The sequence below is a fragment of the Streptomyces sp. bgisy130 genome (assembly GCF_057708345.1).
The window spans coordinates 1-55632 of sequence record NZ_JBYISA010000041.1 but is presented as its reverse complement, the minus strand read 5'-3'; the positions used below and the strand labels follow the sequence as shown (position 1 = coordinate 55632).

53 protein-coding genes and 2 pseudogenes (1 of these 55 only partly in view) are annotated in these 55632 nt (G+C 71.6%); 28 read left to right on the top strand and 27 right to left on the bottom strand.

Annotated elements, in window-relative coordinates:
- The 8 genes from AC3EUV_RS32945 to AC3EUV_RS32910 all read left to right on the top strand — a co-directional run.
- Positions 1–51: the 3' end of an SDR family NAD(P)-dependent oxidoreductase gene (locus AC3EUV_RS32945; RefSeq protein WP_432146126.1), read on the top strand. The gene continues 753 nt to the left of window position 1, outside the view; 51 of the gene's 804 nt are visible here — the last part of the coding sequence; its start codon lies beyond the left edge, outside the window; the stop codon is at positions 49–51.
- A gap of 30 nt (positions 52–81) precedes the next feature.
- A complete protein-coding gene (locus AC3EUV_RS32940; RefSeq protein WP_435604512.1) occupies positions 82–1125 on the top strand; it encodes an aromatase/cyclase in 1044 nt (347 codons plus the stop codon).
- Entirely contained in the window at positions 1118–2968 is a 1851-nt protein-coding gene (locus AC3EUV_RS32935) for an AMP-binding protein (protein WP_435604511.1), read from the top strand. The genes AC3EUV_RS32940 and AC3EUV_RS32935 overlap by 8 nt, the downstream gene beginning before the upstream one ends.
- Positions 2952–3698 (top strand): SDR family NAD(P)-dependent oxidoreductase, encoded by a 747-nt coding sequence (locus AC3EUV_RS32930; RefSeq protein WP_435604510.1) that lies wholly within the window; start codon positions 2952–2954, stop codon positions 3696–3698. Before AC3EUV_RS32935 ends, AC3EUV_RS32930 begins: the two co-directional genes overlap by 17 nt.
- A 22-nt stretch (positions 3699–3720) precedes the next feature.
- Positions 3721–4518 (top strand): SDR family oxidoreductase, encoded by a 798-nt coding sequence (locus AC3EUV_RS32925; RefSeq protein ID WP_432146122.1) that lies wholly within the window; start codon positions 3721–3723, stop codon positions 4516–4518.
- A 9-nt stretch (positions 4519–4527) separates the two neighbouring features.
- The gene (locus AC3EUV_RS32920) at positions 4528–5781 is read left to right on the top strand and encodes an FAD-dependent monooxygenase (RefSeq protein WP_435604509.1); all 1254 of its coding nucleotides are present in this window, start codon (positions 4528–4530) and stop codon (positions 5779–5781) included.
- Positions 5778–6551 (top strand): cyclase family protein, encoded by a 774-nt coding sequence (locus tag AC3EUV_RS32915; protein ID WP_435604508.1) that lies wholly within the window; start codon positions 5778–5780, stop codon positions 6549–6551. Before AC3EUV_RS32920 ends, AC3EUV_RS32915 begins: the two co-directional genes overlap by 4 nt.
- 172 nt (positions 6552–6723) lie before the next feature.
- The gene (locus AC3EUV_RS32910) at positions 6724–7710 is read left to right on the top strand and encodes an aldo/keto reductase (RefSeq protein WP_435604507.1); all 987 of its coding nucleotides are present in this window, start codon (positions 6724–6726) and stop codon (positions 7708–7710) included.
- Positions 7711–7798: 88 nt separating this feature from the next.
- On the opposite strand, the gene AC3EUV_RS32905 is transcribed toward AC3EUV_RS32910, so the two are convergent.
- Complete coding sequence (locus AC3EUV_RS32905; RefSeq protein WP_435604506.1) at positions 7799–8842, bottom strand: ketoacyl-ACP synthase III family protein; 1044 nt, start codon at positions 8840–8842, stop codon at positions 7799–7801.
- Between the two features lie 182 nt (positions 8843–9024).
- Between AC3EUV_RS32905 and AC3EUV_RS32900 the strand changes: the two genes are divergently transcribed.
- Both AC3EUV_RS32900 and AC3EUV_RS32895 read left to right on the top strand, forming a co-directional pair.
- A complete protein-coding gene (locus tag AC3EUV_RS32900; protein WP_432146117.1) occupies positions 9025–10026 on the top strand; it encodes an acyltransferase domain-containing protein in 1002 nt (333 codons plus the stop codon).
- A gap of 52 nt (positions 10027–10078) precedes the next feature.
- Positions 10079–11694: pseudogene (locus AC3EUV_RS32895) on the top strand (acyl-CoA carboxylase subunit beta).
- Positions 11695–11791: 97 nt separating this feature from the next.
- On the opposite strand, the gene exaC reads toward AC3EUV_RS32895, so the two are convergent.
- From exaC to AC3EUV_RS32880, 3 genes are all read right to left on the bottom strand, one after another.
- Positions 11792–13315, bottom strand: coding sequence for an acetaldehyde dehydrogenase ExaC (exaC, locus tag AC3EUV_RS32890; protein WP_435604505.1), 1524 nt, complete (start codon positions 13313–13315; stop codon positions 11792–11794).
- Positions 13316–13382: 67 nt separating this feature from the next.
- Positions 13383–14699: a GAF domain-containing protein gene (locus tag AC3EUV_RS32885; protein ID WP_435604504.1), complete on the bottom strand. Its 1317-nt coding sequence runs from the start codon at positions 14697–14699 to the stop codon at positions 13383–13385.
- Between the two features lie 213 nt (positions 14700–14912).
- Positions 14913–16184: a glycoside hydrolase family 18 protein gene (locus AC3EUV_RS32880; RefSeq protein ID WP_432146113.1), complete on the bottom strand. Its 1272-nt coding sequence runs from the start codon at positions 16182–16184 to the stop codon at positions 14913–14915.
- Positions 16185–16586: 402 nt separating this feature from the next.
- Between AC3EUV_RS32880 and AC3EUV_RS32875 the strand changes: the two genes are divergently transcribed.
- The 3 genes from AC3EUV_RS32875 to AC3EUV_RS32865 all read left to right on the top strand — a co-directional run bounded on the left by AC3EUV_RS32875 (position 16587) and on the right by AC3EUV_RS32865 (position 20393).
- A complete protein-coding gene (locus tag AC3EUV_RS32875) occupies positions 16587–17759 on the top strand; it encodes an acyl-CoA dehydrogenase family protein (RefSeq protein ID WP_435604503.1) in 1173 nt (390 codons plus the stop codon).
- A 280-nt stretch (positions 17760–18039) separates the two neighbouring features.
- On the top strand, positions 18040–19212 hold the full coding sequence (locus AC3EUV_RS32870; protein ID WP_435604502.1) for an Rv3169 family protein: 1173 nt from the start codon (positions 18040–18042) through the stop codon (positions 19210–19212).
- Positions 19209–20393, top strand: coding sequence for a phosphotransferase family protein (locus tag AC3EUV_RS32865; protein WP_435604501.1), 1185 nt, complete (start codon positions 19209–19211; stop codon positions 20391–20393). The genes AC3EUV_RS32870 and AC3EUV_RS32865 overlap by 4 nt, the downstream gene beginning before the upstream one ends.
- Positions 20394–20424: 31 nt before the next feature.
- Here the strand turns inward: AC3EUV_RS32865 and AC3EUV_RS32860 are convergent, their stop codons facing one another.
- On the bottom strand, positions 20425–20850 hold the full coding sequence (locus AC3EUV_RS32860; RefSeq protein ID WP_387243979.1) for a hypothetical protein: 426 nt from the start codon (positions 20848–20850) through the stop codon (positions 20425–20427).
- 209 nt (positions 20851–21059) lie between these two features.
- On the opposite strand from AC3EUV_RS32860, the gene AC3EUV_RS32855 reads away from it, so the two are divergent.
- The 5 genes from AC3EUV_RS32855 to fxsA all read left to right on the top strand — a co-directional run bounded on the left by AC3EUV_RS32855 (position 21060) and on the right by fxsA (position 26899).
- Positions 21060–21500, top strand: coding sequence for an Lrp/AsnC family transcriptional regulator (locus AC3EUV_RS32855; protein WP_026170119.1), 441 nt, complete (start codon positions 21060–21062; stop codon positions 21498–21500).
- Between the two features lie 56 nt (positions 21501–21556).
- Positions 21557–23224, top strand: a complete 1668-nt coding sequence (locus tag AC3EUV_RS32850) for an amidohydrolase (RefSeq protein WP_435604500.1) — start codon at positions 21557–21559, stop codon at positions 23222–23224.
- 481 nt (positions 23225–23705) lie between these two features.
- Positions 23706–25427, top strand: coding sequence for an apolipoprotein N-acyltransferase (lnt, locus tag AC3EUV_RS32845; RefSeq protein ID WP_435604499.1), 1722 nt, complete (start codon positions 23706–23708; stop codon positions 25425–25427).
- Positions 25424–26179, top strand: a complete 756-nt coding sequence (locus AC3EUV_RS32840) for a polyprenol monophosphomannose synthase (protein ID WP_432146107.1) — start codon at positions 25424–25426, stop codon at positions 26177–26179. Before lnt ends, AC3EUV_RS32840 begins: the two co-directional genes overlap by 4 nt.
- A 90-nt stretch (positions 26180–26269) precedes the next feature.
- Entirely contained in the window at positions 26270–26899 is a 630-nt protein-coding gene (gene fxsA, locus AC3EUV_RS32835) for an FxsA family membrane protein (RefSeq protein WP_432146106.1), read from the top strand.
- Between the two features lie 116 nt (positions 26900–27015).
- Here the strand turns inward: fxsA and AC3EUV_RS32830 are convergent, their stop codons facing one another.
- The 3 genes from AC3EUV_RS32830 to yczE form a co-directional block, all read right to left on the bottom strand.
- On the bottom strand, positions 27016–27393 hold the full coding sequence (locus AC3EUV_RS32830; protein WP_026170122.1) for an RNA polymerase-binding protein RbpA: 378 nt from the start codon (positions 27391–27393) through the stop codon (positions 27016–27018).
- Positions 27394–27917: 524 nt separating this feature from the next.
- Positions 27918–28718, bottom strand: a complete 801-nt coding sequence (locus AC3EUV_RS32825; RefSeq protein ID WP_432146105.1) for a glycerophosphodiester phosphodiesterase family protein — start codon at positions 28716–28718, stop codon at positions 27918–27920.
- Positions 28715–29392: a membrane protein YczE gene (gene yczE / locus AC3EUV_RS32820; protein WP_435604498.1), complete on the bottom strand. Its 678-nt coding sequence runs from the start codon at positions 29390–29392 to the stop codon at positions 28715–28717. The genes AC3EUV_RS32825 and yczE overlap by 4 nt, the downstream gene beginning before the upstream one ends.
- Positions 29393–29499: 107 nt before the next feature.
- Between yczE and AC3EUV_RS32815 the strand changes: the two genes are divergently transcribed.
- Positions 29500–31005 carry an SCO1417 family PLP biosynthesis transcription factor gene (locus tag AC3EUV_RS32815; RefSeq protein ID WP_432146104.1) on the top strand — a complete coding sequence of 502 codons (1506 nt, stop codon included), beginning with the start codon at positions 29500–29502 and terminating at the stop codon, positions 31003–31005.
- A gap of 73 nt (positions 31006–31078) precedes the next feature.
- Here the strand turns inward: AC3EUV_RS32815 and AC3EUV_RS32810 are convergent, their stop codons facing one another.
- Together AC3EUV_RS32810 and AC3EUV_RS32805 are read right to left on the bottom strand one after the other, a co-directional pair.
- Complete coding sequence (locus AC3EUV_RS32810) at positions 31079–32890, bottom strand: hypothetical protein (RefSeq protein WP_435604497.1); 1812 nt, start codon at positions 32888–32890, stop codon at positions 31079–31081.
- Positions 32891–33040: 150 nt separating this feature from the next.
- The gene (locus tag AC3EUV_RS32805) at positions 33041–33235 is read right to left on the bottom strand and encodes a hypothetical protein (RefSeq protein ID WP_018092434.1); all 195 of its coding nucleotides are present in this window, start codon (positions 33233–33235) and stop codon (positions 33041–33043) included.
- Positions 33236–33431: 196 nt separating this feature from the next.
- On the opposite strand from AC3EUV_RS32805, the gene AC3EUV_RS32800 reads away from it, so the two are divergent.
- A complete protein-coding gene (locus AC3EUV_RS32800; RefSeq protein WP_435604496.1) occupies positions 33432–33869 on the top strand; it encodes a YchJ family protein in 438 nt (145 codons plus the stop codon).
- A 52-nt stretch (positions 33870–33921) separates the two neighbouring features.
- On the opposite strand, the gene AC3EUV_RS32795 is transcribed toward AC3EUV_RS32800, so the two are convergent.
- Together AC3EUV_RS32795 and ku are read right to left on the bottom strand one after the other, a co-directional pair.
- Positions 33922–34299 carry an RNA-binding S4 domain-containing protein gene (locus AC3EUV_RS32795; RefSeq protein ID WP_432146101.1) on the bottom strand — a complete coding sequence of 126 codons (378 nt, stop codon included), beginning with the start codon at positions 34297–34299 and terminating at the stop codon, positions 33922–33924.
- A 47-nt stretch (positions 34300–34346) separates the two neighbouring features.
- Positions 34347–35504, bottom strand: coding sequence for a non-homologous end joining protein Ku (gene ku / locus AC3EUV_RS32790; RefSeq protein ID WP_435604495.1), 1158 nt, complete (start codon positions 35502–35504; stop codon positions 34347–34349).
- A gap of 30 nt (positions 35505–35534) precedes the next feature.
- Between ku and ligD the strand changes: the two genes are divergently transcribed.
- Positions 35535–36512, top strand: a complete 978-nt coding sequence (gene ligD / locus AC3EUV_RS32785) for a non-homologous end-joining DNA ligase (protein WP_432146099.1) — start codon at positions 35535–35537, stop codon at positions 36510–36512.
- On the opposite strand, the gene AC3EUV_RS32780 is transcribed toward ligD, so the two are convergent.
- A complete protein-coding gene (locus tag AC3EUV_RS32780) occupies positions 36486–36914 on the bottom strand; it encodes a hypothetical protein (RefSeq protein ID WP_432146098.1) in 429 nt (142 codons plus the stop codon). The genes ligD and AC3EUV_RS32780 overlap by 27 nt on opposite strands.
- Positions 36915–37338: 424 nt before the next feature.
- Here AC3EUV_RS32780 and AC3EUV_RS32775 point away from each other — a divergent pair, with 424 nt between their 5' ends.
- The 3 genes from AC3EUV_RS32775 to AC3EUV_RS32765 all read left to right on the top strand — a co-directional run bounded on the left by AC3EUV_RS32775 (position 37339) and on the right by AC3EUV_RS32765 (position 40107).
- Positions 37339–38220 (top strand): endonuclease I family protein, encoded by an 882-nt coding sequence (locus tag AC3EUV_RS32775; RefSeq protein WP_432146097.1) that lies wholly within the window; start codon positions 37339–37341, stop codon positions 38218–38220.
- A 128-nt stretch (positions 38221–38348) separates the two neighbouring features.
- Positions 38349–39611: a D-alanyl-D-alanine carboxypeptidase family protein gene (locus tag AC3EUV_RS32770; protein WP_435604494.1), complete on the top strand. Its 1263-nt coding sequence runs from the start codon at positions 38349–38351 to the stop codon at positions 39609–39611.
- Between the two features lie 292 nt (positions 39612–39903).
- Entirely contained in the window at positions 39904–40107 is a 204-nt protein-coding gene (locus tag AC3EUV_RS32765) for a cold-shock protein (RefSeq protein ID WP_006601696.1), read from the top strand.
- A gap of 163 nt (positions 40108–40270) precedes the next feature.
- Here the strand turns inward: AC3EUV_RS32765 and AC3EUV_RS32760 are convergent, their stop codons facing one another.
- Together AC3EUV_RS32760 and AC3EUV_RS32755 are read right to left on the bottom strand one after the other, a co-directional pair.
- Entirely contained in the window at positions 40271–40465 is a 195-nt protein-coding gene (locus tag AC3EUV_RS32760; protein WP_432146095.1) for an antitoxin, read from the bottom strand.
- A 113-nt stretch (positions 40466–40578) separates the two neighbouring features.
- Entirely contained in the window at positions 40579–41604 is a 1026-nt protein-coding gene (locus AC3EUV_RS32755; RefSeq protein ID WP_432146094.1) for an alpha/beta hydrolase, read from the bottom strand.
- A gap of 196 nt (positions 41605–41800) precedes the next feature.
- Between AC3EUV_RS32755 and AC3EUV_RS32750 the strand changes: the two genes are divergently transcribed.
- Positions 41801–42106, top strand: a complete 306-nt coding sequence (locus AC3EUV_RS32750; protein WP_432146093.1) for a hypothetical protein — start codon at positions 41801–41803, stop codon at positions 42104–42106.
- 146 nt (positions 42107–42252) lie between these two features.
- Here the strand turns inward: AC3EUV_RS32750 and AC3EUV_RS32745 are convergent.
- Positions 42253–42542, bottom strand: a pseudogene (locus AC3EUV_RS32745) (glycoside hydrolase family 38 C-terminal domain-containing protein); the annotation flags it as partial.
- Between the two features lie 205 nt (positions 42543–42747).
- Between AC3EUV_RS32745 and AC3EUV_RS32740 the strand changes: the two are divergent.
- Positions 42748–44277, top strand: a complete 1530-nt coding sequence (locus tag AC3EUV_RS32740) for an SDR family oxidoreductase (RefSeq protein ID WP_432146092.1) — start codon at positions 42748–42750, stop codon at positions 44275–44277.
- A 134-nt stretch (positions 44278–44411) separates the two neighbouring features.
- Here AC3EUV_RS32740 and AC3EUV_RS32735 read toward each other — a convergent pair whose 3' ends face one another.
- The 3 genes from AC3EUV_RS32735 to AC3EUV_RS32725 form a co-directional block, all read right to left on the bottom strand.
- On the bottom strand, positions 44412–44885 hold the full coding sequence (locus AC3EUV_RS32735) for a spore-associated protein A (protein ID WP_432146091.1): 474 nt from the start codon (positions 44883–44885) through the stop codon (positions 44412–44414).
- Positions 44886–45091: 206 nt separating this feature from the next.
- Positions 45092–45958, bottom strand: a complete 867-nt coding sequence (locus AC3EUV_RS32730) for a lysozyme (protein WP_432146090.1) — start codon at positions 45956–45958, stop codon at positions 45092–45094.
- 386 nt (positions 45959–46344) lie between these two features.
- Positions 46345–46998 carry a transglycosylase SLT domain-containing protein gene (locus tag AC3EUV_RS32725; protein ID WP_432146089.1) on the bottom strand — a complete coding sequence of 218 codons (654 nt, stop codon included), beginning with the start codon at positions 46996–46998 and terminating at the stop codon, positions 46345–46347.
- Between the two features lie 712 nt (positions 46999–47710).
- Here AC3EUV_RS32725 and AC3EUV_RS32720 point away from each other — a divergent pair.
- Positions 47711–47908 (top strand): hypothetical protein, encoded by a 198-nt coding sequence (locus tag AC3EUV_RS32720; RefSeq protein ID WP_168482805.1) that lies wholly within the window; start codon positions 47711–47713, stop codon positions 47906–47908.
- A gap of 171 nt (positions 47909–48079) precedes the next feature.
- On the opposite strand, the gene AC3EUV_RS32715 is transcribed toward AC3EUV_RS32720, so the two are convergent.
- The 7 genes from AC3EUV_RS32715 to AC3EUV_RS32685 form a co-directional block, all read right to left on the bottom strand.
- On the bottom strand, positions 48080–48784 hold the full coding sequence (locus AC3EUV_RS32715; RefSeq protein ID WP_435604493.1) for a transglycosylase SLT domain-containing protein: 705 nt from the start codon (positions 48782–48784) through the stop codon (positions 48080–48082).
- A gap of 479 nt (positions 48785–49263) precedes the next feature.
- On the bottom strand, positions 49264–50112 hold the full coding sequence (locus AC3EUV_RS32710) for an SRPBCC family protein (protein WP_432146087.1): 849 nt from the start codon (positions 50110–50112) through the stop codon (positions 49264–49266).
- Positions 50109–50426: an ArsR/SmtB family transcription factor gene (locus tag AC3EUV_RS32705; RefSeq protein ID WP_042158115.1), complete on the bottom strand. Its 318-nt coding sequence runs from the start codon at positions 50424–50426 to the stop codon at positions 50109–50111. The genes AC3EUV_RS32710 and AC3EUV_RS32705 overlap by 4 nt, the downstream gene beginning before the upstream one ends.
- A 61-nt stretch (positions 50427–50487) precedes the next feature.
- Complete coding sequence (locus AC3EUV_RS32700; RefSeq protein ID WP_432146086.1) at positions 50488–51387, bottom strand: alpha/beta fold hydrolase; 900 nt, start codon at positions 51385–51387, stop codon at positions 50488–50490.
- 67 nt (positions 51388–51454) lie between these two features.
- Positions 51455–52693 (bottom strand): beta-ketoacyl-[acyl-carrier-protein] synthase family protein, encoded by a 1239-nt coding sequence (locus AC3EUV_RS32695; RefSeq protein WP_432146085.1) that lies wholly within the window; start codon positions 52691–52693, stop codon positions 51455–51457.
- Positions 52690–52923 (bottom strand): acyl carrier protein, encoded by a 234-nt coding sequence (locus AC3EUV_RS32690; RefSeq protein ID WP_432146084.1) that lies wholly within the window; start codon positions 52921–52923, stop codon positions 52690–52692. Before AC3EUV_RS32690 ends, AC3EUV_RS32695 begins: the two co-directional genes overlap by 4 nt.
- Before the next feature lie 270 nt (positions 52924–53193).
- Positions 53194–53655, bottom strand: a complete 462-nt coding sequence (locus AC3EUV_RS32685; RefSeq protein WP_435604492.1) for a MarR family winged helix-turn-helix transcriptional regulator — start codon at positions 53653–53655, stop codon at positions 53194–53196.
- A 128-nt stretch (positions 53656–53783) separates the two neighbouring features.
- Here AC3EUV_RS32685 and AC3EUV_RS32680 point away from each other — a divergent pair, with 128 nt between their 5' ends.
- Positions 53784–54194 (top strand): organic hydroperoxide resistance protein, encoded by a 411-nt coding sequence (locus AC3EUV_RS32680; protein ID WP_387240683.1) that lies wholly within the window; start codon positions 53784–53786, stop codon positions 54192–54194.
- A 66-nt stretch (positions 54195–54260) separates the two neighbouring features.
- On the opposite strand, the gene AC3EUV_RS32675 is transcribed toward AC3EUV_RS32680, so the two are convergent.
- Positions 54261–55628: a GH1 family beta-glucosidase gene (locus AC3EUV_RS32675; protein WP_435604515.1), complete on the bottom strand. Its 1368-nt coding sequence runs from the start codon at positions 55626–55628 to the stop codon at positions 54261–54263.
- Positions 55629–55632: the final 4 nt, after the last annotated feature.

The window sequence follows — 55632 nt, the reverse complement described above, 5'->3', positions numbered from 1 at the left end:
GCCGTCACCGCACAGGCGCTCAATGTCTGCGGCGGGCTCGGCAACTACTGACCGCCCGGCTCCCTTTCGGAAGGTGCACACGTGTCACAGAGCACGCCCCACACCACCACGCCCCCTTCTTCGGACCTCACCGTCGGCCCCTCGCGGCGCACACCGGGCCAACGTCCCGGTGACCCGACCCGCGTCGACGTGACGCACACCATCACCGTCCCCGCCGCCCCGGCGGTGGTCTTCGCCCTGCTCGCCGACGTCGAGCGGTGGCCGCTGATCTTCCCGCCCACCGTTCACGCCCGCTTCCTGGAGCGGGCACCGGAAGGTGGCGGCCCGGAACGGCTTCAGCTGTGGGCCACCGCCAACGGCGGGGCGCGCACCTGGACTTCCCGCCGGGTGGTCGATCCCGTGCGGCAGCGCATCTCGTTCGGGCAGGACCGGCCGGTGGCACCGATCGCCGCCATGGGCGGGGAATGGATCGTACGCCCGGTGGCGGGCGGCAGCGAGGTGGTACTCACCCACGCCTACTCCGCTGTCGACGACGACGCCGAGACGCTCGCCTGGCTGGAGAAGGCGGTCGACGGCAACAGCCGCGCCGAACTGGTCGCCCTGGCCGAGGCGGCACGGGACGCCGCAACCGGTCGGGAGACCGGCTTCACCTTCCGCGACAGCCTGCACATCGACGGGACCGCCGCCGCGGTACACGCCTTCCTGAACCGCGCGGAGCACTGGGTGGAGCGGCTGCCCCACGTCGCCCGCGTGGAGCTCACCGAGGAGGTGCCCGGTGTGCAGATCCTGGAGATGGACACCCGGACCGCCGACGGCTCGTCCCACACCACCCGGTCGGTCCGGGTCTGCGCCGCGCCGCACAGCATCCACTACAAGCAGCTCGTCACCCCCGCCCTGCTGCGCGTGCACACCGGCAGCTGGTTGCTGGTGGAGGACGGGGCCGGGGGCGTCACGGCGACCGCGGAGCACACCGTCGTGCTGGCGAGGGAAGCCATCGGCCGGGTGCTGGGGCCTGACGCCACCGAGGAGCAGGCCCGGGCCTTCGTCCGGGACGCGCTGGGCCGCAACAGCTCCGCAACCCTCCAGCGGGCCAAGGCATTTGTAGAGGGGACCCCCGGTGCCTGACCTCCTGGACGGGCTCCCGGCCCGCGCCGATCTGCTGCTGCGGTCCAGCGCCCGCCGGTCCGGCGATCACCCCGCGCTCGTCCTCGGCGGCAGTACGGTCACCTACGCGGGCCTCGACGCGGCGGTGGACCGGTGCGCCGCGCTGCTGCGGCAACGGTTCGGGGCAGGGGGCGCAGTCGTCGCGATCGGGGCGGATCTGCACCCCGACGTGGTGATCGCCTACCACGGTGCCTTGCGCAGCGGGAATCTGGCACTCCCGGTGGTCCCGCTGCTGCGCGAGCAGCAACTTCAGTACGTGCTGGAGAAGTCCGGCGCGCGGGCCGCCCTGGTGGGTGCCGAGCTCTACGCCCGGCTGCGCCGGATACACGGCGGGTTGCGCGGGCTGGAACTGGTCGCGGTCCTCGGCGACGGCTTCGCGGGCGACGACCGGCAGGCACCGCGTTTCGCGGACCTGCTCGACGCGGCCGGCTCGGGCGTGCCCGAGCACCGCGCGGCCCCGGATGATCCGGCCGCGCTGCATTTCACCAGCGGCACCACGGGGAGGCCGAAGGCCGTCGTGCTCAGCCACCGCAATGTGACGGTCAACGCGGTCCAGACCGCCCGGGCGCACGGTCTGGACACTACCTCCGTCACCCTCGTGCACTTCCCCAGCTACCACCCCATGCACATGAACTCGGCCCTCGCCGCCGGAGCGACCCAGGTCCTGGTGCCCGCAGCAGACCCCGCGGAGGCGATCGAACGGGCCCGCACGCACGCCGCGAGCCATCTGTATCTGCTGCCCGCCCGGCTGGCCCAGCTGGCCGCCCACCCCCGGCTGTCGCAACTGCGGCTGCCGGACGCCCAGATGATCGCCTCCGGCGGGTCCGCGCTCGCCCCGGCCGTGGCCGACACCCTCTCCGCGCAGTTCGGCGTCCCCGTGGTCCAGGGATACGGACTGGCCGAGACCTCGCCCCTGACCCACTTCGACCGGCCCGGCGACCACCGCCCTGGATCGGTCGGCCGGCCGGTCGAGGGGACCGAGCACCGGGTGGTGTCCCTGGACGACGCAACGGTGCTGCCGCCCGGCGAGAACGGGGAGATCCAGCTCAGAGGACCTCAGGTGATGCGGGGCTACCTCGACGCCGAGCACGGCCCGGCCGTCGACGCGGACGGCTGGCTCGCCACCGGTGACGTCGGCCGGATCGACCCCGACGGCCGGCTTCACCTCACCGACCGCATCAAGGACGTCTTCAAGTGCGACAACTGGCTCGTCTCGCCCACCGAGATCGAAGCCGCCCTCGCCGAAGACCCGGCCGTCTCCGACAGCGTCGTCCTGGACCGGCCGCACCCGGTGTCCGGCGCGGTCGCCCATGCCCTGCTCGTCCTCACCGACCCCGGCTCCCCCGGGGAGGCGGAGCGGATCATCGGCCGGCTCAACGCCCGGCTGCCCTACTACAAGCAGGTCCGCGGTCACGAAGTCGTCGCACGGCTTCCCCGTACCCCCAACGGCAAGATTCCGCGGCGTGAGCTGCGGGCTTCCTTCCACGCACGACTCGACGGAGGTTCCCCGATGGTGATCCTGATCAACGAATTCATCCTGACCTCGGCACCCGAGGAGTTCGAGAAGGTCTTCGAGGCCAGCTCGGTGTACATGCGCACGCAGCCCGGGTTCATCGACCACACCCTGGTCCGTTCGCTGACCAACCCGAACGTCTACACCAACATCGCTCGCTGGGAGGACGCGGCGGCACACCTGCACGTCGTTCAGTCCGAGGGCTTCCAGGAGCACATACGCGAACTCGCCTCGGTCGCCAAGGCCACGCCGCAGCTGCACACCGTGGTGTCGCATGTCGCACGCGGCTGACCCGCTGGGCCTGGCCGGAGCCCAGGTACTGGTGGCGGGGGCGACCGGACTGGTGGGCGGCGCGGTGGTGCGCGCATTCGCCGCGGCGGGCGCCACGGTCGTGGTACACGGCCGGGACGAGAAGGCGGCCGGCGCACTCGCCGACCGCGTCGCCGCCGAACACGGCGTCCGCGCGCATCCGGTGACCGCCGACCTCGCCGCGCCCGAAGGGCCGCAAACGCTGCGCGCGGCACTCGACGCGGCGGGCGTGCAGAAGCTGAACGTCCTCGTCAACTGCATCACCGGCTACAACGGCCGACCGCGGCCGGCCACCGAGCTCACCGCCCAGGAGTTCCGCGCATTGCTGGACACCGACCTGGTCGCGGCCTTCGACTTGGTCACCGCTGCTCTTCCGTTGCTGGCCGCGGCCGGACAGTCCCGGGTCGTGCTGCTGTCCTCGCTGGCCGGGGTCCGCGGCCGGCCCGCCGCGGCCCACCTGTGCGCGGTCAAGGCGGCGGTGGCCGGTCTCTCCCTGGCCCTGGCCCACGACCTGGCGGGCGAGGGCGTACGAGTCAACTGCGTGGCACCCGGCCCGGTGCAGGACCCCGGTACGCCCCACGGCGGTCCCCTGGGCCCGGGCATCGTCCCGACCACCCCCGACGAAGTGGCGGGCTGCGTTCTCGCGCTCGCCTCCGACCTGTCCGCCCCCGTCAACGGCCACCTTCAGGTGGTCAACGGCGGTCGGCCCTGATCACGCGAAGGCGGTTTGGCACATGAACGAGCAGCGCGCCGCGCACCACTCTCCCGACCCCGGCAGCGAACCCCCACGTCTCTTCCGAGCCGACAAGATCGCCCTGGTCACCGGAGCATCCCGAGGACTCGGCCGGGCCATCGCCCACCGGCTGCGGAAGGCCGGCTGCCATGTCTACCTGAACTACGCCGCCGACGACGCGGCCGCCGCCGAGGCCGTGGAAGCGGCTGCGGACCTGCCGGGCAGCACCACACCGGTCAAGGGAGACATCCGCTCGGCCGAGTTCCTGGCCGGCCTGCTGGAGCGGATCCGGGACGAGCACGGCCAGTTGGACATCTTCGTGCACAACGCCGCCACCATGCACCCGATGCTCCCCGTGGCACCGGACGTCGGCCCCCTCTTCGACGAGATCGCCCTCGCCCTCAACCCGCTTCTGCACGGCGCGGGCACGCTCGCCAAGCTGATGCCGGAGGGCGGCCGGATCATCGCTGTCTCCGGCAACGGGGCGTTCGAGGTGATCCCGCACTACCTCGCCACCGGAGTCGCCAAGGCGGCGCTGGAGAACCTGCTGCGCTACCTCGCCGTCGACCTGGCGCCCTTCGGCATCACCGTCAATGGCGTCTCCACCCACCTGCTCGACAAGGGGGAGCACACCTCCAACCCGGCCATCGCCGGGCTGCTGGCCTCCCGCACCCCCAACGGCCGCCTCACCCGCCCCGAGGACGTCGCCGACGTGATCGCCCTGCTGTGCGCGCCGGAGGCCGCCTGGATCCAAGGGCAGGTCCTGGTGGCGGACGGCGGCCTCGGCCTGCGGGCCTGAGGGGTGGACGTGGACATCACCACCGACGTCTGCGTGGTCGGCGCCGGCCCGGCCGGCCTGACACTGGCCCTGCTGATGCTGCGGTCCGGCGTCCGGGTCACCGTCGTGGAACGCTCCCGGTCCTTCGACCGCGAGTACCGGGGCGAGATCCTCCAGCCCGGCGCGATGACACTCCTGGACGACTTGGGCGTACTCGCCGGAGCACGCGCCCGCGGCGCCTACGAACTCGGCCGGTTCCAGCTCGTGGAGAACGAGCGCCTGCTGATGAACATCGACTACGGGACCCTCCCGCCGCCCTATGGCTTCCTGCTGAGCCTGCCCCAACAGCACCTCCTGACAGAGCTGTTCGATGCCTGCTCCCGGTATCCGGGCTTCACCTACCTGGACGGCTGCGGCCTGCGGGAGCTGTCCGGGGACGGAAACGCCGTCACCGGCATCGTGTGCGGACAGGGCGAGCGACGCCGCCGGATCACCGCGCCGATCACGGTCGCCGCCGACGGCCGGTACTCGAAGACCCGGCGGCTGGCCGGGATCGAACAGCACCGCCTGGACGCCTTCGCGCACGACATCCTGTGGTTCCGGGTGCCGGCCGGGGACCGCCGCGACCGGACCGTGCGGGTGCACCGGACCGACGGCACACCGGTCCTCATCTACGACTCGTATCCCGACTGCGTGCAGATCGGCTGGACCCTGCCACACAACGGCTACCGGAGGGTCGCGGAGGAAGGAGTGGAACAGCTGCGGTCCCGGATCGCGCGGGCGGTCCCGGAGTACGCGGACCAAGTCCTCGAACAGGTCAAGGAGCTCGGCGACCTGACCCTGCTCGATGTCTTCTCCGGCTATGCCGAGGAGTGGGCGATCGACGGCCTGGTCCTGCTCGGCGACAGCGCCCATACGCACAGCCCGATCGGCGCCCAGGGCATCAACCTGGCCGTGCAGGACGCCGTTCTGCTGCACCCGGTGCTGCTGTCCGCCCTGCGGGCCGGGGACTTCGGCAAGGCGGCGCTGTCGAGCTGGGTGCCGGGCCGCCGCAAGGACATCGAGCAGGTCTTCACCCTCCAGGCCCGGCAGAGCAAGGCGATGCTCGGCGGCGGAGGCCGGATCGCCGGGATGGTCCGGCCGCTGGCTGCGCGTGCCCTGGCGCACACCCCGCTCTACGGCAAGATCCTGCGCGCCATCGCGTTCGGGGCCCGGCCGGTCACGGTGCGCTCGGACCTGTTCAACGAGGCGGAACCGACACGCTGGGAGGCTGCCGGAGCATGAGAATCATCGATCTGTCCTCACCCATCGACGCCTCGTTCTGGGAACCGGACGAGGTGGTGCACCGGGTGCTGGACGCCCATCAAGCGGCCCTGCACGTCCGCGACGAGATGAAGGAACACTTCGATCTGGACCTCGATCCGGACATCTTCCCCGACGGCGCTTTTCTCACCAACGACTACCTGACACTCACCACCCACACCGGTACTCACGTCGACGCCCCCGCGCATTACGGCCCCGCGGCAGAGGGACGCACTCCCCGGACCATCGACCAGATGCCGCTGGACTGGTTCGTGCGGCCCGGCATGCTGCTGGACCTGCGGGAGGCCGGGACAGGCACGGTCGGGGTCGAGCACCTGGAGCGTGAGTTCGCGCGCGTGGGCCGTCGGCCCCGGCCGCTGGACGTCGTACTGCTGCACACCGGCGCCGACCGGCACCTCGGCAAACCCGAGTACTTCACCGAATTCACCGGCCTGGACGGGCCGGCCACCAGACTGCTGCTCGGCCTGGGAGTACGGGTGATAGGCACCGACGCCTTCAGCCTCGACGCACCCTTCACCCACATCATCCGCGAGTACCACCGCACCGGGAACCGGGACGTGCTGTGGCCGGCCCACTTCGCCGGACGTCAGCAGGAGTACTGCCAGCTTGAACGGCTGGCCAACCTTCAGGACCTGCCGGCCTCGACCGGATTCACCGTCAGCTGTCTGCCGGTGAAGATCGCCGGGGCCGGCGCGGGCTGGTCACGGGTGGTGGCGCTGGCCGATAGGTGAACGGCGGCCGAGGCAGGAAAGAAGGTTTCGGCCGACTCCGGGATTTCCTGACAGGCATTACTTAGTCGGCTACATTTCGAACGTGCTGGCTCGGAACCAGCGGTCCTTGCGGCGCGCATCCGGCGCCGGTCACCCTCGCCCCGCCCAACGGGCGGGCTATGGAAAGGCATTCATGGACAACAGGAAACTCGGTTCGGCCGGCCTCACGACCTCCGCCCTCGGCCTCGGCTGCATGGGCATGGCGGGTGCGTACGGGGCGGCGGACACCGACGAGGCCGTCGCCACCGTCCGCCGAGCGCTGGACCTCGGCATCACCTTGATCGACACGGCCGACTTCTACGGGCCGGGCACCGCCGAGAAGATCGTCGCCCAGGCGCTCTCCGGCCGCCGGGACGAGGCCGTGGTCGCCACCAAGTTCGGGATGCGGCGGCCGGCCGCCGGCCCGCCCTACGTCGACGGCAGCCCTGCCTACGTCCGCGCGGCCTGCGAGGCCTCCCTACAGCGGATGGGCCTGGACCACATAGACCTGTACTACCTGGCCAGGCTGGACCCGAAGGTCGACATCGAGGAGACCGTCGGCGCCCTCGGCGAACTCGTCGCCGAGGGCAAGGTGCGGCACATCGGACTCTGCGAGGTCTCCGCACGCACCCTGCGGCGGGCGCACGCCGTGCACCCGATCGCGGCCCTACAGACCGAGTACTCGCTGTGGGAACGGCATGTGGAAGAAGAGATCCTGCCCACCTGCCGTGAACTGGGCACCGGCTTCGTGGCCTACAGCCCGCTCGGCCGCGGCTTCCTCACGGGTGCCTTCGACAGCGCCGACGACCTGGCCGAGGACGACCAGCGTCGCCACCACCCGCGGTTCCAGAGCGAGAACTTCGACCACAACCGCAATCTGGTGCGCACGGTCGAGGCGCTGGCCGAGAACAAGGGCATCAGCCTCACCCAGCTCGCCCTGGCCTGGGTCCTGGCACAGGGCGGTGACGTGGTGCCGATCCCCGGCACCCGGCGCATCACCCACCTGGAGCAGAACGCCGCGGCCACCGAGATCCGGCTGACGGACGAGGAGGCCGGCCGGCTCTCCGACCTCTTCCCGGTCGGCGCCACCGCCGGACTGCGTTACCCCGCGCACTTCATGCGGACCATCGACCAGAGCTGACGCCCGCTCAACCGCCGGAAGCGGGGCACACACCCGATGTGCGCCCCGCGCCCGCCGTCCAGGGCACACGAGCTGCCTCAGCGCGGCATCAGGCAGTCCAGCCCGGTACCCGCAGCACCTCGACCACCGCACACGACCAGGTGAAGCCGGCTCCCACACCCATCAGCATGCACCGCTCACCGGCCCGAAGAGCGCCGGAGAGCAACAGATGCTCCAGAGCGGCGATCTGGTCCCCGGCCCCCAGATGCCCCACCCGACTGCTGAACTCCCATGCGGTGCGCTCGGCGTCGATGCCCAGCGGGCGCAGGCAGTTGGTCTGCAAGCGACGGCGCCCGAAGTGCGGCAGCACCCAGCGGGAGATCTCGGCGGCGCTCACCCCGGCATCCGCCAGCGCCTCCTTCACGGCATCGCGCTGGCCGGCCGCCACCCGGGCCACGCTGAACGACATCCCGGCCCGGCGGACGAACCTCTTTTTGTGCGCCTCCAGATCGAGGGCGCCCGGCGGGGCGGTACCTGCGACCCCGAAGGGATCGCCGGCGCGGTGCATCCCCTCCAGTTCCGGATCCGAGACCAGCACCAGTGAACGCACTCGGGCGAACCCCTCCCGCGACGACAGCAGCATGGCGGTGCCACCGTCGGCGTAGACGGTGCCCGGGTCGCTGTGCCAGCGGTCGAAGCCCGGCGGGCAGAACCGGTCGGCCGTGGTGACCAGCACCTGCCCACGCCCTGGCCCCGACCCGGGCGACAGCATGGTGGACGCCAGAAAGAGCGCCGCCATGCCCCCGTTCGAGACCTGGCGCACCTCCAGCGCCGGACAGCCGCCGAGCCGTATCCGCCGCTGCACGTAAGAGGCGGTACCCCACAGGGCATTGCCCTGGTCGTACAGGCTCGCGTGCAGCAGCAGATCCACCTCCGAGCCGTCGGTTCCGGCTCGCTCCAGCGCGCGCCCGGCGGCCCGCACCGCCATCTCGGCGGGCGCCTCGGTGCCGTCCGCGCAGACCGTCACCGACCGCATACCGCTCGCCGCGGCCGAGGCCGCCTCCCACTCGCCCCGAGCCACCGCCTCGGTCACCGGCAGCGCGGGCGGCAGCCAGCTGCCGAGACCGGCGATGTACAGCTGATCGCACCTCATGGACGCTTCCTCTCCAGGCCCGGATCGGCCCCCGGGCGCCGCTCAGATCGTCCGGCCCGCTTCTCGACGGTGGATCGAGGACCGCTGGAGGACCTCGATCCACCGTCGAGTGAAGCTGTAGCGGGCCCCGCGAAGATCGGCCGCGGCGGACCGCTCGGGGCGGTGTGCCGAAGGGAGAAACCATGTCGCGCTCAGTGCCGGCCGCCGGACCGGAGCCGCTTCCCGTGGCCCTCCTGCTGCCGGGTCAGGGAGCCCAGCACCCAGGCATGGCCACCGGTTTGTACGGTCACGACGAGGTCTTCACCGACGCGGCGGATGAGGTGTTCGCCGCCCTCGGCACGGTCGGTGACCAGGTGCGCGACGACTGGCTCGGGGACCGCCCCCAGGTCCCGGTGGACCACGTCACCCGATCCCAGATCCTGCTGTTCACCATCGACTACGCCCTCGGGCGGACCGTGGAGTCGTGGGGGATACGCCCGGCCGCGCTGCTCGGTCACAGCGTCGGCGAGATGGCCGGGGCGGTCCTGGCCGGAGTGTTCGCCCTGGCCGACACCGCCCGGCTGATGTGGGACCGGGTGACCCGGCTCGCCGAAGGGCCGGCCGGCGGAATGGTCGCAGTGGCCGCGGCCCCCGAAGCGCTGACGCCCTACCTGCGCGACGACGTGGTGGTGGGCGCGCACAATGCTCCGCGCCAGACCGTGCTGGCCGGCCCGGAACCACACCTGGGCGAGGTCACCGTCCTGTTGCAGGAGCAGGGGATGGTGTGCCGGACCGTGCCGGCCTCGACGCCGTTCCACAGCCCGGTGCTTGCGCCACTCGCCGCCCGTGCGGCGCCGGCCTTCGCCACGGTGCGGACGCAGCCACCCGCGCTCACCCTGATCTCCGGCTACACCGCCGCCCCGCTCACCGCCGACCAGGCCGCCGACCCCGCCTGGTGGTCCTCCCATCCAGCCGCGCCCGTCCGGTTCTGGCCCGCTCTGGACCATCTGCTGCGCGGCCCGGAGCTGCAACTCGTGGAGTGCGGACCCGGCCGGGGGCTGACCGCCATCGCCAAGCGGCATCCGGCTGTGCTGGCCGGACGCAGCCGCACGCTGCCGCTGCTCCCGGCCGGCCCGGCCGATGAGGCCGAGGCGCGCGACTGCCTGGCCGCCGCACGGTCCTTCCTGACCCCGGCCGCCGCCTGACCGGCCCGCGTGTCCGCCCGGCCGATCCGGTGCCCCTGACAGAAAGGCTGCGATGACGACCATGGACACACCCGCCCCGGCCGCCGCTGCACCGGCGTCCACGACACCACCGGCGTCCGCCGTGCGGCAGCGGGTCGACGAACTCGGCGCGCTCCGCGCCGAAGTGCACGCGGGCCCGGGGGAGAAGGCAACCGCCGCTCAGCACGCACGAGGGAAGCTGACCGCCCGTGAGCGGATCGACCTGCTACTGGACCCGGGGACCTTCCACGAGGTGGAGCCCTTCCGCCGGCACCGGGCCACCGGTTTCGGACTGGAGCTGAAGCGCCCCTACACGGACGGCGTCATCACCGGCTGGGGTGAGGTGGAGGGCCGGACCGTCTTCCTCTATGCCCACGACTTCCGCATCTTCGGCGGCGCACTCGGAGAGGCACACGCGGCGAAGATCCACAAGATCATGGACATGGCTCTCGCCGCCGGCGCCCCGCTGGTGTCGCTGAACGACGGGGCCGGCGCCCGCATCCAGGAAGGCGTTTCGGCGCTTGCCGGGTACGGCGGCATCTTCCGTCGCAACACCCGTGCCTCGGGCGTGATTCCCCAGATCAGCGTGATACTTGGCCCGTGCGCCGGAGGCGCCGCCTACAGTCCCGCACTGACCGACTTCGTGTTCATGGTGCGCGACACCTCGCAGATGTTCATCACCGGCCCCGACGTCGTGCAGGCAGTCACCGGCGAGCAGATCACCCAGAACGGCCTGGGCGGCGCCGACGTGCACGCGCAGACCTCCGGAGTCTGTCACTTCGCCTACGACGATGAGGAGTCCTGCCTCACCGAGGTCCGCTACCTGCTGACCCTCCTGCCGCAGAATAACCGGGAACGCCCACCCCGGGCCGCCACCGGTGACCCGGCCGGCCGGCGGTCACCGAAACTGCTGGACCTGGTCCCCGCGGAGGGAAACCGGCCGTACGACATGCTTGAGGTGATCTCCGAACTGGTCGACGACGGCGAACTATTGGAGGTCCATGAGCGGTGGGCCCCCAACGTGCTCTGCGTCCTGGCCCGGCTGGCCGGCGAGGTCGTCGGCATCGTCGCGAACCCCAGCCCATGGCACTGGCAGGCGTCCTCGACATCAAGGCGTCCGAGAAGGCCGCCCGCTTCGTCCAGACGTGCGACGCATTCAGCATTCCGCTGGTCACCCTGCTGGACGTCCCCGGCTTCCTGCCCGGTGTCAGCCAGGAACACGACGGGATCATCCGGCACGGGGCCAAACTGCTCTACGCCTACTGCGACGCCACCGTGCCGAGGATCTCAGTGATCCTGCGCAAGGCATACGGCGGCGCCTACATCGTCATGAACTCCCAGTCCATCGGCGCCGACCTGACCTTCGCCTGGCCCACCAACGAGATCGCCGTCATGGGGGCCGAGGGTGCCGCCAACGTCATCTTCCGTCGTCAGATCGCCGAGGCCACGGCCCCCGAAGCGACGCGCACCCAGCTGGTCAAGGAATACCAGGCGGAACTCATGCACCCCTACTACGCGGCAGAGCGCGGGCTGGTGGACGACGTCATCGACCCGGCCGACACCCGCCGCACGCTCATCTCCGCGCTCGCCATGCTCCACACGAAGCACGCGGAGCTGCCCTCCCGCAAACACGGCAACCCACCACTGTGAGGCCGTAGCCCCTGCCCTGGCCGGGCCTTGCGCTGAGCGGGCCATGCGAAAGGCGCCCGACCGGCAAACCCCAGGTCAGGCGCCTTTTCCTGGGCCTCTAGAAGAACCCCAGCTTCTTCGCCGAGTAGCTCACCAACAAGTTCTTCGTCTGCTGGTAATGATCCAGCATCATCTTGTGGGTCTCCCTGCCGATGCCGGACTGCTTGTAGCCGCCGAAGGCCGCGTGGGCCGGGTAGGCGTGGTAGCAGTTGGTCCAGACGCGGCCGGCCTGGATGGCGCGGCCCGCGCGGTAGGCGGTGGAGCCGTCGCGGGTCCAGACGCCGGCGCCCAGGCCGTAGAGGGTGTCGTTGGCGATGCCGATCGCGTCGTCGAAGTCGCTGAAGGGGGCGACGGCCACGACGGGGCCGAAGATTTCCTCCTGGAAGACCCGCATGTCGTTGTTGCCCTCGAAGATGGTCGGGCGGACGTAGTAGCCGCCTTCCAGCTCGCCGCCGAGTTCGGCGCGGGAGCCGCCGGTCAGGATGCGGGCGCCTTCCTTCTGGCCGATGTCCAGGTAGGAGAGGATCTTCTCCAGCTGGTCGTTGGAGGCCTGGGCGCCGATCATGGTGTCGGTGTCCAGCGGGTGGCCCTGGACGATCTTTTCCGTGCGGGCCACGCCGGCCTCCAGGAAGTCCTGGTAGTGGCCGCGCTGGATCAGCGCCCTGGACGGGCAGGTGCAGACCTCGCCCTGGTTGAGGGCGAACATGGTGAAGCCTTCCAGAGCCTTGTCGTGGAAGTCGTCGGCGGCGGCGGAGACGTCGTCGAAGAAGATGTTGGGGCTCTTGCCGCCGAGTTCGAGCGTGACCGGGCGCAGGTGCTCGGAGGCGTACTGCATGATCAGGCGGCCGGTGGTGGTCTCACCGGTGAAGGCGACCTTGGCGACCCGGGGGCTGGAGGCCAGTGGTTTGCCGGCCTCGGCGCCGAATCCGTTGACGATGTTGACCACGCCGGGCGGCAGCAGATCCGCGATCAGGCTCATCCAGAAGTGCACCGAGGCGGGGGTCTGTTCGGCCGGCTTGAGGACCACGGCGTTGCCCGCGGCGAGGGCCGGGGCGAGCTTCCAGGTCGCCATGAGGATGGGGAAGTTCCAGGGGATGATCTGGGCGACCACCCCGAGCGGCTCGTGGAAGTGGTACGCGACGGTGTCCTCGTCGATCTCCGACAGCGAGCCCTCCTGGGCGCGGATGGCGCCCGCGAAGTAGCGGAAGTGGTCGATGGCGAGCGGGATGTCGGCCGCCAGGGACTCCCGTACGGGCTTGCCGTTCTCCCAGCTCTCCGCGACCGCCAGGGCCTCCTGATGCTGTTCCATCCGGTCGGCGATCTTGTTCAGGACGGCGGCGCGTTCGGCGGCGGCCGTGCGGGCCCAGCCGGGGGCGGCCGCGTGTGCCGCGTCCAGGGCGCGCTCGACGTCCTCGGCGGTGCCGCGGGCGACCTCGGTGAACGGTGCTCCGTTGACCGGGGTCGGATTCTCGAAGTACCGGCCCAGGACGGGCGCCACATACTCGCCGCCGATCCAGTGGTCGTAGCGGGGCTGATAGCTCATCACGGCATCGGCGGAACCCGGGCTGGCGTAACGGGCCATGGGGCGGCCTCCCAATCGCTCTCGGCGCGGTGCCCGGCACTCCCGTGTGACGGGCGTTGCGCGCAGGCTAGAACCGGGGAGGTTGCGTGGACGTTGCGACGCGCGCGGCGGCCGGGGCACCCACCGCACCGCCGCGGGTCAGGCCGTACGCCGCGCGCAGCCGGTGCGCGGTGGCGAGCGGTGCGCTGCGGGCCGGGGAGCGCTCCGGCAGGGCGTCGACCAGGGCTTCCCAGATCTCCAGGTCGTCCTCGCCCCAGGGGGTGCGCGACCACTCGCGCAGCAGGCCGGGGTCGCGGGCGCCGAGCAGCGCGGACCGCATCCGGTCCGCCAGTGTGCCGCGCAGCCGCTGGACACCGGGGGCCTCCGACGACGGCAGCAGCGGGCCGCGATAGGCGTTCAGCGCGGAGCGCACCTCGCCGGCCGCCAGCGCCTCCTCGACCGCGTCCAGATCGGTCTCGACGGACCGGCTCAGCCGGTACGGACGGGAGTGCAGCAGGGTGCCGACCAGCTGCCGCAGCCGGGACAGTTCGGCCCGCAGCGTGACCGGGCGCCGCTCGCGCTCGCCGTACAGCAGCATCGAGAGCTGATCGCCCGTCAGGCCCTCGGGATGCCGGGCCAGCAGCGTGATGATCTCGCTGTGCCGGCGGCCCAGCCGGAGCCGCTCCCCGTCCAGGACCAGCAGCGCCTCGTCCCGGCCGAGGGTGGCGAGATGGACGCCCAACTCCGGTACGGCTGAGGCGAGATGGGCTTCCGCGGCGCGGGCGGTGGCCTGCACCAGCGCCAGGCAGTGCGGACTGGCCACATGGTCCCCGCCGGTGAGGTCCACCGCGCCCAGCAGCCGGCCGGTCCGTGGATCGTGCAGCGGGGCGGCGGCGCAGCTCCAGCGCTGCACCTGCCGGTTGTAGTGCTCGGCGGCGAAGATCTGGACGGCGTGATCGGCGGCGAGGGCGGTGCCCGGGGCATTGGTGCCGGCGTGCCGCTCGTCCCAGCGGGCGCCGACCACGAAGTTCATCCGCTCCGCACTGCGCCGCACCCCGGGGTGCCCCTCCACCCACAGCAGCCGTCCCTGCGGATCGCAGACGGCCAGCAGATGCGCACCGTCCTGCGCGAAGCTGCCCAGCAGCTCCCGGAAGACCGGCATCGCACGGGCCAGCGGATGCCCGTCCCGGTAGGCGCTCAGCGCGGCCTCGTCCAGCTCGATGGGGGCGGCGCCGTCGGCCGCCGCGTGCGCGTCGGCGGAACGGCGCCAGGAGTCGGCGACCACCTGGCGGACCGGCGGCGCGACCGTCCCGTCGGCCAGGAAGGCCGCATGGGCCCTGCGCACCGTGCGGGTGCGCTCCACCGGATCGGCTCCGGCCTCCATCGCCAGCCAAGGGTTGACCACGTGTCACCTCTTCGATACGGCTCCTGCCCCCGTACGGCCGATGGTGCTCGTAGCGGGCGGGGCCGTAAACCCCGCGGGGCGCGCCGGGTGCCATCGAGGAGCGCGCGTCGAGCGGTCGTGCGCCGTGCCGGATGCCCGCGGGGACAGCCGGGGGTGCCGGACGGCGAACGGGCGGAAGGCGCTGCCTCCCGCCCGACTCCGCGCCGGCTGCCGCTACTTGATCGCCTTGATCAGCTCACCATTGGTGGTGTCACCGCTCAGCTCCCAGAAGAACGTGCCGCCCAGCCCCTGTGCGTCCTTGAAGGCCATCTTCGTGCCGATGGTCTCCGGGGTGTCATAGCTCCACCACTGGTCGCCGCACTTGGCGTAGGCGGTGCCGCCCACCTTGCCGGTGGCCGGGCAGCGGCCCTTGAGGACCTTGTAGTCGTCGATGCCGGCCTCGTACTTGCCCGGTGCCGCGCCGGTCGCCGTACCACCAGGTGCGTCCTGGGTGACGCCGGACCAGCCGCGGCCGTAGAAGCCGATGCCCAGCAGCAGCTTGCTCGCCGGCACGCCCAGGCCCTTGAGCTTGGCGAGGGTGTCGGTGCTGTTGAAGCCGGCCTTGGGGATGCCGTTGTACGACGTCAGCGGGGAGTGCGGAGCCGTCGGGCCCTTGGCGTCCCAGGCGCCGAAGTAGTCGTAGGTCATGGGGTTGTACCAGTCGACGTACTGGGCCGCGCCCGCGTAGTCAGCGGCGTCGATCTTGCCCCCGGCCGAGGCGTCCGCGGTGATCGCGGCGGTCACCAGATTGCTCCGGCCGAACTTCGACCGCAGCGCCTGCATCACCTTGGTGAAGGCGTCCCGGCCGCTGGTGTCGCAGGTCAGACCGCAGTCGTTGGGGTACTCCCAGTCGATGTCGATACCGTCGAAGACATCGGCCCAGCGCTTGTCCTCGACCAGGTCGTAGCAGGACTGCGCGAAGGCGGCCGGGTTCTTCGCGGCCTCACCGAAGCCGCCCGACCAGGTCCAGCCGCCGAACGACCAGATCACCTTGAGGTCCGGGTGCAGCTTCTTGAGCTTTCTGAGCTGGTTGAAGTTGCCGCGCAGCGCGCCGTTGTCCCAGGTGTCGGCCTTGCCGTCGACGCTCTGGTCGGCGGTGTACGCCTTGTCGTAGTCGGCGTAGGAGTCACCGATGGCGCACTTGCCGCCCTGGACGTTGCCGAAGGCGTAGTTGATGTGCGTCAGCCTGGCCGCCGAGCCCGAGGTCTCGATGTTCTTGACGTGGTAATTGCGGTCGTAGACACCCCAGTTGGTGAAGTATCCGACGACCTTGCCGCCCGCCGCCGCGGGTGCCGCCGGGGCGGTGTCGCGCGGTGCGGTGGGGGCGTTCGCGGGGCTGGCGGAGGCCGGTCCGGCGAGCAGGGTGCCGGCCAGCGCCGCCGTACACAGCGCGGTCACGGCGGCGATCACTCTGCGCGGGGCGCGCAGCCGGTGCGGTATTGGCATGTCGTCTCCTCGGAGGGGGGTAGGGGTGTCCGCGTTCCCCAACGGCCCGCGCTCCAGAAGGACGGCGGGGCTCCGCGGACACTCCCTGGGGGGAGCCTGACCTGCGTTCCGAATTGGCATGAACGCGTTGAACGTTGGAGGAGAAGGTAGAAGGACTAGACCAGTGAGTCAATGGTTCGGACCAATTTGGCGTCGGGTGGGTGCCGAGGCCGGATCCCCTTGGCCAATGATGATCAACCCGTGACGCGGAGCCTCCGATCGGGCATACTCCTAGCGCCACAGTCGCAGGTCATCGCCTTCCGAGACCCGGAAAGCGATCATCGGCCTGGCACTACGGAAACCGGCGCCGCCGCCCACCCCGCGCGTGTCGCCGCAGCGCCCGACAGGGAGGAGAGCGCCGCCATGACCGAGTACGGCCCCCGGCCGGTGGACCGCAGGCTGCCCACCGAAGAAGCCCGTGACCTGATGACGCTCGTACGCGAGCTCGCCGACCGCGAGATCCGGCCAACGGCCGCCGAGGAGGAGGACGCCGGCCACTTCCCGCGCGCGACCTTCACCCTGCTGTCGGAATCCGGCCTGCTGTCGCTGCCCTACGACGAGGAATTCGGCGGTGGCGGCCAGCCGTACGAGGTGTACCTCCAGGTGCTGGAGGAGCTCGCCGCGGCCCGGCTCACCGTCGGCCTCGGCGTCAGCGTGCACACCCTCGCCTGCCACGCGCTCGCCGGATACGGCAGCAAGGAGCAGCGCGCCGAACGCCTCCCGGACATGCTCGGCGGCGGACTCGTCGGCGCGTACTGCCTCTCCGAGCCCTCCTCGGGCTCCGACGCCGCCTCCCTGACCACCCGGGCCACCCGCGAGGGCGATACCTGGACGCTGGAGGGCACCAAGGCCTGGACCACCCATGGCGGCGTGGCCGATTTCTATACCGTGCTGGCCCGCACCGGCGGCAGCGGCGCCCATGGCATCACCGCCTTCCTCGTGCCCGGCGACGCCGAGGGCCTGAGCGCCGCGGCCCCCGAGCGCAAGATGGGCATGAAGGGCTCCCCGACCGCCCAGCTGCACTTCGACGCCGTCCGGGTCCCCGACTCCCGCCGCATCGGGGAGGAGGGCCAGGGCTTCGCCATCGCCCTGTCCGCCCTGGACTCCGGGCGCCTGGGCATCGCGGCCTGTGCCGTCGGCGTCGCCCAGGCGGCGCTCGACGAGGCGCTCGCCTACACCGCCGAACGACAGCAATTCGGCCGCCCGATCGCCGACTTCCAGGGGCTTCGCTTCATGCTCGCCGACATGGCGACGCAGATCGAGGCGGGCCGCGCCCTCTACCTCACCGCCGCCCGGCTGCGCGACGCCGGTCTGCCGTTCTCCAAGGAAGCGGCGATGGCCAAGCTGTTCTGCACCGACACCGCGATGCGGGTGACCACCGACGCCGTCCAGCTCCTCGGCGGCTACGGCTACACCCTCGACTTCCCGGCCGAGCGCTATATGCGCGAGGCCAAGGTGCTCCAGATCGTCGAGGGCACCAACCAGATCCAGCGGATGGTCATCGCCCGGCATCTCGCCGGCCCCGAGAAGCGCTGAGCGGGACGGGGTGGGCGGGTCCGTTCCCGCCCACCCCGCGGCTTTCCGCCGGCCGGGCCCGGGGGCAGTCCACCAGTCCCTGTGCAGAGATCGTGAGGTCGCCATGGCTCCAGGAATCAGTGGCGCGCGGACCAGAAGTCGGTAAGAGGCGAAGGGGTGATGCGCCCCCTACCTTCCTTCCGGGTCTGGTCGTCCGTGCACAGCTGACGTACCGTCAACTCCCGTTTGTGAGCGTCGTACCGGAGTGACGCCCGGCCGCCCGTGCGCCCAGGAGGAGACCGTGCCCGACCGCCCGATCGCGCTCGACGAGTACCCGATCCATCAGGTCCCGCTGTCCCTGCGGCATGTCGCCACCAGCGACCGCAACGCCTACGACCGGTGCATCTTCCACGTCATGGACCACTCCGGCCGCGCCCTGCTGATCGTCGGCCTCGGCGTCTACCCCAACACCGGTGTCATCGACGCCTATGCCACCCTCCGCCTCGGCGACCGGCTGTATGCCGTACGGGCCTCCGACGCGCTCACCGACGACCGCCTCGCGCTCACCGTCGGCCCGCTCACGATCACCGTCGAGGAGCCGCTCGCCCGCCTCCGGCTGACCTGCGCCGCGGACCCCGGTGACCCGGACGGCCTGTCCTACGACCTGACCTGGAACGCGGCGTTTCCCGCCACCTGGGAGCCGCACCACACCCAGTACCGCGGCGACCGGCTGATGCTGGAAGGCCGCCGGTTCGTCCAGGCGGGCACCTGCACCGGCAGCATCCGCGTCGCCGGCCAGGAGATCGCCGTCACGGCGGGGGAGTCGACCGGTACCCGCGACCGCAGTTGGGGCGTCCGCCCGATACCCGGCGAGGACGGCGGACGGGCCGCGGAGGAGCTGCGGCCCGAGGGCTTCCACTGGATCTGGTGCCCGGTGCGCTTCGACGACCGCTTCGTGATGGTCATCGTCCAGGAGGACGCCGACGGCCACCGCACCCTCAACGAGGCCCTGGTGGTCCACGACGACGGCCGCGAGGTCCAACTCGGCTGGCCGCACACGGACATCGGCTACCGCCCCGGCACCCGCCACCCCGAACGCGCCGTCCTCCACCTCACCGGCCCCGGCCGCAAGCCCCTGGAACTCACCGCCGAGATCCTCACCTCCTCACCCCTCGCCCTCGGGGCCGGCTACCCTCCCCCAAGCTCTCAACTCCGTTCGAGCAGGGGGGACCCCCATGCCGACGACTGGCAGCACGGCACCTGGCGGGGCCGCGGCTGGACCGACCGCCGCAGTTACGACCTCACCGACCCGGCGGCACACCCGCTCGCCGCCTACGGAGTCACCGACCACGCCGCCCGCTTCACCCTCGACGGCCAAACCGGCCACGGCATCTTCGAGCACGGCAGCTTCGGCCGGCACGATCCCAGCGGCTTCACCGGCTATGACTCCGTCGCGGGGGAGGCCGGCCGATGACCGCGCAGCCGCCGCCCGCTGCGGCCCCCGGCGGAAGCCGGCCCGGGGGAGTGCCCACCGGGCGGCGCCCCCGCACCACCACCCGCGACCCCGAAGCCCTCACCCGCCGGCTCACCGCCTGGCTCGGCACCCGGCTGCCCGGCGCCCGCGCCGTCGCCGCGACCGTCCCGGACTCCAACGGGATGTCCAGCGAGACCCTGCTCTTCGACATCGAGCACCCCGAGCCGCCGTCCCCCGCGCCCTCGGCCGGGCCGGAGCAGGGAGCGGCCCCCGTCTCCTGCGCCCTGCGGCTCGCCGCCGACCCCGCCGCGTACACCGTCTTCCCCCGGTACGACATGGCCCGGCAGTACCGCACCATGCGCCTGGTCGCCACCCACACCGACCTCCCGGTGCCCCGCGCCCTCTGGCTGGAGGAGGACCCGGCGCACCTCGGCGCGCCGTTCTTCGTCATGGCCCGCGCCCACGGCCGCGTCCCCCCGGACGTCATGCCCTATACGTACGAGGGGAATTGGCTGCACGACGCCACCGACGCCCAGCGCGACCACCTGGAAGCCGCCAGTGTCTCGGTCCTCGCCCGGCTGCACGACCAAGTCCCGCCCGCCGCGGCCGACTTCCTCGCCGGTACCGGCACCGGGAGCGCGCTGCACCGGCACGTGGAGGCCCAACGGGACTACTACGCCTGGGTCGTTGACGGCCGCCCGCGCTCCCCGCTCATCGAGCGGGGCTTCGCCCGGCTGGCCGACCACTGGCCGTCGGACCCCGGCGAGACCGTGCTGAGCTGGGGCGACGCCCGGATCGGCAATATCGTCTACGACGGGTTCGAACCGGCTGCCGTCCTCGACTGGGAGATGGCCGCTCTCGGCCCCCGGGAACTCGACCTGGGGTGGATGGTCTATCTCCACCGCTTCTTCCAGGATCTCGCCGAGGCCGGCGGCCAACGGGGACTGCCCGGGCTCCTGACCCGCGACCGTGTCGAGCGCCGCTATGCCGCACTCACCGGACACCCGCCCCGCGATATGGACTTCCACACCCTCTACGCGGCCCTGCGGCATGCCATCGTCATGCTGCGAGTGGCCTACCGCCAGGTTCACTTCGGTGAGATGCCGGTTCCGGCCGACGCCGATGCGCTGATCCTCCACCGGGAGACGCTGGAGGCGATGATCGAGGGCCGCTACTGGTGAGCGCGGCCCCTTGTGAAGACTCGGAAACCTCTCAGGCGCCCGGACGCATCCCCGGCACCCGCACCGGCCGGGTGCCGGGCCCGCCGATGTGCGAGAACGGCTGACGGCGCCAGTCCAGGCTCTCCGGGAGCGTCAGCAGCATCGCCGCGTCCTGCTCCTGGGCGTCCAGGGTGTCCTCGGACTCCGGCGCCTCGGACGCCGCCCGGCCGGAGCCCTGGCACACCGTCAGCCCGAAGGGGTTCCACGGCGAGGCGCACAGGGCGTGCTCCGGAAGCGTGTCCTCGTCCGCCAGCAGCGCGATCGGCTGAAGGCAGTCGGGGCAGGTCACTCGGTAGATCTCATAGGTGTCGAAAGAGTCGTCCGCACCGTCGTCGCCGGAGAGGCCGGAACTGTCGCCCTCCTGGGCGCCGATGTTCGCGGCAGCTGAGTCCTGCTTAAGGCGTCGCATGATGTCCATCCCCCTCGGGTGGGCCGGTCGTACCGCTGACTTCCTGTGACGGGCGGTCCCGGCCACCAGCAGCAATTCCCTTCATGCCGCACGCATAATCGCCGGCACCCCACCGACACCGGATCGCGCGTGTGGCATTGGTCACATGGCCCGGCGTAAGGGGGTCCACGATCCGGCGCGCGGTGCGCACACGCGCCCGCGCGCAGTAAGTTGAGTGCGTGGAGGAGTTGGACCGACAAATCGTGGATCTGCTCGTCAAGGACGGGCGGATGAGCTACACCGACCTGGGCAAGGCCACCGGCCTGTCCACCTCGGCGGTGCACCAGCGGGTGCGCCGCCTGGAGCAGCGCGGTGTCATCCGGGGCTATGCCGCCATCGTGGACCCCGAAGCGGTGGGCCTGCCGCTCACCGCCTTCATCTCGGTCAAACCCTTCGACCCCAGCGCGCCGGACGACATCGCCGACCGCCTGGCCGAGGTCCCCGAGCTGGAGGCCTGCCACAGCGTCGCGGGCGACGAGAACTACATCCTCAAGGTGCGGGTCGCCACCCCCTTGGAGCTGGAGCATCTGCTCACCCGCATAAGGACCCTCGCCGGTGTCTCGACCCGCACCACGGTCGTGCTCTCCACCCCCTACGAGGCCCGTCCGCCACGCATCTGACCGGTGATCGCCCCCCGCGCGCGGCCCGTCCGCGCACAGGGGTCAAACTGTCCGGTATGAGCGAGCGCACCCCCGATCCGGTCCGACAGCACCCTTCTGGCCCGGCCCGTCCCCGTACGGTCCTGCTGCGCGGCGGTGAGGTGCACAGCCCCGCGGACCCCTTCGCCACCGCCATGGTCGTCGAGGGCGACCGCATCGCCTGGGTCGGTGAGGAGGGCGCGGCCGACTCCTTCGCCGAGGGCGTGGACGAGGTCGTCCCGCTCGACGGTGCGCTCGTCACCCCGGCGTTCACGGACGCACATGTGCACACCACCGCGACGGGGCTCGCGCTCACCGGACTCGATCTTTCCGGTGCGGCCACCCTGTCCGACGCCCTGGCCCGGATCCGCGGCTATGCGGCCGCGCGGGAGGCGGACCGGATCCTGCTCGGCCACGGCTGGGACGCCAGCGCCTGGCCGGAGGGCCGCCCGCCGTCCCGCACGGAACTGGACGCGGCCACCGGCGGCCGGCCCCTCTATCTCACCCGGGTGGATGTGCACTCCGCGGTCGTCACGACGGCACTGCTCGATCTGGTCCCCGGCGTGCGTGACCTGCCCGGATTCCGGGCCGACGCCCCGCTGACCGGCGACGCCCACCACGCGGTGCGGCAGGCCGCGTACGCCACCGTCACCCCCGCCCAGCGCGCCGAGGCGCAGTCCGCCGCGCTCGCCCGCGCCGCCTCGCTCGGCATCGGCAGCATCCATGAGTGTGCCGGCCCGGATATCTCCGGTGAGGACGACTTCACCGCGCTGCTCGCCCTGGCCCGGGAGGGGAACGGCCCGCGCATCGTCGGCTACTGGGCCGAGCTGGTCGCGTCCGCAAAGGAAGCGGAGCGGATCCGGGAGCTCGGGGCCCTCGGCGCCGCGGGCGACCTCTTCGCCGACGGATCGCTCGGCTCGCACACCGCCCATCTGCACGCCCCGTACGCGGATTCCGCCGGCCACACCGGCGCCGGGCACCTCGACGCCGAGGCCGTCGCCGCCCATGTCGCCGCCTGCACCGAAGCCGGACTCCAGGCCGGCTTCCACGCCATCGGGGACGCGGCCCTGACCGGCGTCGTCGACGGGGTACGGGCCGCCGCCGAGCGCATCGGCCTGGACCGGATCCGGGCCGCCCGGCATCGCGTCGAGCACGCCGAAATGCTCACCGAGCAGACCATCGCCGGCTTCGCCGACCTGGCCCTGACCGCCTCCGTCCAGCCCGCCTTCGACGCGGCATGGGGCGGCGCGGAGGGCATGTACGCCGCCCGGCTGGGCGCCGACCGGGCCCGCACCCTCAACCCGTACGCCGCGCTGCTCAAGGCCGGCGTCCCGCTCGCCCTCGGCTCCGACAGCCCGGTCACCCCGCTCGACCCCTGGGGCACCGTCCGGGCCGCCGTCTTCCACCGCACCCGCGCCCACGGCATCTCCGCCCGCGCCGCGTTCACCGCTCACACCCGCGGCGGCTGGCGTGCCATCGGCCGGGACGACGCGGGCGTCCTGGTGCCCGGCGCGCCCGCCGACTACGCGGTCTGGCGCACCGGCGAACTGCTCGTCCAGGCGCCCGACGAGAGGGTGGAGCGCTGGTCCACCGACCCCCGCTCCGGCACCCCCGGCCTGCCCGATCTCACCCCCGGCAACGACCTCCCGGTGTGCCTGCGCACGGTCGTCGGCGGGCGGACGGTCTTCGGACCGCCGAACGAGTGACATCGCGCAGGCAGGTGCCACCACGGACCGCGCTTGCTGCTCCTTGGCCCACATGCGGGCGCTCGCGGCTGACCTGGGGCGACGCGAAAACGACGCAGGCGGAGCACCTGTTGACAGCAGGCGGTCGGCGGCCGGTAGGTTCGGCCGAGTCCACCACAGGACGTCCGACCGGTAGATCTCCGCGCAGTCGTCGAACGCAGCTGGGCCATGGGGCGGTGCGCCACTGGGGCACACCGCCACTGGGAGCCAGGTCCAGGACCCGCGGCACGGGGCGACGGAAGGTTTCGGCCGGCCGGCGGGTGCGACCCGGGTGGGGCCCGGACGCTCAGTAGACAACGGCTCTCGGTCGACCCGCAGCCAGCGGGTCCCAGGTCGGCCCGAAGGGCGCCGGGCCCCTATCCGCACCGCACCGCCTCCCTGCGCCCTCCCCGGATGCCCCTTCACCTTTTGTGCACCCCGCATCCGTAACCCCGGCCTCCCGATGTACGGTCAGCTCACCACCACGACCTGCAGGAAGGCTCGCGACGTGCCATCGGGCTCCGACACCACCGAACAAGCCGTCAGCGGCAGCACGGCCGCCGGCCCGGTGCCCCCCGCCGGGACGGGCTCCCCGGCCGCCGCGCCCGCCCGCCCCGGCCGCGCCCGGCGGCTCGCCGCCCTGGCCCGCCGTGAGGCGCCGCGCACCGGCCTCGCGGTCGTCGCCGGTCTCGTGCTCGGACTCGCCTTCCCGCCGTACGACCTGTGGCCGCTGTCCCTGGTGTCCGTCGCCGCGCTGTCGCTGCTGACCCGCGGCCGGACCGCCCGCCAGGGCGCCTGGACGGGCTTCGCGTTCGGGCTGTCCTTCTTCCTGATCCTGCTGAAGTGGCTCCATGTCATCGGCTGGGACGCGGTGGTGGGCCTCTCGATCATCGAGGCGCTCTTCCTGGCACTGCTGGGCGCGGCGCTCGCCGTCACCTCCCGGCTGCCGGCCTGGCCGGTGTGGGCCGCCTGTCTGTGGGTCGCCGAGGAGTGGGCCCGCGACCGGCTGCCGCTCGGTGGCTTCCCGTGGGGCCGGCTGGCGTTCGCCAACACCGGCTCGCCGTTCACCCCGCTCGCCGCGCTCGGCGGTGCCCCGCTGGTGACCTTCGCCGTCGCGCTGGCCGGGGCGCTGCTCGCCGCCTGTGCCGCCACCCTCTGGGGGCTGCGCGGGAAGGGGTCGCTGCGCCGCGCCGTGCCGGCCATCGAGGCGTTCGGGCTCGCCGCCGCGGTCGCCGCGGCCGGTGTGCTGGTGCCGGTGCCCACCAAGGCCGACGACACCGTTGACATCGCTGTCGTCCAGGGCAACGTCCAGTCACCCGGTATGGACTTCCTGGGCCGCCCCATGATGATCACGGACAATCACGCCACCGCCACCGAGAAGCTCGCCGCGGACGTCAAGGCCGGCCGGGTCAGGAAGCCGGACCTGGTCATCTGGCCGGAGAACTCCTCCGACCTGGATCCGTTCAAGTACCCGCAGGCGTACGACCGGATCGACGAGGCCGTGAAGGCCATCAACGTGCCCGTCCTCGTGGGCGCCCTGGTGGATCACCCCACCAAGGAGGGCTACGTCTTCAACGAGGGCATCGTCTGGGATCCGAAGAAGGGGCCGGGCGCCTCCTACACCAAGCAGCACCCGGTGCCGTTCGGCGAGTATGTGCCGTTCAAGGAGCAGCTCAGCAAGATCATTACGCGCTTCCAGCGGGTGACCCGCAACTTCTACCCCGGTGACCACACCGGGGTGCTCAAGGTCGGCCCCGCCCGGCTCGGCGACGTCATCTGCTTCGAGGTCGCCTACGACCAGATCGTCCACGACACGGTCAACGCCGGCGCCCGCGCCCTGGTCATCCAGACCAACAACGCCACCTACGGCCGCACCGGCCAGCCCGAGCAGCAGCTGGCGATGTCCAAGCTGCGCGCCGTCGAACACGGCCGCGCCGTGGTCACCGCCGCCACCAGCGGAATCAGCGCGGTGGTCGCCCCGGACGGCACGATCACCCACCGGATCCCGGAGTTCACCCAGGGCGTGGTCTCCGCGCGGATTCCGCTGCGGGACGAAACGACGCTCGCCGACCGCGTCGGAGCCGCTCCGGAGTGGGCGCTCGCTATCGTGGGCCTTCTGTCCTGCGCCGCCGCGGCAGCCATCGGCCGGCGTGGGCGTACGAAGGACGAGAAGGGGCAGCAGTGACAGACGGTCAGCGGCAGTACGGTCCGCTCGGCACCACGTTGGTGATCATCCCGACGTACAACGAGGCGGAGAACATCAAGCCGGTCGTCTCGCGGGTGCGGTCCGCCGTCCCTGAGGCCCATGTCCTGGTCGCGGACGACAACAGCCCCGACGGCACCGGCAAGCTGGCCGATGAGCTGGCCGCCGGGGACGACCAGGTCCATGTACTGCACCGCAAGGGCAAGGAAGGGCTCGGCGCCGCCTATCTCGCGGGCTTCCGGTGGGGCGTCGACCACGGCTACGGCGTGCTGGTCGAGATGGACGCCGACGGTTCGCACCAGCCCGAGGAACTGCCCCGGCTGCTCACCGCCCTCAAGGGCGCCGATCTCGTCCTCGGCTCGCGCTGGGTGCCCGGCGGCCGTACCGTCAACTGGCCCAAGTACCGCCAGCTGATCTCCCGCGGCGGCAGCACCTACTCCCGGCTGGCGCTGGATCTGCCGCTGCGCGACATCACCGGCGGCTACCGGGCCTTTCGCGCGGAGGCCCTCAAGGGGCTGGGCCTGGACGATGTTGCCTCCCAGGGCTACTGCTTCCAGGTCGACCTCGCCCGCCGCGCCGTGCAGGCCGGCTATCACGTAGTCGAGGTCCCGATCACCTTCGTCGAGCGCGAGTACGGCGACAGCAAGATGAGCCGCGACATCGTCGTGGAGGCGCTGTGGCGCGTCACGGCCTGGGGCGTCGGCTCACGGGTCGACAAGATCCGCGGCCGCTGACGCCCGGCCCGCCACCGCCCGGCCGCCGGGAGTTGATCTCTCCGGTGACCCTCGGGAAAGGCGGCCGGACGGGCCAGGCACACTTGAGGCATGACGTTCGGAGCCACGCCATCGCCGAGTCCCCGCCCGCCCCAGCGCTCGCGCGCCCGTAGGTTCGTCCCCTTGGGCATCGCCGCCTGGATGGTGCTGGAGATCTGGCTGCTGACCGTCGTCGCCGGTGCCACCAACGGTCTGACGGTGCTGCTCCTGCTGGTCGCCGGAGTGATCGTCGGCGGCTACGTGACCAAGCGGGCCGGCCGTCGCGCCTGGCGGAACCTCACCGAGAGCTTCCAGACCGCCGGCGACCCGGCCGCGGCCGACGACTCCCCGGCCGGCAACTCCTCGTCCGGCAACGGCAGATCCGGCAATGCCAAGTCGGGCAGCGGCAAGTCAGGCAGCGGCAATACGCTCCCCATGGTCGGCGGACTGCTGCTGATGCTGCCGGGGCTGGTGTCCGACGCCCTGGGGCTGCTCTGCCTCTTCCCACCGACCGGGAAGCTGATGCAGCGCCGCGCCGAGAAGCTGCTGTCCCGGCGGGCGGGCTACGCCCCGGGCTCGTTCGGTGACGCGTTCCAGCAGGCCCGGATGCACCGGCCGGACGGCAAGGTCGTGCAGGGCGAGGTCATCCGCGACGACGAGCCGCCGGCCCCGCGCCGCCAGGATCCGCCGCTGACCGGCTGACCCGCTGCCCCGTTGAGCGCATCGGGCTGAACGCCCGCGCGGACGACAAAAAGCCGGGGCCACTGCGTGATGCAGTGGCCCCGGCCCTTGCGTACTTGCTTGGCGCAGGTCCGTTGTCAGGCGGACTTGCGGTTGCTGTCGCGCGGATGCACGGCGATGTTCATGGTGCCGGAGCGCAGGACGGCCAGCCTCTCGGCCAGCACCTCCTCGAGCTCCTCGCGGGTGCGCCGCTCCATGAGCATGTCCCAGTGCGTACGCGCGGGCTTACCCTTCTTCTCCTCGGGGCCGTCGCCATCCACCAGAAGAGAGGGTGCACCGCATACCTTGCACTCCCACTCCGGCGGAATCTCGGCCTCAACCGAGAACGGCATCTCGAATCGATGTCCGTTCTGGCATGCGTACTCCACCGCCTGGCGCGGGGCCAGGTCGATGCCGCGGTCGGTCTCGTAGCTGGTCACCACGAGTCGCGTGCCGCGGAGAGCTCGCTCACTCATGAATCGTGCCTCCCGGGCTTGTCGCCCACAGGACAGGTGTCGCTGTCGTCGTCATCCGGTCAACGTCCGGTCGGCGGTGAAGATTCCCGAATTCGGGATATGAGCCCACCCGTCGCCCACCACCGCCCTTGACGGAGGCGCTGTGCGCCGCTGCCTACCTTCGTGCCGCCCCTTGTTGTACCCACCGGCGCCCGGTTTGTCACATCTGGCAGCAGATGTCACCCAGCGCCTTCCATGCTTGAGCGCGCAGTAACGGTCCGCCTGGTGAGCCAAAGGCGTACACTACCGCCCCGCACGCCCGGAGGCTAAATCCGGTCAGGTACTGGATTCCGGTCGCCGGAATGTCCCGGCCGGCCGCGCTGGTCGCGGCGCCGGCAGTCCGGCTCGTCCAGAGCCCCGCCGGTGCGCCGGATGCGCCCGTCCCCGCCATCCCGTCCCCCCCGTTCCCCCCGTTCCCCCCGTTCCCCCCGTTCCCCCCGTTCCCCCCGTTCCCCGCGGTGCACGGCCGGCGGCCCACGGGCGGCTCAGACCCAGAGTCCCCGCTCGGTCAGCACCGTCCGCAGCGTTTCTAGGCGATCGGTCATGATGCCGTCCACGCCGAGATCCAGGAGGGCGTTCATCCGGTCCGCGTCATTGACCGTCCAGACGTGCACCTGCATGCCCAGCGCATGCGCCGCGCGCAGGAACAGCGGATCGACGACCGGGAGGCCGGACTGCCGCTCGGGGACCTGTACGCATACCGCGCTGCGCCGCACCGCCGCGCCCAGCAGCCGGTCGAGCGGCAGCACTCCGCGGCCGTACGAGCGCAGCCGCAGCCCGGCCACCCCACGGGTGCCGAGCGAGCTTGCCATCCGCCGGCCGGCCAGCTGCTGGGCCCGTGCCACCCGGGCCTCCGAGAACGAGCCGACGCACACCCGCTCCCAGGCGCGGGTGCGGCGGAGCAGGTCCAGCAGCGGCGCCAGCGCGGCCTCGGCCTTGAGGTCGACGTTCCAGCGCGCCTCGGGGAACTCCTCCAGCAGCTCCTCGAACAGCGGCAGCGGCTCCCGTCCGCCGACCCGGGCCCGGCGCACCGCCTGCCAGGGGAGTTCTCCGATCGCGCCGCGGGTGTCCGTGACGCGGTCGAGTGTCGCGTCATGGAAGGCGACGAGCCGGCCGTCCGAAGTGGCGTGCACATCGGTCTCCAGATAGCGGTATCCGAGGCCGACCGAGCGCCGGAAGGCGGCGGCGGTGTTCTCCAGGCCCTCCGCGTCGCCGCCCCGATGGGCGAAGGGGAGCGGTCCGGGGTGGTCGAGATAGGCGTGGCGGATGCATATCGCTGAGGTCACTCCGGCAGTATGGCGCGCTCAGGTGAAGCCTCTCCGCGGGCCACCACCGGGGACGGCTGCACGGCTGTGCCCCGGACCGCGAAGCGGCGGAGGAAGAACTGCGCCAGGGGGCCGATGGCCAGCGCATAGACGACCGTGCCGACGCCGACGGACCCGCCGAGCGCGAAGCCCGCCGCCAGCACCGTCACCTCGATGCAGGTCCGCACCAGCCGCACCGGGCGGCCGGTCCGCCGGTGCAGGCCGGTCATCAGCCCGTCGCGCGGCCCCGGGCCGTAGTCGGCGGAGATGTACAGCCCGGTCGCGGCGCCGTTCAGGAGGACGGCGCCCGCCAGCAGCGGGATACGGGCGCCCAGCGAATCCAGCTCCGGCACCCAGGCCAGCGTCGCGTCCATCACCAGGCCGAGGATCACCACATTGGACACCGTGCCCAGACCGGGGCGCTGGCGCAGCGGGATCCAGAGCAGCAGGATCAGCGCGCCGGAGACGATGGTGACCGTGCCGATCGACAGCCCCGTATGACGGGATATGCCCTGGTTCAGCACGCTCCATGGCTCCAGCCCCAGCTCGGCCCGCAGCATCAGGCCCATGCTCACGCCGTACAGCGTCAGTCCCGTATAGAGCTGGACCAAGCGGCGCGCCAGCGCGCCCCTCCCCGGGCCGGGCTCACTGATCATGGACACGACTTTTCCCCCTCCTGGCAGGATTGGACCGACGCATGACACCATGTGGCGTGTCCGGGCTCGGGAAGTAGAGCCAATTCGTGGAAGGTGGACTGATCTTCATGGCTCAGTGGACTTCAGCGGTTGGCGCGCCCCAACTCGCCCGGCTGCTCCGGTCGCAGGACCCGCGCGATGCCCAACTCGCGGTCGGCGGCCGCCGGTTGCCCGCCTATCGCAGCCTCGCCGACGGTGTGCGCCTGCTCGTACTGGAAGGCCGGATACCGGTCGCCGCCCGGCTGCCGGCCGAGCGCGAACTGGCCGCGGCCTTCGGCGTCAGCCGCACCACCGTCGCCGCCGCCTATGAAGCGCTGCGCGCCGAGGGGTTCCTGGAGTCCCGGCGCGGCTCGGGCAGTTGGACCGCCGTCCCGGCCGGCAATCCGCTGCCCACCCGCGGTCTGGAACCGCTGCCCCCGGAAGCCGCCGGCTCCATGATCGACCTCGGCTGCGCCGCCCTCCCGGCCCCCGAACCCTGGCTCACCCGCGCCGTCCAGGGCGCCATGGCCGACCTTCCGCTCTACTCCCACACGCACGGCGACTACCCGGCCGGGCTGCCCGTCCTGCGGCAGGCCCTCGCGGACCGCTACACCGCCCGCGGTATCCCCACCATGCCGGAACAGATCATGGTGACCACCGGCGCGATGGGCGCCGTCGCCGCGATCTGCCGGCTCTGTACCAGCCCCGGCGAGCGGGTAGCCGTCGATTCGCCGTCGTACGCCAACATCCTCCAGCTGATGCGGGACGCCGGCGCCCGGCTCGTCCCGGTCGCCCTCGGGGACAAGCTGGCCGGCTGGGACATCCCCGTCTGGCGCCAGGTGATGCGCGATGCCGCCCCCCGTATGGCCTATGTCGTCGCCGACTTCCACAACCCCACCGGCACCCTCGCCACCGAGGACCAGCGCCGCCGCCTCGTCGACGCCGCCCGGTCGGCCGGCACCCTGCTCGTCGTCGACGAGACCATGACCGAGCTTCAGCTGGACGAGGACACCGAACCACCCCGGCCGGTCTGCGCGTTCGACCCGGCCGGCAGCGCGGTGATCACCGTCGGCTCGGCGAGCAAGGCGTTCTGGGCCGGGATGCGGATCGGCTGGGTGCGCGCCGCCCCCGACATCATCCGCAGCCTGGTCGCCGCCCGCGCCTACTCCGACCTGGGCTCACCGGTCCTCGAACAGCTCGCCATCGCCTCGCTCCTGGAGACCGGCGGCTGGGAGCAGGCCATCGGCATCCGCCGCGAGCAGGCCCGGGAGAATCGCGATGCGATCGTCGAGGCGCTGCACCGGCATCTGCCCGACTGGGAGTTCAGCGTGCCACGCGGCGGCCTCACCCTCTGGGCGCGGACGGGCGGACTCTCCGGTTCGCGGATCGCGGAGGCGGGGGAGCGGCTCGGCGTACGGGTGCCCTCCGGCCCGCGATTCGGTGTCGACGGAGCCTTCGAGGGCTTCGTACGGCTCCCGTTCACGGTCAGCGGGGCGGTCGCCGACGAGGCCGCGGTCCGGCTGGCCGGCGCCGCGCGACTGGTGGCGACGGGTGCGCCGGTGGAGGCGGAGCTGCGGCACACGTTCGTGGCCTGACGGCTAGCCCCGGCCCCGTCTTTGAGGGCGGGGCAGCCCCGTCAGGGCCGGTCCGCCCCACCGGACGGAGAACTCACCCCTCCGTCCGCACGGCCTCCACCGACCCCTTGATCACCCGGGGCTCGCCGCCCTTGTCGGTCCGCACCCGCGCGCTCGCGCTCACCGGTTCGGTCACCGATCCGTCCTCCGCGGCTTCCGGTGCCGCCTCGGCCGCCGCGGTCCCGTCGTCCGCTTCCGCCCCGTCGGCGTGTACGGACGGGCCGGTCGCCTCCGCCCTGCCGACGTCCACCCGCTTGCCGACGTCCACCCGCTTGCCGCCGGTCACCGGCTCGCCGGTCCCCGCCCCGTCGGCCGGGACCGTGTGCTCCGGCAGCAGCGCCGTGACCGCCTCCCGGTGCGCCCGGCCGGTGGCGTCGTCGAGCGGATCGGGCGTGGCCGGCACCTGGAGCCGCAGTACGGGCGCGCTCCCCAGCCGCGCATAGCCCCGGCCCGGCGGCACCTGTGCCGGCGGTGTGGTGTGCGGCGGCGCCCCCAGCACCGCCCGGACCTCTTCCGCCGTGGCGGGGCCGAGCACCACGCGCGCCTTGGTGTGCGCCCGCACCGGATCGCTCAGCAGCTCGGCGGTCTCGAACTGGTCGGCCACGACCACCGTGACCTGGGCGGCCCGGCCGTGCCGCAGCGGCACCTGTAGCCACCGCTGCGGATCGTCCCGCTCCTCCGCGACCGCGATATGGGACAGCGCCGTCGGACGGTCCGCGATGATCCACAGTGGCCGCCGGGTGTCGTCCGGCGCCGCCCCGCCGGCCTGCCGCGCCCGGTTTCCCGCGATCAGCCGCCGCTCGGTCTCGTGCGACGCCCACTCCAGCGTCGCCAGCGCCCCGGCCAGCCCGCTCTCCACCCCGAGCACCCCGCGGCGCCCGACCAGACAGCCGTACTCCCCGGTGCCGCTGCCGTCGATGACCAGCACATCGCCGTGCTGGAGCGCCTGGAGGGCGATCGAACGCAGCAGTGTCGTGGCGCCGGTCCCCGGCTGCCCCAGGACGAGCAGATGCGGTTCGGTGGAGCGCTGCCCGGTACGCCAGACCACCGGCGGGGCATCCCGGGTCTCCTCCCCGCCGGTGACCGGCAGGGTCCGCTGTACGGAGTCCGGGTCGGTGAACCCGAGCACGGTCTCGCCCGGCGAGGTGACGAAGCGCTGGGCGGCGATATCCGTGGGCAGCGCCTCCAGCACGGTCAGCGTGAGCTGATTGGCCAGCTCGTCCCAGGTGAAGCGGTACTCCCGGCCCCGGCCGGCCTTGGCGTACAGCACCTGCTCGATGCGGACCCGGGACCGGTCCTCACCGTCGGTGAAGTACGCCGGGTACTTCAGCTGGAGTCGTTCCAGCCGCCCGCTGTCGTCGAAGGCGTACTCGGCGAAGGCCCGCTCCCAGCCGCCGCCGTGCGCATACAGCGGGCTGGGGTCACCCTCGGCGGAGAGATAGGGCACCAGCGCCTCGTAGAGCGCCCGCAGCCGCTCGGTCTCGGCCTCGCTGGGGCCGGTCACCACGGGCGTACGCTCCCGCCCCGCCCAGGCCCCCGCGCCCATCACCCCGATCAGGGCGAGCAGCGGCCCGTACGGCACCAGCCACACCACCAGCACACACGCGCCCACGAAGAACGCCAGCGGACCGCGCTGATCCTTGGGCGTCTCGGCCCAGCGTCCCCGGCCGGCCGCGCCCAGCCGGCGCAGCCCCCGGCCGATGGTGATCAGCGGATGGAACACATCGGAGGCGCTGTCGGCGGCGCTGCGCGCGAATTCGCGGCTGCGGGCGAGCGAGGCGCTGTGTGCCATTCGGGCGAGCGGTGCGCTGTTGGTCAGGATGCGGGGCAGGGGGCGCCGGGCCACATCTTCTCCTGTTGCTCGTGCGGTGGTCGTGGGGGATCGGCGGGGGCTGCGGGCAGGGGGCGCACACCGAGCCGCCCGGACGGGAGCCGGTGCGGCCCGTTCGGGCGGGACCCGTGGTGGTGGCGCCGGAAGCGGACTGCGGCTGCCTGACTAGATCTTGATCCCCCCGAGGAGGCTCGCCAGGCTCGCCCCGCCGGCCTTGATGCTGGGCGCGATGGCGGAGCTGGCGAGGTAGAACCCGAAGAGCGCGGAGACCAGAGCGTGGGACAACTTCAGGCCGTCTTTCCGGAAGAAGAGGAAGACGATGACACCGAGCAGGACGACGCCGGAAATGGACAGAATCATGGGGGGTTCTCTCCTGGGTGGTGGGGACGGTCACCATGAGTTCTTCCAGCCTCACAGCACGTATCAAGCCACGAAAAGCTGCAAATGGGTGATTTATCAGGGAAATTCCCTAAATGGGCGCATCTTCAGGGCGTGCCGGGTCCGGGTGTGCTCGGCGTGTCGCGGACCGGCCCCGCCGGCCCGGCACAATCGTGGGGTGTCGAAGCAGTCGAAGCAGAAGAACAAGCCCCGCCGCCCCGCCGCCGTCACCCCCGCCTCGCCGTGCCCCTGCGGACGCGACGAGACCTACGGCGAGTGCTGCGCCCCATTCCATCAGGGCCATGCCGCGGCCCCGACCGCGGAGCGCCTGATGCGCTCGCGCTACGGCGCCTTCGCCGTCGGTGACACCAGCTATCTGCTGCGCACCTGGCACCCGACGACCCGCCCGGCCGGCCTCGATCTCGAACCGGCCCAGCGCTGGACCGGCCTGGACATCCTCGGCACGACGGGCGGCAGCGCCTTCCACACCGAAGGCACCGTGGAATTCCGCGCCCACTACAGCCTGCACGGCCAGGCCGACAGCCAGTACGAGCACAGCCGCTTCGTCCGCGAGGGCGGCCAGTGGGTCTATCTCGACGCGCTGCCGCCGGCGTAGCCCGCTCCCGTCGGGGCGGGCCCGTCCCCGTGCTCGCAGTGGCCGGCCCCGGTCACCGTCCGCCGCGCAGCTGGTCGATCTCGCGGCGGTCGCGCTTGGTCGGACGGCCGGTGCCGCGGTCGCGGTGCCCGGTCACCGGGATCTCCTCGCGCGGCGGGGGCGGCGGGCTGTTGTCGATGAAGCACTCCGCGGCGATGGCCGCGCCCACCCGCTTGCGCACCAGCCGCGAGACGACCACGATCCGCTCCCGGCCCGCGTGCCGCAGCCGCACCTCGTCACCGTTGCGTACGCCATGGGCCGGCTTCACCCGCTCACCGTTGACCCGTACGTGCCCCGCGCGGCAGGCGGCCGCGGCCAGCGAGCGCGTCTTGGTGAGCCGTACGGACCAGATCCAGCTGTCGATGCGGGTGGTCCCCTCGTCTGAAGCCATACCAAGACTCTAGAACGGACGCCCGCCGGTGGGGCGGCCCGACGGCCCTACGCGGACGACCTCTTGCTTGTCTTCTTGGCCGCGGTCTTTTTGGCGGCGGTCTTCTTGGTGGTGCTCTTCGACGCGGTGCTCTTCGATGTGGTCTTCGACGTGGTCTTCGTCGATGTGCTCTTCCGGGAAGTACCGGCGGATGCGGTCTTCTTGGCCGTCGACGTGCCCTTCGCCCGGCCGCCGGCCGCCTTCGGTGCGGCCGCCGTCTTCTTCGCCGGAGCCTTCTTCGCGGCGGCCGGTGCGGTCTTCTTCCCTGTGGCCTTCTTCGCCGCCGCACCGCTCTTCTTGGCGGCGTCCCGCTCCGCCTCGCCCTTCTTCGCCGCCTTCCGCCCCCGTATGGGCGTCACGGATGCCGACTCCGCCTCCGTATCGGCCTCCCCGCCGCCCCGTGCCGCCCGCACGCTCTTCTCCAGCGCCGCCGTGAGATCGATGACCTGGGCGCCGGACGTGCCGGACGCGGCGGGGGCGACCGGCTCGCCCTCCAGCTTGGCGGCGACCAGCTCCTCGACGGCCTCGCGGTAGTCGTCGTGGAGTTCGGCGGGGTCCAGCTCGCCCAGGGAGTCCATCAGGGTCTCGGCCAGCGTCAGCTCGTTCTCGCGGAGCTCGACATCGTCCGGGGCCACACCGGTAATGGGCCGGATCTGATCCGGCCACAGCAGCGTATGCATCACCAGCGCCCCGTCGTGCGCCCGCAGCATCGCCAGCGACTCCCGCCCCCGCATCGCCACCTTGCCGATCGCGACCTTGCGGTGGTCCTCCAGCGCCTCCCGCAGCAGCGCATACGGCTTGGTGGCCGCCGCCCCGTTGGGCCCCAGGTAGTAGGCCTTGTCCATCTGGAGCGGGTCGATCTCGTCGGGGTCGGCGAACGAGAGGATCGACAGCGTCTTGGCGGTGGGCATCGGCAGCCGGGACAGATCGTCGTCGGTGATCGGCACGATGGTGTCGTCGCCCGGCGCCTGATAGCCCTTGCCGACCTCCTCGTTCGGGACTTCCTCGCCGTCCAGCTCACAGATCTTCCGGTACTGGATCTGCGCGCCGTCCTTCTCGTGGATGCGCACGAAGGACACCGACGAGGTGCGGTCGGTGGCGCTGTAGGTCTTCACGGGGATGGTGACCAGACCGAACGATATGGACCCATTCCATATAGAACGCATATTTCATCCCTTGTGTGGGATTCTCATCGTATGTCGCCGATCACCGTCGTGGAGGGGCGGCGCCTCTCGCTGACCAACCTGGACAAGGTCCTCTATCCCGAGACCGGCACCACCAAGGGCGAGGTGCTGCACTACTGCACCACCACGGCAGGCCCGCTGCTCGCCCACCTCCACGACCGGCCGCTGTCCTTCCTGCGCTACCCCGACGGGCCGGACGGCCAGCGCTTCTTCACCAAGAACGTGCCGCCCGGCACGCCCTCCTGGGTGACGACGTGCGAGGTGCCCCATTCGAGGTCCGGGCCCACCCGGCAGGTCCTGCTCCAGGACCTGCCCGCGCTCGTCTGGGCCGCGAACCTGGTCGTCGAGCTGCACACCCCGCAGTGGACGCGGCAGGCGCCGGGTGTTGCCGACCGGCTCGTCTTCGACCTCGACCCCGGCGCCCCGGCCACCATCGTGGAGTGCTGCACCGCGGCACAGTGGCTGCACGACCGGCTGGCCGCCGACGGCCTCGATGTCTACGCCAAGACCAGCGGCTCCAAGGGCCTGCACCTGATCGTGCCCGTCGAGCCCACGCCGTCCGAGCGGACCACCGCCTACGCCAGAAGCCTCGCCGTCGAGGCCGCGGCGGCCCTCCCGGACCTGGTCGTGCACAAGATGACCAAGGCGCTGCGCCCCGGCAAGGTCTTCATCGACTTCTCCCAGAACGCCGCCGCCAAGACCACCGCGGTGGCCTACACCCTGCGCGCCCGTGCCACCCCCACCGTCTCGGCCCCGGTCACCTGGGACGAGATCGCCGAATGCACCGACCCGCGGCAACTCACCTTTCTCTTCGACGAGATCGAGCCCCGCTGCGCCCGCCACGGCGATCTGCTCGCCCCGCTCCTCGACCCGGACCGGGCCCGCCCGCTGCCCACCGCGGCCCCCCGTCGGCCGGGAACGGCCCGGGGCGAGCCCCGGGCCGGTGGCGGGCCGGCCGGCCGCTCACACCGCGTGCGGCCGCGGCCATGAGGCGCGCGCGGCGGTCCCCAGCCAGTTGATGACGGCACCGGCAGTTGTGTCGCCCAGGGCCGCGATCTGCGCCATGGCGGCCAGATCCCCGTCCGTCGGAGCGACACCGGCCGCGGTCAGCGCGGCCTGGAGGTCCTGCCGCCGGCGATCGGGCAGGGCCACCGGCCCCTGCCGCTGCTCCTCGGGGCGCGGAGGCAGGAACGGCCGGGCCTGCGGCTGCGGCGGACCGAACGGAAGCCGGTCCTCCGGGCGCGGGGGCGGCAGCACAGGATCCACGGGGGACGGGGGCGGCGCCCCCTGCGCATCCCTGGGCGCGCCGAGGCGTTCCTCGGGGCGCGGGGGAGCGAGCACATAATCCGGCGTCACGCCGTACGGCGGGGGAGTGGGGCGAAAGTGCGCCATGGGGCCTCCACAACTCACGGTCCGAAGAATCCAGGGGATTCGGAGAATGCGGCTGTCACTTCTCCGGAAGCCGGGCGGTGCCTGTTCGGTTGCGCAGGGCGCGTGGGTTCACCCGATGAGCCCAAGGGGTGCCGCCGTCCTCGTTACGTGGCCGGATGGCCCTGGACCCGGCCATGGCCCGGGGCGAGGCCCGGCGGGCGGAATGTATTCAACGTACCGACGGCGCACGACCGTTGGTGAACCGGCGGCATTTTCGGGGGAATTCGGTGATTGCCACGGGGTGGACACATAACTCTCCCCTGGTGTTCACACTGTGGTGATTACCGCGATGGAAAGCTGCTGATGGCCGCTCCCAACGGCCGGTGCCAGTCGTGCCCCACATTTTCACGACTCGGCGCCACAATTCGGGGAGAGGACACCCCTCGTGGACAACAAACGCGTGACCCGTCGCGCCCGTATCGCGCTGGCTCTCGCCGGCGGCACGGCATTGACGGCGGTGGTCGCACAGATTCCGGCGAATGCGACGGCCGGTCAGGCCGCCCCGCACCGGGCCGATGTCGCATCCGCAGCTCAGCATGCATCCCGGTCCGCCGGCACGGCTGACGGCACGTCGTATGACGACACGTACTACAAAGACGCCGAGGGCAAGACCGGCCAGGCGCTCAAGGATGCGCTGCACCGGATCATCAGCAGCACCCAGACCGGAAAGCTGACGTACGACCAGGTCTGGGACGCCCTCAAGGAAACCGACCAGGACCCGGACAACAGCGACAATGTCATTCTGCTGTACACCGGCCGCTCGCAGAGCAAGAACGCCAACGGCGGCAACCCGGACGACTGGAATCGTGAGCACGTCTGGGCGAAGTCCCATGGCGACTTCGGCACCGACACCGGCCCCGGTACGGATATCCACCATCTGCGCCCGGAGGATGTGTCCGTCAACAGCATCCGCGGGAACAAGGACTTCGACAACGGCGGTACGAAGGTCGACGAGGCGCCCGGAAACAACACCGACGACGACTCCTTCGAGCCCCGTGACGCGGTCAAGGGCGATGTCGCCCGCATGATCCTGTACATGGCCGTCCGTTATGACGGGGGTGACGGATTCGCCGATCTGGAGCCCAATGACAAGGTCGACAACGGCACCCAGCCGCATATCGGCCGGCTTTCCGTCCTCAAGAAGTGGAGCGAGCAGGACCCGCCGGACACCTTCGAAAAGCACCGCAACCAGGTGATATTCGACAAGTACCAGCACAACAGGAACCCGTTCATCGACCACCCCGAATGGGTCGGCGAGATCTGGTAGCCCTTCCGGCCGGGCCCGGCGGAATGGCCGCCGGGCCCGGCCCGCCGTCTACGGCAGTCGGGGCGCTCGCGCATCGGATGGAGTAGGCCAACCAGCGCTCGGCCGCGGTCGTTTTTAGCGTGGGCCACATGTCTAGCGTGAGTTGGGCCTCCGTCAGAGTCGTTACCGCCGCCACTGTTTGTGCCGCGATCCTGTGGGCCGTGCCGAGCCCGGCGGTCGCCGATGGCCCGCACGGCATCGACGACCTGCGGCCCGCGGCGCACACGGCCGAACCGGCCGAGGCCGAGAGCCGGCTGGACGGGCGCGGCGTGCGGTTCCGGCCCCGGCCGGACGTGCCCGAGCTGCCGGAGGTCACCGCCCTGTCGTGGATGGTGACGGACCTGGCGAGCGGCAAGGTCCTCGCGGCCAAGGACGCCCACCGGCCGCTGCCACCCGCCAGCACCCTCAAGACGCTCTTCGCCCTGACGGTGCTGCCGAAGTTCTCCCAGGGCGAGGTGCACACCGTCTCTCTGGCTGACCTGGCCGGGATCGAGTCGGGCAGCTCCCTCGCGGGCCTCAGGGAGGACATGCCCTACCAGGTCGCCGACCTGTGGCACGGAGTGTTCCTCAGCTCGGGCAGCGATGCGGTGCACACCCTGGCCAGCATGAACGGCGGCTGGCGCAAGACCATCGACGATATGCGGGAGACCGCCCGCCGCCTCGGCGCCCGCGACACCCGGGTGGCGTCCGCGGACGGCTTCGACACACCGGGACAGGTCTCGTCCGCCTACGATCTGACGCTCTTCGGGCAGGCCGGGCTGACCAACGCGGACTTCGCCCACTTCGCCTCGACGAAGCGGGCCCAGCTCCCGCAGGACGGCGGCCCGGACTCGTTCACCATCCAGAACACCAACCGGCTGCTGGTCGGCTCACACGGCGTCAGACCGTACGACGGCCTGATCGGGGTGAAGAACGGCTACACGACCCATGCCGGCAACACCCTGATCGCCGCGGCCCGGCGCGACGGCCGGACGCTGCTGGTCACCCTCATGAATCCGCGGTCCGGCGGCCGGAACGCCGTCTACGAGGAGACCCGCGCCCTGCTGGACTGGGGATTCGACGCGGCTCCCCGGGCCGAGGCCGTCGGGGTGCTGCCCGCCATGGAGCCCGATGAGGTCACCGGTGAACCGCGGCCCGTCGCCCACCGGCCGGTGCCGCTGCACACGGCAGGGATCGCGGCAGAGACGGCCGGCGCGCCGTTCACTCGGTACTGGTGGTTCCTGTCCGCGGCCGGCGCCGTCGGGGTCATCGGCGCCGCCGGGCTCGGTACCGCGCTGTGGCGGCGCCGGCGCACCGCGCGCGCGAGCGCGGGCGGCGAGTCGGAGTCCGGGTCTGGGGCCGGGTCCGCCTGAGGCCGTCCCCACGGCGCCGGCTGTCGTACATCCATCCGATCGGTCAGGAATACGGAGGACAGCCGATGGCCTTGCCCGGTGAAGGGCGACGCGTCAGCCACGGTTGTGCGGCCTGCCGGGCGTTGCTCGGTGTAGCGTCCTGATCAGCTGTCGTGGTTCCGAAGTGCCGGACGCCCGTGTCGCCTTCACGGGCGTCCTTGCTGTGTAGCGCGTCTCCGGGCCAGGGCGATCACCTCCGGGTTCCGCAGCACGCGGAAGCCGATTCGAGCCCATTGAACGAAGGAGACGGAATATGGCTTCCGGCACAGTGAAGTGGTTCAACTCGGAGAAGGGCTTCGGCTTCATCGCCCAGGACGGCGGCGGCGCCGACGTCTTCGCGCACTACTCGAACATCGACGCCACGGGCTTCCGCGAGCTTCAGGAGGGCCAGAAGGTGACCTTCGAGGTCACCCAGGGCCACAAGGGCCCGCAGGCGGAGAAGATCCGGCTGGCGTAGGTCCGGCCGACTCGCCCCTCGGTGCCCGCTCCCGACCCCCGGGGCGGGCACCGTCGTGTGGCGCGCGGCCCGTACGGACCACGCGGTGCTCATCCGTACGGTGTAAGCAGTGACGGCGGAAGCGGTGGGGCGGCGGTGACCGCCGCCGGTTCAGAGCTGGGTATCAGGGCCGCGGCGGCTGATCGGGGCCCTGCCCGCCGCCGAACTCGTCCCTGAGCTTCTCCTGGCCGGTGTCCACCTGGCCCTTGAACTTGCCCTGGCTCTTGTCGTCGGCCATGTCGCCGGCTTTGTCGATGCCCTTGTCCGTCTGGCTTTCGTGGCCCTTCAGCATGCTCTTGATCTTGTCCATCATGGACATGATGCGTCCTCCTCACGAGGGTCCCCCACGACTCCAGCATCACCCCCTCCCAGGCGATCTGCATCCGCGCGCCAGGGGCACCGCCGGGGGCCCCGGCGGCCGGGGCGCCCCGTTCAGGAACCGCTCGGGACCGGGGCCTTCATCCGGTCGCTGATGAACTTGATCGAACCGGCCGCCATGCCCTTCTGGTAGTCCCAGGCGTTGTGCCGGCCGTCGGGGATGATCTGTAGGGCGGTGTGGATCGGGCCCTTGCCGTAGGACTGCCGGAAGCGGCGTATGGAGTCGGTGACCTTGGCGGACTCCCTGGAGCCGGCCTGGAAGGCGAGATAGACGTCCGGACCGCCCTTGCGCAGCAGCCGCTGGGCGAGCTTCGCCGGATCGTTGGCGTCCTTCTCCGCCTGGTGGCCCGCCCACAACGGCGAGTCGGGCGCCAGATCCGGGCCGCTGGCTATCGCCGCCTTGAACTTCTCCGGGTGCTTCAGTACCGACTTCAGCCCGGCGAAGCCGCCCGAGGACGACCCCATGAAGGCCCAGCCGTCACGGGACTTGAAGGTCCGGAAGTTGGCCCGGGCCAGCTGGACGACGTCCTCCGTCAGCCAGGTCCCCATCTTCTGGCTGCCGGGTATGTCACTGGCGTCGTGGTACCGGGTGTCGGGGTTGAGCATCGGCATCACGACGAGGAACGGCAGGCTCTTGCCCTCAGCGGTCCACTGGGTGATGTTCTCCTGAAGCTCGATGTCGCCGCCGACCCAGTAATTCGTGACCCCGCCGGGTTCCTTGGGGCTGCCCAGGCCGCCCGGCAGGGCTATCAGCACCGGAAATCCGCTCTTGGCGTATTTCGGGTCCCCGTATTCCTTGGGAGCCCAGACCCAGACGCTTCCGGTGACGCCGGATTTCTGGCCGTGCAGCGTCGCCCGCGCTATATGGGTGCCGTCGTCCAGTGTCCGGGTGATACGGAAGTCGCTCTTCGGGCCGGTCGGCATCAGGGTGTCGTCGTCGACGGGCTTGGCCCGCGCGGCGCCGTCGCCCTTCCCGCCGGCGTTGAAGTCGACCGGCTGACCGGTGTCCGAGCAGCCGGCGAGCAGCACGGAGGAGGCAGCGAGTGCGGCGGCGAGCACGACGGCGTAGGGGCGTTTCACAGGGGACTCCGCGGCTGGGTGATCACGTTCAAGTGCTCATAAAGAGGGAAACGGGATGCCGCGGGTTCCCTTGCCGCGAGCCGGGCCGCGGGGCTCGTCCCACCCGTATGGAGCAGCGTCTCCCGGGCGGTTTCCACGGGGCGGCCCTTGGCTCGCTCGACGGGCACGGTCCCGTGGTCCGGCCGAGAATGCAGCGGTGAGCGATGAACACCGCAGTGCCGATGACGCCGCGCCGCGCGCCGTGCCGTGTGACGAGGAACGACGGCTCGCCAGGAAGGCGCTGGCCGGCCATGCGCGGAACGCGGACGACCTGTCGTTGTTGATGGACATGCTGGGCCTGGATCCGAGCCGTGATCCGGACCATGAGGCGGCGTACGGCCATGAGAGGGGGCGCGGTCAGGACTGCGGCGGCGGCCCGGGCAACGGGCGCGGCTCCGGACGTGAACGGCGGCCGGAGCTGCGCCGGGACGCCCGGTCGCGCTGGGGCGGGCCCCGGGCGTAACCCACGCCCCGGGCGCTCCGCCCTAGATCCGGGCCCCCGATCCGGGCCCCCGTCCGGCCGCTACCGGCTGCCGCCCGCCCGGGCCAGCCGCACGGTCACGATCTGGAACGGGCGCAGCAGCATCCGCAGGGTGCTGCCCTGCCGTTGTCCGGGAACCTCGGGGCGCGCAGCAGGGAGACCCGGACGCTCGTGGTGGTGCCCCGTCGCCGTCCTCCCGGACCGTACGGGTGACGTCATGACCGTAGGTGGCGTCGTTGACCAGGGCGACGCCCCAGCCCGGCTCCTCCAGGTGCACGAACCGGTGGGCGCAGGTCTCGAAGTTGGCGGCCTCCCCGCTGGTGTTGGTGTGGGTGGGCCGGTGGGCATGGCCGAACTGGGTCTCGGCCGCACAGCGCTCGGCGTGCAGGTCCAGCGGGAAGGCGGCCTTGAGGAAGCGCGGGAGAGCACCGCGACGCCCGCGCCCCGCTGGCCACGCGGGTCCACGGCCCGGTGGGCAGGCTCCGCTGCGTCACGTGCACCTGATCAGGACGGCCCGGCCGGACACCCCCTGACCCGCGCCGTGATGCCCGGCAGCGGCACGGGTGACAGACTTGGCGGGCAGGCTGATCATGCTGCTACCTAGCCCGGAGGAGGCCGCGCGGATGGCCGGCACAGGCGGCAGGCGGCACCCCACGGCGCACCCGCGTGCCCTGGTCACCGGTGCCACCGGCTACATCGGCGGCCGTCTGATCCCCGAGCTGCTGGCGGCCGGATACGACGTACGGGCACTGGCCAGGACACCGGAGAAGCTGCGCGATCACCCCTGGGCCGGGCGGACGGAGGTGCTGCGCGGCGATGTCACCGACGAGGGATCGGTCCGTACCGCGATGGCCGGTGTCGAGGTGGCGTACTACCTGGTGCACGCCCTGGGCAGCGGCGGCCGGTTCGAGGACACCGACCGCCGGGCCGCGCAGATCTTCGCCCGGCAGGCCCGCGCCGCCGGCGTCCGCCGGATCGTCTACCTCGGCGGCCTCACCCCCGAGGGCATCCCCGAGCAGGACCTGTCGCCCCACCTGCGCTCCCGTGCCGAGGTCGCGGACATCCTGCTGGCGTCCGGCGTCCCCACCGCCGTGCTGCGCGCCGCCGTCATCATCGGCTCCGGCTCGGCCTCGTTCGAGATGCTGCGCTACCTCACCGAGCGGCTGCCGGTGATGGTCACCCCCAGCTGGGTGCGCACCCGCATCCAGCCGGTCGCCGTCCGCGATGTGCTGCGCTATCTGGTGGGCTGCGCCCGCCTCCCCGATGACGTCAGCCGGGCCTTCGACATCGGCGGACCCGACGTCCTCACCTACCGCGACATGATGCAGCGCTACGCACGGGTCGCCGCACTGCCGGAACGGCTGATCCTCCCCGTGCCGATGCTCACCCCGCGCCTCTCCAGCCTCTGGATCGGCCTGGTCACCCCCGTGCCGCCGGGCCTGGCCCGCCCGCTCGCCGAATCACTGCGGCACGAGGTCGTCTGCCACGAGCACGACATCGCCCGCTACCTCCCCGACCCCGACCCGCCGGGTCACCCCATCGCCTTCGACGACGCGCTGGAACTGGCGCTGCGCCGGGTGCGGGACGCCGAGGTCGCCACCCGCTGGTCCAACGCCGCGGTGCCCGGCGCGCCGAGCGATCCGCTGCCGACCGACCCCGACTGGGCCGGCGGCAGCCTCTACACCGACCGGCGGGAGCGGGCCGTGGACGCCCCGCCCGAGGCGCTGTGGCGGGTGGTCGAAGGCATCGGCGGCGACAACGGCTGGTACTCCCTTCCATTCGCCTGGGCGGTGCGCGGCTGGCTGGACCGGCTGGTCGGCGGGGTGGGGCTGCGCCGCGGCCGACGGGACGCCGGCCGGCTGCGGGTCGGCGATTCGCTCGACTTCTGGCGCGTCGAGGAGGTCGAGCCGGGCCGGCTGCTGCGGCTGCGCGCCGAGATGCGGCTCCCCGGCCTGGCCTGGCTGGAACTGACGGTCGGCCGCGACGCCCACGGCCGTACCCTCTACGGCCAGCGGGCCCTGTTCCACCCGCACGGACTGACCGGCCACGCCTACTGGTGGTCCGTCTCCCCCTTCCACGCCGCGGTGTTCGGCGGGATGGCCCGCAACATCGCGGCCGCCGCGGCGGCCGAGCACCGGAGCCGCCCGGCGTGACCGGCCCGCGCCGTATGCCGAGGGCCGTCAAGTAGCTCTATGCGCATGTGAGTTGAGGTCTGCGGCCCGGCAGGCGATACGCCGACGGCGGGTTCCCGGGCGGACGCTGCCCGGGAACCCGCCGTCGTGGGGGATCAGTGGTGTGTCACCACACCGGCCGCCCGGTGTGTCACCACACCGGCCGCCATCCGGCCGCAGTTGGAGCCGGAAACGCTGACGCTGACCGTCTCGATCGCGCCGCCCCAGTCCACACAGATGCCCTTTCCGGGCAGATAGACGGGACCGGCGTACGAGGTGTACTGACCGCTGTCGTAAATCCAGTCGGAACTGCCGTCGGTGGCCGCGACATAGGCGTTCATGTACACCCGCTTCCCGGCGCTGTTCCGCACGGTCACGACACAGTTCTTTCCGGTCTTGGCGCTGTACGTCAGGTACACGGTCCCCTTTCCGGTGACCGGTACGGAATTCACTACGCGGTAGCCGCTTCCGCAGGCTCCGTTGTACGCGGCGGCCGTCGGCGCGGCGGACGCGGTGGTGGCTGTCGCCATTGTGGCGATACCGGCCACGGCCAGTGCCGCGGCTCCTGCGATGGCACGAGAACGCTTCATGGAAAACCCCCCGTTGGGTGACGTGCGTTGCGTGGTCATTCGCAGTGTTGGACAGCGCTCGGCCGTGAAGGGTTGTACCGCGGCGGGAATTCGTGTTCATCCCGGGGGAGTTGTCCAAAAACCGTGCCCGGCCGTCGCCGCGCAGCGGAAACGGCCGGTCCCCGGCGCCGCGGGGGGCGCGCCGGGGACCGGCCGTGGCGTGCGGGTCAGTTGCCGTCCGCGAGGACCCTCAGGCGGGTGTACGAGCCGTTGAAGCGGTTCCGGTCGCCGACGACATGGCCCGAGGAGGTGTGCTGCCAGATGCTGTGGAAGTGCCAGCCGGCCGGCAGTGCGCCCACGGACGAGCCGTAGCGCGGGATCCACAGCGGGTTCGTCCGGCCGAACTTGCCGGAGTTGCCGGTGCACTTCTTCCACCAGTTGGTGGAGGTGTAGATGACCGGGTGACGGCCGGTCTCCTCCCGGTAGGTGCGCACGAAGTCGCGGATCCAGCCGACCATCGCCTTGTGGCTCTTGCCGTAGCAGGTCGCGCCGTACGGGTTGTACTCCATGTCGAGCGCGCCGGGCAGCGTCCGGCCGTCCGGGGACCAGTCGCCGCCGTGGTCGACGAAGTACCGCGCCTGGGAGCCTCCGCTGGAGTGGTCGGGCAGGGCGAAGTGGTACGCGCCATGGATCATGCCGGAGTTGTACGAGCCCCTGTACTGCTGTGTGAAGTACGGGTTCGTGTAGCTGGTTCCCTCGCTGGCCTTGACGTAGGCGAAACGCACCCCGGACCTGTGCAGCGAGGACCAGCCGACCTTCTTGTTGTGGCTGGAGACATCGACGCCGGACACACCTCTTCTGACCGAGGACCTGGCCCCGGAACCGCCGGCCGCCGCCCGGTCGCCACCCTCGTGGGCCATGATCGTGGACCCCATCCAGTCCTGCTCGGGGTGGGCGGGTCTCTTCTCGGCGTCCGACGCCGTGGCGGAGCCGGGCAGCGCGAGGGGCAGAGCGAGCACGGAGAGGAGAGAAACGAGAGTTCCGGCCGCAAGAGGGACTGCACGGCGGGCCGGACCGGATCTGCGCAAGGGCATCGCATGCCTCCGAAAGCCTTCGGTTGAGTCAGGTTCGGCAGCTTTTGAGCAGAATCCTGCCGATAAGAGACATATACGCAGAACCGGCTGACTCTATGACCCAATGGCCCGTCAGTCCGCCGACCGGCCCTGCATCTCACCCGTCCGGCGGGCGGAAACGGTCCCTCACGCCCCCGTTCCGGGCCTCCGGGTCGTACGGCAGAGCGAAGCGGGCCCCGGCTCTGCCGGGACCCGCTCCACCGCGCAGCGGCGAACGCGCCATTCCGCCGCTCCGCAAGCTGCTCTATGCCGAGCCTGCCGGCTCGCTTGTGTGGTCCGTCATGTCCCTCGCCTCAGCCGGCTCGGACGGCCTCGGGTGCCGGTGACGGCTCTTCCGCTCGGTCGGCTCAGTAGGCCGAGTCGACGTTGTCGATCGAGCCGTACCGGTCGGCCGCGTAGTTGGCCGCCGCGGTGATGTTGGCGATCGGGTCGGTGAGCTTATGGGGGGTGCCGGAGACGTGGTAGGCGTCGAACGTGGGCTGGATCACCTGGAGCAGGCCCTTGGAGGGCACGCCGTTGATGGCGTTGATGTCCCAGTCGTTGACGGCGTTGGGGTCACCGGCGGACTCCCGCATGATGTTGCGGTGCAGGCCCTCGTAGGAGCCGGGGATGCCCTTGGCCTTCATGATGTCCAGGGACTCGCGGATCCAGCCGTCAAGGTTGTTCGGGTACTCCTTGACGTCCTTGCGCTCGGCGGAGCGGTTGGCGGCCTGCTGGGCGCTGTGCTGCTTCTCGACGGCGGTGACCTTCACGTGGTCGGCGACCGAGGCGGTCACCGGACGACCGGTCTTGGCGTCGTCCGCCTTTGCCGGCTGACCCTTCGCGCTGACGGGCTTGACCGCGGCGGGGGAGTGCTCAGAAGCGGCCTGAGCGGTGTCCGGGGCGGAGGTGAGGGCCAGGCCCGAGGTGGCACCCGCGGCGGCCAGGACGGCCACGGCGACCTTGTGGGTACGGGTGATGCGGGTGATACGGGCAGCGCGGGGCAGGGTGAAGCTGGGCATGCAGAGTGACCTCTTCCAGGTACTGGGGACGGGGAGGCGGCCTTTTTTGGCGGCGCGTAACGAACCGGAGGTCTTTGTTGCGTCCGCCGTGGGGCGTGACCCGCAAACTCGCTCTCGGTGCGTCGGAATCCATGGTTAACGCCGGTCCCGAATCGAGGCAATGGTGCTCTGTACTACTCATCTTCGTGAGATAAACCCGGATCGCGGAAGTGGTAAGCGCTTCCGGCGGCGTTGGCCCGGAATGGGCGCATGGGAATCTCCTAGACAGAGTCGTAAGTGACATACATCGCGTGCCTCGGGTCACCCGATAACGCCCTCAAAGGCCGCTCGCATCCGGTCCATAAGTTGTCTGGCTCACAACGGAATTAGCGTGTTCCGGCGGCCGTTCGGGCGCCGGTGGCAGCGAATTCAGCCGGGTGCGGGCACGGCCGGACGGGCCGGTAATCCGTAAATGTGGCGCGAGGCACTGTGGCGGCGGCCAAAAGGGCGGCAATTGTGCGCTGATTCACGATCGGCGACGGCCGGTTTTTATCGCGGTGCGGAGCAGGGGGAAGGCCGGACCGGCTCGGCCGTCGGTGCACGCTCCGCTACGGCAATACGGCGGTGCCGCTGGGCCGTTCGCAGCAGCGCCCGGAGCTGTCGCATGACTCCGGGCCCGCCGCCCCGGAAGGTGGCAGCGCACACAGTCACCACTCACCGTAGGGACATCCATATGCTCCGTCGTATTTCCGTCGTGCTCACCGGTCTTCTCGTCACCGGCTTCCTCGCGACCGGCGCGGCCGCCGCGGCGCCGGTCGATGGCCGCCACCAGGACCGCCTCACAGCCAAGGAACGGCACGGACTCCGTATCGCCTCCGAGGTTCTCGACACGCTCTTCGGCGAGGGCCTGCCCCGGCGCGACCGCTACTGACCGGCGGCGCCGGGCACCAGGCCCGGCGCCGGTGCCGGACCGCACACGGCAAACGGCAGTGGCCCCACCCGCGGGATGCGGGCAGGGCCACTGCCGTTGCTGTGTTCGGGGCCGCGGCGCGGCTCCCGGATCAGTCTGCTCCGACCGTCCTGACGGTCGCGTTTCCCCGGCTCAGTAGGCCGAGTTGACGTTGTCGATCGAGCCGTACCGGTCGGCCGCGTAGTTGGCCGCCGCGGTGATGTTGGCGATCGGGTCGGTGAGCTTATGGGGGGTGCCGGAGACGTGGTACGCGTCGAAGGTCGGCTGGATCACCTGGAGCAGGCCCTTGGAGGGCACGCCGTTGATGGCGTTGATGTCCCAGTCGTTGACGGCGTTGGGGTCACCGGCGGACTCCCGCATGATGTTGCGGTGCAGGCCCTCGTAGGAGCCCGGTATCCCCTTGTCCTTCATGATGTCGAGCGACTCACGGATCCAGCCGTCGAGGTTGTTCGCGTAGCGCTTCGGGGTGGCCTTCGGGGCCTTGGGGGCGGCCTTCGGCGCGACCAGGGCCTTGCGCTCGATGGAGCGGTTGGCCGCCTGATCGGCGGCGTGGTGCGGCTTCTCGGCAGGGGCCGCCTTGAGGCCCGCGGCGACGGAGGAGGCGACCGCACGGGCCTGCTTGCCGTCGTCGCCCCGGTCCTTCGCGGTGAGCGGCATGCCGTTCGCGCTGACCGGCTTGACCGCGGCCGGCGCGTCGGCGGCCGTGGTGGTCCCGGCGTTGCCGGGCGCCGCGGTGAACGCCAGGGCGGCGGCGCAGCCCGCGGTGGCCACGAGTGCGGCGGAGACCTTGTGCGTACGGGTGAGGCGGACGGTGCGGGGCAGGGTGAACTGGGGCATGCGGAGGTGACCTCTTCCAGGGCTTGATGGCGGGGGAAACGGCCTTCGGTTGGCGCGTGAGGACCGAGGGTCATTGCCGCGTTACGCCGCTCCGGCTGAGATCGCGGGCTCGTTCTCGGTGCTAACGGGAAACATGGTTAGCGCGGGCCCGGGATGGTGGCAAAGATGCCTTGTACTACCTATCTTCGTGAGATAGGGCGGAATGTCCGTTGTAAATACCGCGAATCGCGGTAAGTGCGGGGTGGAGTCGCGACTAGGAATGCTCGTACGTGACGTACGTCGCGTGCCCGGTGTCACGCGGACCGGACGCGGCATTCCGTTTCACGGCGCCGCGGAGTTGCCTGGCTCACACCGTGCAGGGGTATTTCCGCGGCGGGTGCCGACGGGGCGGCAATGCTCAGAAGCGGCCCCATGCATGACGCCCCCTATGGAGTCCATAGGGGGCGCGAGTATGCGGCGGTAAAGGGGGAGTCGGGAATTCAGTCTGCCATCAGCTGCGCGGCGAGCTGCTCGATCCGTTCGTGCCAGGCGTCCAGCGCGGCGTCCGTGTCAAAGCCCGGCGGGCCGGTCTGGGTGAGGACGAGCCGGGGGCCGTGGCCGGTGCCCTGGCCCAGCTCCCAGCGGACCGTGCCCTCCGGGTGCCAGCGGTACGTGAGCACCGCTGGGGCCGCGACCTCGGTGACGGGCCCGGCCGGCGCCTGCCTACTGGTGAAGCCCGCCGGTGCGGGCGACCCCACGGCCGGCTCGTCCCCCGAGGTCAGCGCGGCCCAGACGGTCTCGGTGGCCCGTACGAGCTGCCGCTCGAAACGGACGCGCGGCCCGTCCGCGGTGTCCTCGACCACCCCGCGTCCGAGGTCGAACTGCTCCAGATACGCCTCGTGCAGCTCGCCGGTGTCGCGCTCGACGTGCGGCGAGTCGCCGTCGAGCAGCTGGGACAGTGCGGTGAGGCACAGATGCCAGCCGGAGGCGAAGCTGGCGCCGCCGAACCGGTCGCCGAAGGTGTGCACCAGGACCAGTAGCGAGCCGTCGCCGTCCGGGGTGATCTCCCAGCGCAGATGGTCCTCGCCCCAGGTGAAGGCGAACAGCCGGGGCTCCTCGGCGTCGGTGACCGTGCCGGTCATGGCGATATCGCTCACCCCGGGCATGGTGAAGGTCATCGCGCCGCCGGGGCGGAGCTCCACGGCGACCTCGGAGGGGAACCACTGCCCGATATGCGCCGGGTCGGTGATCGCCGACCAGACCTTCGCGGGCGGATGGGCGAGTCTGCGCTCCATGCGCAGTGCGGTGCGGCCGTCGCCGGTGGTGAGGGTGTCGGAGTGCGGGTTCATCGGGGGTCGTCCTCCATGGCGTCGAGGTGCCGTTCCAGCGCGTCCAGGCGGCCGGTCCACAGATGCCGGTAGTGGGCGAGCCAGGCGTCCAGCTCCGCCAGGGGCTCGGGCCGGAGCTCGTACCAGCGGCGCTGGGCGTCCTGCCGGACCTGGACGAGCCCGGCCTCGCGCAGCACCCGGAGGTGCTTGGAGGTGCCGGGCTGGCTCAGCCCGAGCTGCTGGGTGAGCTCGCCGACCAGCCGCGGGCGCTCCAGCAGCAGGTCGAGGATCTTGCGCCGGCTCGGCTCCGCGAGTACGTCGAACGGTAGGGGCATGGATTCAGCATGCCACCTGGGTTATATAGCCGCAAGGGAATGCTACCGGAGGTCCCGCGGCTCACACACAGGCCGGATCGGCCGGCGACGGCTCCTCGCGCACCGCCGGTGCCAGACAGGGCGCCGAGCTCAGTGGGCCGTCGGTGAAGAACCGGGCCGCCAAGTCCGCGACCTCCTGCGGGCGTTCGAGCACCACCCAGTGATCGGCATCGGGAATCATCAGAAAGCGGCTGTCCGGGATGGAGGCCGCGAAGTCCCGCTGACGGGCCGGGGAGGTCACCGTGTCGTGCTCGCCGCTGAAGACCAGGGTGGGGACGTCGGACAGCCCGCCGGAGAAGTCCGGGCGGTCCAGGATCCCGCGGCGCAGCGAGTCGACCGCGTGCCGGGAGTTCCGGGCCGCATGCAGCATCGAGCGCCGGACATAGCGGTAGGCCAGCCTCCGGCGGGCGACGTGCCGACGGTCGTCGAGACACATCAGGCCCTGCGCGACCAGGGTGGCGAAGGCCTCGTTGTCGCCCTGCGCGAGATGGTCGGCAGCCCGCCGCCACAGCTCGACCTGGGCGTCGCTGATATGTGCCGGCACCCCGCCGAGGGCGAGCCGTGCGATGCGCCCGGGGAACCGCCGGGCGCACCCGTAGGCCAGACCCGCCCCGTACGAGAACCCGAAGAGGTTGATCCGCGGGACCTCCAGATCGTCGATGATCCGCTCGATCGCCGCGCACACGACATCGATGCTCGGCCCCGGGGGCAGCGGGTCCGCGCTGCCCATGCCCGGCAGATCGGCGGTGACCACGTCCGCCACCGGCCCCACGTGATCCTCCATCTGCGGCCAGCCGTACATCCCCTGGAGGGCGCCGCCCAGCACCAGAACGGGCTCGGTGATCCGCTCCGGCTGGCACAGCCGCCGGTAGGAGTAGGACACCCCGCGCACCGACAAAGAGCGGATCATTTCCTCGGACATGGCAGATTCCTTCTCGGGGCACCGGCGGGAGGGGCGCGCGGCAAGGGCGCGCGGTGGCGGACAGGCCCTAGCGGGTCAGTACGAGCGCGGCATTGTGCCCGCCGAAGCCGAGCGACGTCTTGACCGCGCAGTCGAACGCCGCCTGCCGGGCCTCCGTGCGGACGATGTCGATCGGGATCCGCGGATCCGGCACCTCGAGGTTGGCGGTCGGCGGCACCAGCTGCTGCTCCAGGGCGAGCACGGTGAGCGCGGTCTCGATCCCGCCGGCGGCGCCCAGTGCGTGCCCGGTCATCGCCTTGGTCGAGGTGACCAGCGGGTGATCCCCGAGGACCCGCCGCAGCACGGTGGCCTCGACGCGGTCGTTGACCACCGTCGAGGTGCCGTGCGCATTGACATGGCCGACGTCCCGGCCCTGCACCTGCGCGTCCGCCAGCGCGCTGCGCAGCGCCCGCTCGATGCCGTTGCCCTCGGGGTCCGGGGCGACCGCGGCATAGGCATCGCTCGACGCGCCGTAGCCGCGGATGTGGGCACGGACGGGGGCCCGGCGGGCGCGCGCGTGCTCGGGCCGTTCCAGTACGAGGAGCCCGGCGCCCTCGCCGACCACGAAGCCGTCCCGGCCCGCGTCGAAGGGGCGGCAGGCCGCGGCCGGGTCGTCCCGGCGGGTGGAGACCGCCTTCATCTGGCAGGCGCTGGCGATCAGCAGCCGGGAGAGCACCGACTCCGCGCCGCCGGCGACGGCGATATCGCAGACCCCGGCGCGCAGCAGTTGGTGTGCGGTGCCCAGGGCGACCGTGCCGGAGGAGCAGGCCGTCGCCACGCCCATGCTGGGGCCCTGCGCGCCGAGGTCCATGCAGACGCTGCTCGCGGCACTGTTGACGACGGTCAGCGGGGCGAGCTTGGGGGAGACCCGGCGGGCGCCGCGCCCGGCCATCGCGACATGCTGCTGGTCGTAGAACGGCAGCCCGCCGTGCGCGGAGCCGATGACCACCGCGACCCGGCTGCTGTCCCAGGACTCCGGGTCCAGCCCGGCGTCGGCGACGGCCTCCCGGGCGGCGATCACCGCGAGCTGGGAGAAGCGGTCCATCAGCCGCTGGGTGGCCACCCCGAGCAGCTCGGTCGGGTCCAGATCCGCGACGGTGTACATGAAGTCGCAGGGCAGATCGGCGAGTTCTTCCTGGTGGCTCACGCCGCCGGGCACCGTTTCCTGGGTGACGGTGTGCCAGGTGGCCTTCGCCCCCACGCCCGCCGCGGTCACCAGTCCCAGTCCTGTCACGGCCGCGGAGAACGGCTCCTGGCGGGCCGTCATGCCGGAACGTTGCCGTCGACGGCCGTCACCAGCTGGCCCACGGTGTTCCGCGGGGTCAGCGACACCTCGTCGAGGTCGATGTCCAGCCGCTCCTCGATGAGGACGCGGAGCTCCTCCAGGGCCAGGGAGTCCAGTCGCAGGCTGCGCAGCGCAGTCCCGTCGGTGATGTCGGCGGGGGAAACCCCGAATCGTTGGACCAGCAAGGTGTTGACAACTTCTGCCGCGTTCACGTGGCGCTCCTCCGCTTGTCGTAGGCGATGCTGCCAACCGCGTCGTGGGCGGGATATCACCGGCGGCTCCGGCTGGTTTGACCACCCTTTATACGCCTTTGTGCCGATGACTCCCCAACCTTGGTAGCTCAATGGGGTGATGAGCTGCCGGGGTGGAGAACGTGGCCGCACCTCGCCTTGCGGACACCGCGGAAAGCACCTACGTACGTAACGCCGCGGACCGCCGGGAGGTACGGGGCGACGGCCGGCGGACTCGGGAACCGCCCGGGGTCAGGCTTCGTCGAGGGCGCTCGTCACCCGGCCCAACAGGCTCTGGAGCGTGCGCAGTTCCTCGATGGTGAGGCCGGTCGCGGCCAGCATCCGGCGGGGGACCGGCAGGGCCTGTTCGCGCAGCTCGTCGCCGGCCGGGGTGAGGTGGATGGTGACCGACCGCTCGTCCTCGGTGCTCCGCTCGCGGCGGACCAGGCCGGCCGACTCCAGCCGTTTGAGCAGCGGGGAGAGGGTTCCGGAGTCCAGCCGGAGCTGTTCGCCGATGGTCTTCACCGGCTGGGGACCGTGCTCCCACAGGACCAGCATGACCAGGTACTGGGGGTAGGTCAGGCCCAGGCCCTTGAGGGCGTCCCGGTAGACGCCGCCGAAGGCGCGCGAGGCGGCGTGCAGGGAGAAGCAGACCTGGTGGTCGAGGCGGAGCAGTTCGGCGTCGGGTACCGGGGGCCTGGTCGCAGAGGTCATGCACCCAGGTTAACTCGCCAGGGCATTTAGTTGTACACAACTAAGTTGCGTGCAATTTAGATGTGTGCGACTGTGAGGGGCATCGGGCGGCCGGGGAATGGCCGCCGCGCTACCGAAGGGGAACCGTGATGGACGCGCTGTACACCGCTGTCGCCACCGCCAATGGCCGTGAGGGCCGGGCCGTCAGCTCCGACGGCCGGATCGACCTGGCCCTGGCCATGCCGCCCGAGCTCGGTGGCAACGGCGCCGGCACCAACCCGGAGCAGCTCTTCGCCGCCGGATACGCGGCCTGCTTCGCCAGCGCGATGGGCAATGTCGGCCGGCAGATGAAGATCGACACCAAGGATGTCTCGGTCACCGCGGAGGTCTCCATCGGCAAGGACGACACCGGCTTCGGCCTGGGCGTCGTCATGCGGGTGGAGCTGCCGGAGACCCTCGCGGGCGAGACCGGCCGGCAGCTGGTCGAGGCGACGCACCAGTACTGCCCGTACTCCAAGGCCACCCGCGGCAACATCGAGGTCGAGCTGGTCATCGAGTAGCGGCGGGCCGCCCGCCGGACCGGCCCCGGCGAGGGTGCGGGGGCCGGCCCGCCGGGCGCGGCAGGCTCAGGGCGCGCGCGGGGCGCCGCGGCGCGCATGGCAGCGGATCAGTTCGGCGTAGTGCCGGCCGCTGCCCTTGAGGGTGCGGACCTGGGTCGCACGGTCGACATGGAACAGGCCGAAGCGCTTGTCGTATCCGTAGGCCCATTCGAAGTTGTCCATCAGTGACCAGGCGAAATATCCGGCGAGCGGGGCACCCTTGCGGGCCGCGCGGGCGCAGGCCGCCACATGCCGGTGCAGATAGTCGGTGCGCTCGGGATCGGCGACGGTGCCGTCGGGGCGGACCGTGTCCGGGTAGGCGGAGCCGTTCTCGGTGACATGGAGCGTGCGTGCCCCGTATTCGTGGGTCAGCCGCAGGAGCAGTGTCTCGATGCCGTTCGCGTCGATTTCCCAGTCCATGCCCGTACGGGGGACCTGGGGCCGGCGCACCGGGCGGACGAACGGCGGCGGGCCGTCCGGATCGGCGGCGACCACGGCCGGGAAGTAGTAGTTCAGCCCCAGCCAGTCCAGCGGCTGGGCGAGGGTCTCCGGGTCACCGGCGCGCTCCGGCAGCGGCACGCCGTACACCTCACGCATGTCCTCGGGGAAGCCACGGCCGTGCACCGGATCGAGCCACCAGCGGTTGGTGTGCCCGTCCATCCGCCGGGCCGCCGCGGCATCGGCCCCGGACCCGGTGGCGGGCTCGACGGTGCTGAGGTTGTTCACCAGGCCGACCCGGGCGTCCGGCGTCGCGGACCGGATCGCCTGGACGGCCAGACCGTGCCCGAGCAGCAGGTGGTACGAGGCGCGGACCGCCGCGGTGAGATCCGTGTGGCCGGGCGCCATCCGGCCGTCGAGATGGCCGATCCAGGCCGAGCACAGCGGCTCATTGAGCGTGGCCCAGTGGGTGACGCGGTCGCCGAGCTTCCCGGCGACCACGGCGGCGTACGCCGCGAAGTGCTCGGCGGTCTCCCGCACGGGCCAGCCGCCCCGGTCCTGGAGGGCCTGCGGCAGATCCCAGTGGTAGAGGGTGACGAAGGGGGCGATGCCCGCTTCGAGGAGCCCGTCGACCAGCCGGTCGTAGAAGGCCAGGCCCGCGGCGTTGACCGGGCCGTCCCCGGCCGGCCGGATCCGTGGCCAGGCGATCGAGAACCGGTAGGCGCCGACGCCCAGTTGACGCATCAGGCCGATGTCCGCGCGCCAGCGGTGGTAGTGCTCGCAGGCCCGGTCGCCGGTGTCGGCGTTGTCGATCCTTCCCGGGGTGTGGGCGTAGGTGTCCCAGATGGACGGGCCGCGGCCGTCCTCGGCGACCGCACCTTCGATCTGATAGGCCGACGTGGCCACGCCCCAGGTGAAGTCGTCCGGCAGGGCGGCGAAGTCGATCCGGTCGCTCACGGAG

Excerpts from the sequence above, each read along its gene's own strand:
- AC3EUV_RS32930 (WP_435604510.1), top strand. The coding sequence starts at position 2,952 with ATGTCGCACGCGGCTGACCCGCTGGGCCTGGCCGGAGCCCAGGTACTG.
- AC3EUV_RS32925 (WP_432146122.1), top strand. The coding sequence starts at position 3,721 with ATGAACGAGCAGCGCGCCGCGCACCACTCTCCCGACCCCGGCAGCGAA.
- AC3EUV_RS32915 (WP_435604508.1), top strand. The coding sequence starts at position 5,778 with ATGAGAATCATCGATCTGTCCTCACCCATCGACGCCTCGTTCTGGGAA.
- AC3EUV_RS32910 (WP_435604507.1), top strand. The coding sequence starts at position 6,724 with ATGGACAACAGGAAACTCGGTTCGGCCGGCCTCACGACCTCCGCCCTC.
- AC3EUV_RS32905 (WP_435604506.1), bottom strand. The coding sequence starts at position 8,842 with ATGAGGTGCGATCAGCTGTACATCGCCGGTCTCGGCAGCTGGCTGCCG.
- AC3EUV_RS32900 (WP_432146117.1), top strand. The coding sequence starts at position 9,025 with ATGTCGCGCTCAGTGCCGGCCGCCGGACCGGAGCCGCTTCCCGTGGCC.
- exaC (WP_435604505.1), bottom strand. The coding sequence starts at position 13,315 with ATGGCCCGTTACGCCAGCCCGGGTTCCGCCGATGCCGTGATGAGCTAT.
- AC3EUV_RS32880 (WP_432146113.1), bottom strand. The coding sequence starts at position 16,184 with ATGCCAATACCGCACCGGCTGCGCGCCCCGCGCAGAGTGATCGCCGCC.
- AC3EUV_RS32875 (WP_435604503.1), top strand. The coding sequence starts at position 16,587 with ATGACCGAGTACGGCCCCCGGCCGGTGGACCGCAGGCTGCCCACCGAA.
- AC3EUV_RS32865 (WP_435604501.1), top strand. The coding sequence starts at position 19,209 with ATGACCGCGCAGCCGCCGCCCGCTGCGGCCCCCGGCGGAAGCCGGCCC.
- AC3EUV_RS32860 (WP_387243979.1), bottom strand. The coding sequence starts at position 20,850 with ATGGACATCATGCGACGCCTTAAGCAGGACTCAGCTGCCGCGAACATC.
- AC3EUV_RS32850 (WP_435604500.1), top strand. The coding sequence starts at position 21,557 with ATGAGCGAGCGCACCCCCGATCCGGTCCGACAGCACCCTTCTGGCCCG.
- lnt (WP_435604499.1), top strand. The coding sequence starts at position 23,706 with ATGTACGGTCAGCTCACCACCACGACCTGCAGGAAGGCTCGCGACGTG.
- fxsA (WP_432146106.1), top strand. The coding sequence starts at position 26,270 with ATGACGTTCGGAGCCACGCCATCGCCGAGTCCCCGCCCGCCCCAGCGC.
- AC3EUV_RS32830 (WP_026170122.1), bottom strand. The coding sequence starts at position 27,393 with ATGAGTGAGCGAGCTCTCCGCGGCACGCGACTCGTGGTGACCAGCTAC.
- yczE (WP_435604498.1), bottom strand. The coding sequence starts at position 29,392 with ATGATCAGTGAGCCCGGCCCGGGGAGGGGCGCGCTGGCGCGCCGCTTG.
- AC3EUV_RS32815 (WP_432146104.1), top strand. The coding sequence starts at position 29,500 with ATGGCTCAGTGGACTTCAGCGGTTGGCGCGCCCCAACTCGCCCGGCTG.
- AC3EUV_RS32805 (WP_018092434.1), bottom strand. The coding sequence starts at position 33,235 with ATGATTCTGTCCATTTCCGGCGTCGTCCTGCTCGGTGTCATCGTCTTC.
- AC3EUV_RS32795 (WP_432146101.1), bottom strand. The coding sequence starts at position 34,299 with ATGGCTTCAGACGAGGGGACCACCCGCATCGACAGCTGGATCTGGTCC.
- ku (WP_435604495.1), bottom strand. The coding sequence starts at position 35,504 with ATGCGTTCTATATGGAATGGGTCCATATCGTTCGGTCTGGTCACCATC.
- ligD (WP_432146099.1), top strand. The coding sequence starts at position 35,535 with ATGTCGCCGATCACCGTCGTGGAGGGGCGGCGCCTCTCGCTGACCAAC.
- AC3EUV_RS32780 (WP_432146098.1), bottom strand. The coding sequence starts at position 36,914 with ATGGCGCACTTTCGCCCCACTCCCCCGCCGTACGGCGTGACGCCGGAT.
- AC3EUV_RS32770 (WP_435604494.1), top strand. The coding sequence starts at position 38,349 with ATGTCTAGCGTGAGTTGGGCCTCCGTCAGAGTCGTTACCGCCGCCACT.
- AC3EUV_RS32765 (WP_006601696.1), top strand. The coding sequence starts at position 39,904 with ATGGCTTCCGGCACAGTGAAGTGGTTCAACTCGGAGAAGGGCTTCGGC.
- AC3EUV_RS32760 (WP_432146095.1), bottom strand. The coding sequence starts at position 40,465 with ATGTCCATGATGGACAAGATCAAGAGCATGCTGAAGGGCCACGAAAGC.
- AC3EUV_RS32740 (WP_432146092.1), top strand. The coding sequence starts at position 42,748 with ATGGCCGGCACAGGCGGCAGGCGGCACCCCACGGCGCACCCGCGTGCC.
- AC3EUV_RS32735 (WP_432146091.1), bottom strand. The coding sequence starts at position 44,885 with ATGAAGCGTTCTCGTGCCATCGCAGGAGCCGCGGCACTGGCCGTGGCC.
- AC3EUV_RS32730 (WP_432146090.1), bottom strand. The coding sequence starts at position 45,958 with ATGCCCTTGCGCAGATCCGGTCCGGCCCGCCGTGCAGTCCCTCTTGCG.
- AC3EUV_RS32725 (WP_432146089.1), bottom strand. The coding sequence starts at position 46,998 with ATGCCCAGCTTCACCCTGCCCCGCGCTGCCCGTATCACCCGCATCACC.
- AC3EUV_RS32720 (WP_168482805.1), top strand. The coding sequence starts at position 47,711 with ATGCTCCGTCGTATTTCCGTCGTGCTCACCGGTCTTCTCGTCACCGGC.
- AC3EUV_RS32715 (WP_435604493.1), bottom strand. The coding sequence starts at position 48,784 with ATGCCCCAGTTCACCCTGCCCCGCACCGTCCGCCTCACCCGTACGCAC.
- AC3EUV_RS32710 (WP_432146087.1), bottom strand. The coding sequence starts at position 50,112 with ATGAACCCGCACTCCGACACCCTCACCACCGGCGACGGCCGCACCGCA.
- AC3EUV_RS32705 (WP_042158115.1), bottom strand. The coding sequence starts at position 50,426 with ATGCCCCTACCGTTCGACGTACTCGCGGAGCCGAGCCGGCGCAAGATC.
- AC3EUV_RS32700 (WP_432146086.1), bottom strand. The coding sequence starts at position 51,387 with ATGTCCGAGGAAATGATCCGCTCTTTGTCGGTGCGCGGGGTGTCCTAC.
- AC3EUV_RS32695 (WP_432146085.1), bottom strand. The coding sequence starts at position 52,693 with ATGACGGCCCGCCAGGAGCCGTTCTCCGCGGCCGTGACAGGACTGGGA.
- AC3EUV_RS32685 (WP_435604492.1), bottom strand. The coding sequence starts at position 53,655 with ATGACCTCTGCGACCAGGCCCCCGGTACCCGACGCCGAACTGCTCCGC.
- AC3EUV_RS32680 (WP_387240683.1), top strand. The coding sequence starts at position 53,784 with ATGGACGCGCTGTACACCGCTGTCGCCACCGCCAATGGCCGTGAGGGC.